Origin of the sequence: Streptomyces sp. ISL-12 (assembly GCF_018614415.1) — a bacterium.
Taxonomy (GTDB): Bacteria; Actinomycetota; Actinomycetes; order Streptomycetales; family Streptomycetaceae; genus Streptomyces.
In genome coordinates, this window is the sequence record NZ_JAGGOO010000052.1 from 1 (window position 1) to 56806 (window position 56806).

Consider the following 56806-nt stretch of genomic DNA (forward strand, 5'->3'; position numbering starts at 1 on the left):
TCGGCCACCGGGGTCAGGCACAGCAGCGCGTGTCACAGCGGACCGGGACGGTCTTGCAGCGCAGTGCGTGTCCGGCCGTCCGGCCGGCCGGCCGTCAGGCCAGGCCTGCCTCCTTCATCTGACGCAGTTCCTTCTTCATCTCGGAGACCTCGTCGCGCAGCCGGGCCGCGATCTCGAACTGGAGCTCCGCCGCGGCGGCCCGCATCCGGGCGGTCATCTCCTCGATCTGCTCCGCGAGCTCGGCCGCGGGACGATCGGTCGGCGCCGTCTCCCCCGACTTCTTCCTGCCGGACTTGGCGCCGCCTGCGGCTTTCCCGCCGAGGGCGGGGACGGGGGCCTTGGCACCCTTTCCGTCCTTGGACTGGCCGCGGTACCCCGATCCGAGCAGCTGCTCGGTGTCGACGTCCTCGCGGGCGATCTGCGCCACGATGTCGTTGATCTTCTTGCGCAGCGGCTGGGGATCGATCCCCTTCGCCTTGTTGTAAGCGACCTGCTTCTCCCTGCGGCGATTGGTCTCGTCGATGGCCTTCTCCATCGCCGGGGTGATCTTGTCGGCGTACATGTGGACCTGGCCGGAGACGTTGCGCGCCGCGCGGCCGATGGTCTGGATCAGGGAGGTGCCGGAACGCAGAAAGCCCTCCTTGTCGGCGTCGAGGATCGCCACCAGGGAGACCTCGGGCAGGTCGAGGCCCTCACGCAGGAGGTTGATGCCGACCAGCACGTCGTACTCGCCGGCGCGCAGCTCACGCAGCAGCTCGACGCGGCGCAGAGTGTCGACGTCGCTGTGCAGGTAGCGCACCTGGATGCCCAGCTCCAGGAAGTAGTCGGTGAGGTCCTCGGCCATCTTCTTGGTGAGCGTGGTGACCAGGACGCGCTCGTCCTTCTCGGTGCGGGTGCGGATCTCGTGCACCAGGTCGTCGATCTGGCCCTCGGTGGGCTTGACGACGACCTCCGGGTCGACGAGGCCGGTCGGACGAATGATCTGCTCGACGACGCCGTCCGAGCGGGACAGCTCGTACTGCCCGGGGGTGGCCGACAGGTAGACCGCCTGTCCGATGCGCTCCTGGAACTCCTCCCACTTCAGCGGGCGGTTGTCGAGCGCGGAGGGCAACCGGAAACCGTGGTCGACGAGGGTGCGCTTACGGGAGGCGTCGCCCTCGTACATGGCACCGATCTGCGGCACGGTGACGTGCGACTCGTCGATGACCAGCAGGAAGTCGTCCGGGAAGTAGTCGAGCAGGGTGTTGGGCGGGGAGCCGGGCGAACGGCCGTCGAAGTGCATCGAGTAGTTCTCGACGCCGGAGCAGGAGCCGATCTGGCGGAGCATCTCGATGTCGTACGTGGTGCGCATGCGCAGGCGCTGGGCCTCCAGGAGCTTGCCCTGCTGCTCCAGCTCGGCCAGGCGCTCGCCCAGCTCCTTCTCGATGTCGTTGACCGCGCGCTCCAGCCGCTCGGGGCCCGCGACGTAGTGGGAGGCCGGGAAGACGTAGAGCTGCTGGTCGTCGCTGATGATCTCGCCGGTGAGCGGGTGGAGCGTGGACAGCGCCTCGATCTCGTCGCCGAACATCTCGATCCGGACGGCCAGCTCCTCGTAGACCGGGAAGATCTCGATGGTGTCGCCGCGGACCCGGAAGGTGCCCCGGGTGAAGGCCATGTCGTTGCGCGTGTACTGGATGTCCACGAAGCGGCGCAGCAGCTCGTCCCGGTCGAACTCGTCGCCGACGCGGAGCGGGACCATGCGGTCGACGTACTCCTGGGGCGTACCCAGGCCGTAGATGCAGGAGACCGAGGCGACCACGACGACGTCGCGGCGGGTGAGCAGCGAGTTGGTCGCGGAGTGGCGCAGCCGCTCGACCTCCTCGTTGATCGAGGAGTCCTTCTCGATGTAGGTGTCCGACTGGGGGACGTACGCCTCGGGCTGGTAGTAGTCGTAGTACGAGACGAAGTACTCGACGGCGTTGTTGGGCAGCAGCTCGCGGAACTCGTTCGCCAGCTGGGCGGCCAGGGTCTTGTTCGGTGCCATCACCAGCGTGGGCCGCTGGAGCTTCTCGATCATCCACGCGGTGGTGGCGGACTTGCCGGTGCCGGTGGCGCCGAGCAGGACGACGTCCTTCTCGCCGGCTTCGACGCGCCGGGCGAGATCGGCGATGGCCGCCGGCTGGTCGCCGCTCGGCTGGTAGGGGCTGACGACCTCGAAGGGCGCCACCGTGCGTTCGATGTGGGAAACGGGCCGCATGCCATCCACCGTACGACCCCCCACTGACAATGGGCCCGGATCAGCGGTTCTGCGGGGTCCGGGAGCGCCGGTGGGCCAGCGGACGGCGGTAGCGGAGGGCGGGGTGGCGGGCCGCGGGGTGGCGGGCCGGGCCGGGGCCGGCGGGGTGCGCGGGGATGCCGGGCTTGTGGTCGACCGGGCGCCGGGCGGGTTCGCCCACCACCATGAGCGGGTCGAACATCACAACCACGCCCGCGAGGAGGAGGAAGGCGAGCGGGCCGATCAGCATGGGCGCGAGGAGGGCGGCAGGCGAGTCGCCCGTGACGGGTCCGGCCGTGTCGTGCACATGGACGTCGAGCGCGGCCATGCCCGTGTAGTGCATGCCGGCGACCGCGAGCCCCATGATCAGACTGGCGCCGACGCTCCACAGGAGGCCGCGGACCTGCCCCGCCGCCCACAGGGCCGCGGTGGCGGCGGCCATCGCTATGACGACGGACATGGCGACGGTGACGGTGTTGTACTCCAGGTCCCCGTCGAGGCGCATGCCGGCCATGCCCAGGTAGTGCATCGACGCGATGCCCAGACCGGTGATCGTGCCGCCGGTGAACAGGGCCGTTCCGCCGGCGTCCCGGTGGCCGACGATGAAGATGCCGATGCCCACCATCACAATGGCGACGGCCAGGCTCGCGAACGTCATCGGCATGTCGTAGCGGATCGGTGTGCCCTCGACCCTGAACCCCATCATCGCGATGAAGTGCATGGTCCAGATGCCGGAGCCGATCGCCGCCGAGCCCAGTGCCAGCCATCCGGGCCGCCACGACTGGGCGACCAGCATGGACCTGGTGGTGCAGCGCAGGCCGAGGGCCCCGCCGAGGCAGGCCATCAGGTAGGCCACCAGCGGTGTGACGAGTCCGTAACTGAATCCGTCGACCGTGCCTTGCATGCGCGGCTGTCCTTCCGCCCTCTTACGCCCTGGCTCCCCCGGAGTACGTCCCCCTCCCAGGACCGCACGGGCGGTCCGGGTCCAGAGAAGTATGACCGCCACCGGAATGGTCGAACGATTCTCCGGCAAAGAATCACGGCCTTGCCCCAGTTGTGCCGCCCCCGTGAGCACAGTTGAGCAACTCCATTCAGCCTGTGGCCATTCTGCACTCCTCCGCCGTTGACGGTCCGCTGTCACAGTGGTGCTGTTCGTGATCATTCGACGCGAGGAGTACGCATGCACGCGCGCGCTGTTGCCGTCACGACCACCGCGCTCCTGGGAGCGGCCCTGCTGGCGCCCGCCTCCTGGGCCCAGGGGTCCCGCAGCGGGCCGGGGCCGGTGGTCGTCGCCCACCGGGGCGCTTCCGCCTACGCGCCGGAGAACACCCTGGCCGCCGTCGACAAGGCGGCCGAACTGGGCATCGACTGGGTGGAGAACGACGTCCAGCGCACGAAGGACGGCGAACTCGTCGTCCTCCACGACGACAGCCTGCGTCGCACCACCGACGCCGAGGAGGTCTTCCCCGACCGGGCGCCCTGGAAGGTGAAGGACTTCACGGCCGCCGAGATCGCGCGCCTGGACGCCGGAAGCTGGTTCGGCGCCGCCTACACGGGCGCGCGCGTGCCGACGCTGGAGGAGTATGTCGACCGTGTCGAGCACCACCACCAGAAGCTGCTGCTGGAGATCAAGAATCCTGAGCTGTACCCCGGCATCGAGCGGGAGACGCTCAAGGTCCTCGGCAACGAGGGCTGGCTGGACCGGCGGCACGTCGTCGGCCGGCTGGTCGTGCAGAGCTTCAGCGCGGACAGTGTGCGGACCGTCCATGAGCTGAAGCCGGCCGTCAAGACCGGGTTCCTGGGCACGCCGCCCGTGTCCGACCTGCCCGCGTACGCCGAGTTCACCGACCAGATCAATCCCTCCTACGGCTCGCTCTCGCCGGTCTACGTGTCCTCGGTCCAAGCGTTCGAGGGGCCGCACGGCAGGCCGCTGGAGGTCTTCGCCTGGACGGTCGACGACGCGGACGACGCCCGGCGGACGGCCGGGTACGGAGTCGACGGCATCATCACCAACCGGCCCGACGTGGTCCGGGACGCGACGCGCGGGGGTGTGCCGGGAACCGGGTGACCTCGCCCGTACCGGGAGGAGGACTGCCGGTTCCGCGGGGCGTTGTCAGTGGTGGGCCGTACGGTGGTGCGCATGGACAGCCAGGGGCAGTACGTGCAGCGGGTGGCGTGGACCGTCGTCGGTACCGGCATCGGTCCGCTGCTGCTCGCCGCGACCGGCGAGGGCCTGGTCAACGTCGTGTTCCACGCCGCCGGGCCGGTCCGCGACCGGGCGCTGGACCGGCTCGCGGCGCGGCTGGGCGGCGAGCCGGTGGAGGCACCCGGCACCCCGCTGCTGACGGAGGCGGCGGAGCAGTTGGGGGCGTACTTCTCCGGTGACCGGCACGCCTTCGACCTGCCCCTGGACTGGTCGCTGATATCCGGGTTCAACCGGGAGGTGCTGCGGGAGCTGGCGTCCGGGGTCCCCTACGGAACGGTCGTCGGTTACGGCAAGCTCGCCGGCCGGGTGGGCCAGCCGGGCGCGGCCCAGGCCGTGGGCATGGCGATGGGCGCCAATCCGCTGCCGGTCGTCGTGCCCTGCCACCGGGTCGTGGGGAGCGACGGCGGCATCGGGGGGTTCGGGGGCGGTCTGGAGACCAAGAGGAAGCTGCTCGCGCTGGAGGGAGTCCTGCCCGAGCCACTGTTCTGACAGCTCGGCTGCCGGATGCGGTCCGTGCGGATCCGGTGACCCGGCAGGCGCCGCCCTCGGGTCACGTGGCCCTCGGGTCAGACGTAGTACCGCGCCTCGAAGATGTTCCCGTCCGGGTCGGTGAAGTAGAAGCTGCGCCTGGCCATGCCCCGGGCTCCGTAGGAATCGTATGAAAAGTCCGATACCGGGGCGCCCTGGTCCTCCAGACGGCCGCGCAGCGCGTCGAAGTCGCCTTCCGGCAGGGACAGGCAGACGTGGTTGACCGGATGGCCCGAGCTGTCGGCGGCATCGGGCAGCATCGTCATCCGCGGGGCCATGGTGAGCGGCATGAGGTCGAAGATCGTCTCCTCGTTGAGGCGTACGGAGGGGAACGGCACCGTTCCCGCCGCGAACTCGGTGACCCGCAAGGGCTCCATGCCCAGCGTCTTCTCGTAGAAGCCGACCGAGGTGAGCGGGTCGCGCACCCAGAGGACGACGTGGTCGAGGCGTGCCGTGTTGTCCGTCATGGTCACCAGCCTGGTGCCGGGACCCGGGGGCCGCAAGGGTTTGGCCCGGCGCCGTGCCCGCCAGAGATGAGGGAGAGCCGACGGACAGGAGGCGTACCTGTGGTGCTGGTGGTGTCGGAAGAGGTGCGGGAGGCGGTCGACTCGCGTCGGCCCGTGGTGGCCCTGGAGTCCACGATCATCGCGCACGGGCTGCCGCGTCCGCGCAATCTCCAGGTGGCGCGGGAGCTGGAGGAGGCGGTACGGCAGGAAGGGGCCGTTCCGGCCACGATCGCCGTGCTGGACGGACAACCCCGCGTCGGGCTCGGGAAGGAGCAGCTGGAACGGATCGCCAACGAGGACGGTATCCGCAAACTCGGCCACCGCGACCTGCCGCTCGCGGTGGCGGCCGGGGCGAGCGGGGCGACCACGGTCTCGGCGACCGCGTCGCTGGCGGCGGGGGCGGGCATCCGGGTCTTCGCCACCGGTGGGCTGGGCGGGGTGCACCGGGAGTGGACGGCGACGCAGGACGAGTCGGCCGACCTGGGCCTGCTGGCGCGCACCCGTATCACCGTGGTCTGCGCGGGGGTGAAGTCGATCCTGGACGTGCCGGCGACGCTCCAGCGGCTGGAGACCTTGGGGGTCGCGGTGGCCGGGTACGGCACGGACCGGTTCCCCGGCTTCTACCTCTCCGACTCGGGGCATCCGGTGGACTGGACGTTGCGTACGCCGCAGGAGGTGGCGTCGGTGATGCGGGCGCAGGACGCGCTCGGGACGCCGGAGTCGGCGCTGATCGTCGCCAATCCGGTGCCCGAGGAGGAGCAGCTCGATCCCGAGGTGCACGCGCGGGTGCTCGCCGACGCGCTGCGCGCGTGCGCGGAAGAGGGCGTCACCGGACAGGCGGTCACCCCGTTCCTCCTCGACCACCTGGTGCGGCACACGGACGGTGCCTCGCTGACCGCCAACCTGGCGGCGGTGCGCGGCAACGTGCGGCTGGCGGCACGGGTGGCGGCGGCCTGGACCGGGGCGTGACGGCGGGGCCGGACGGCACGCTGCTGGTGATCGGGGACGTGATCACGGACATCGTCGTCCGCCCCCGTGGGCCGCTGGCCGTCGGTACGGACACGGCCGCCTCGATCCGCCGGCTGCCCGGCGGCGCGGGCGCCAACGTGGCCTGCTGGGCCGTTCACGAGGGCTGCGAGGACGTACGGCTGTTCGGGCGGGTCGGTGCGGACGCGGCGGTCTGGCACGAGCGGGAGCTGGTGGCGGCCGGGGTACGGCCCCGTCTGGTGGTGGACGAGGAGGCGCCGACGGGGACGGTCGTCTGCCTGGTCGACGCGGGTGCCTCGGCCGAGCGGACGTTCCTGACGGACAGCGGGGCGTCGCTCCGGCTCGCGCCCGGCGACTGGTCGGACGCGCTGCTCGACGGTGTCGGGCATCTGCATCTGTCGGGTTACCTGCTGTTCTCCGCGCCGAGCCGCGCGCTGGTGGCGGTCGCGCTGGAAGCGGCACGCGCGCGTGGGGTGCCGGTGAGTCTGGATCCCGCGTCGGCCGGCTTCCTCGCGGAACTGGGTGCCGACCGGTTCTTCTCCCTCGTTCAGGGAGTGGATGTACTCCTGCCGAGTCATGACGAGGCGTGTCTGCTGACGGGGCTGTTCCGGACGGACGACTCGGCGGCCGACGCGGTGGTCGGCGCGGCGGCCGACGCAGGGGCCGGCGCGGCGGTCGAGTTGAGCCGTCGGGTGCCGCTTGTGGTCGCCAAGCTGGGAGCGGACGGTGCGGTGGTGGCGCGCGGCGGTGCCGTGTGCGCCCGGGTGCCCGCCGTACCGGCGACGCCCCGGGACGCGACGGGCGCGGGTGACGCCTTCACCGGGGCGTTCCTCGCGGCCCTGCTGTCGGGGGCGGGTCCGGCGGAGGCGGCGGCGCGGGGGTGCCGGGCGGGGGCGGAGGCGGTTGAACGGGTGGGCGGTCGGCCCGCCTGTATCCGGCCCCCGGCCCACGGCGGCTGACGTACGGGCGTCGCCATGAGGTCCGGCCTCGCTACGGCGACAGCTTCCGGCGTCCCGCACGGCGACCGCCCCGGCACGTCACGGTGACTGTCTTCACCGCCCGTCACGGCGGTTGCACCCACCTGTCAGGGTGACAGCAGTCTCACCTCCGCCGAGGGACAGGAACCGGAGCGGAGGCCGAGCAACGTTCAGGCGGACCCTGCACGTCGGCAGCCCGGCAGTGTGCCCGGGCCTCCGCGCCACCCGGCTACGCCTTGCGCCCCCATGCCGAGATCATGGGGGCCGTGGCCAGATCCATGGACCCCGAGGCGACGTTGGCGAGATGCCGGTCGATGTCCTGGTCCGTGGCGAGGCCGGCGGTGACCAGTTGGTCGCGGACCTGGCGGATCGTGGCGGACTCCAGGGCGGCACAGGCGGGTGAGGTCACCGGGAAGTGCGCGTCCGCCTCGACCCGGCGCAGACCGGCCTCCCGCAGCAGCCGCGGCAGTTGCCGGCCGTAGGACAGGTCGGCGCCACGACGGGCCAGCAACTTGCGGAAGGCGTGCCGCAGCTGGTTCGCCAGTTGCTGCTCGGGCCCGTACTCGTCGGGGCACAGCAGCGGCTGGAGCGCGGGGTCGGCGTCCTCCACCAGGAGGCGTCCGCCGGGGCGCAGGGACCTGACCATGGACCGCAACGCCCGTTCCCGCTCCGGTACATGAACGAGTACGAGCCTTGCGTGCACCAGGTCGAAGCTCTCGCCCGGCGGGTCCTGTGCGCCCACGTCGTGCACCCGCACCTCGACCGGCGGCCGGGCGGCCGGGGCGAGACGCGAGGTGTCGATGTCGGTCGCGACGATCCGTCCCGTGGGGCCCACCTTCTTGGCCAGCCACGAGACCACGGAGGTGCCGCCGGCTCCGACCTCCCAGCAGCGCCAGCCCGGTCCGATGCCCATGGCGGTGAGGTGCCGGAACGTCGTGGGATCGAAGAGGGTGGCGAAGGCATCGAAACGCTCCGCCGCCTCGGTCTGCCGGTTGTCGAGGAGATATCCGTCGGTTCGCGTCATGGGGCGATCATCCCAGTTGCCCGGCTTGTCGGAAGGGGCCGACGCTCCGAACGGAACCGGGCTGTCCGCATCCGGGTACGACCGGTTGTCCACAGCCGGGAACCAAGCGGAATCTCCCCTTTCCACAGGCCCGTCCGAGGTCCGCGCCGGCCTGGCAGACTGGCGCGGCAGGCGCGGGAAGCACGGCGCACGGGGAAGTACGCGAGGAGATCCGTATGTCCATGGCAGGGAATCTGCGGAAGGTCACGAGCCTCGGCAAGGGCGGACACCTCCGCCGCGTGGCGCGGCTCGCCCGCCGGCGTCCGCGCGTCGACCTCAGCCATCCCGCGCGCTCCCCGCTGGGCTCTTCGGTGGTCAACTGCGTGACGTACCGGGACGGGAACCGCGTGCCCGGGGCTGTCGGTCTGGTGGACGCGGTGGAGCGGGTACGCAAGCGTGGGGACGGTTTCGTCTGGCTCGGGCTGCACGAGCCGACGGACGAGGAGTTCGCGGACATCGCGGAACTCTTCGATCTGCATCCGCTGGCGGTCGAGGACGCCGTCGAGGCCCACCAGCGTCCGAAGCTGGAGCGGTACGGGGAGACGCTCTTCGCGGTCTTCAAAACGGTCTGTTACGTCGAGCACGAGGAACTGACGGCCACCAGCGAGGTGGTGAACACCGGCGAGATCATGGTCTTCACCGGCCAGGACTTCGTGGTGACCGTGCGGCACGGACGGCACGGTTCACTGGGGCCGCTGCGCGAGGAGCTGGAGTCCGATCCCCGGCAGCTCGCCAAGGGACCCTCGGCTGTGCTGCACGCGGTCGCGGACCATGTCGTCGACGACTTCCTCACCGCCATCGACGCGGTGCAGGCGGATGTCGACCATGTCGAGACGGCCGTGTTCGCGGAGGACGGCGCACGGCTCGACCCCGGGCGGATCTACCAGCTCAAACGCGAGCTCCTGGAGCTGAAGCGGGCGGTGGTACCACTCGGCCGGCCGCTGGAGGAACTGGCCACCCGGCCGATCCGGGTGGTGGACCCGGAGATACAGGCCTACTTCCGTGACGTCTCCGACCACCTGCTGCGGGCCACGGAGCAGATAGCCGCCTTCGACGAACTGCTCAACTCCATCCTCCAGGCGCACCTCGCGCAGGTCACGGTCGCGCAGAACGCGGACATGCGGAAGATCACGGCCTGGGCGGCGATCGTCGCCGTGCCGACCATGGTCTGCGGCATGTACGGCATGAACTTCGACCACATGCCGGAACTGCGATGGCGGTACGGCTACGGCTTGGTCCTGGGCGTGATCGCCGTCGCCTGTCTGACGCTGTACCGGGGGTTCCGGCGGAACGACTGGCTTTGACGACGCGCTGCGAACGACCGGCTTCGCACGGCCGGCTTCGAACAACCCGCTCCGGTCCCGCGCGCGGCAGATCTGCTGATCCGTGCGCTCCGGACGCACTACCCGTTCCAGGCGGGGTGACGCGGGTCGTCGGCACGGACCAGGATGTCCGCGGCACCGGAAGGGTCGGTCTCGTGTTCGTAGCGTTCGAAGGCGGGCAGCGTCCATCGCTCGGCCTCGGCGGTACGGCGGCGCAGTGCGCCGGGGGTGAGGAGAAGGTGGACGCTCAGGTCGATGGGGAACCAGTGGCGCAGCAGGAAGGGACCGTGCAGCAGCAGGATCCCGCCGGACGGGAGGTGGACGTAGGGTCTGCGGGTGGCGCGGTCGGTGACCGGGTCCCAGAGGTCGGGCAGGATCCGCCCGTCGCCGCCCGGCTCGAGGGGGCCGAAGACCTCGCGCCACAGAGCGCGGGTGTCGTACCAGCCGTCGTAGTACGAGTCGGCGTCCTGGCGGCCGTGTTCGAGCCGCAGAGAGGCGGGGCGCAGGAAGCCGTCCGTGCCGACGACCAGAGAGGGCCGCCCGAGAGGGCGGAGCGCCTCGGCGACCCGCTCGGCGAGGTCACCGGGGCGGGCCGCGGGGGCGCCGTCGATGGCGACGCGGCACCAGGGACCGTCGTCGGCCGGTTTCAGGTCGAGCAGACGCTCGGCGAGCAGGCCGCCGAGCCGGTCCCAGGTGATCGCTTCCCATCCCACAGCACCCATGATGCGACAGGCCGGAAAGGCCGAGGGCACGGGCGCACGTACAGGCTCAGGCACAGGAACGGCACGGGCACACGGCACACGGGCTGGGTGGGGCGGCCTCCCGGGTATGGCTCGGGTGGCGAAGACGAGGGAACAAGTCACGGGGGGGGACGGATGACATTCGTCGAGGAGCGGGGGCGGACATGATCGAGGGGCCGTACTTCGTGCTGACGGTGCTGGGAGTACTGGGAACAGGGCTGGTGGCCGGCGTCTTCTTCGGCTTCTCGGCCTTCGTCATGCGCGGACTGGCCGCGCTGCCGCCCGCGCGGGGCGTGGCGGCGATGCAGGCGGTCAACGTGGCCGCGGTGACGCCGCCGTTCATGATCCTTTTCGTCGGGTCGGCGCTGCTGTGCGCGGTGCTCGCCGTGGTGACCTTCGTGCTCCGGCCGGAGGAGGGCACCGTGGAACTGCTCCTGGGCAGCGGGCTGCACCTGATCGGCTCGTTCGGGCTCACCATGGTCGCCAACGTGCCCCGCAACGACGCGCTGGCCCGGCTGGAACCGGAGAGCGCGGAGGCGACCGCGTACTGGCCCAGGTACGTACGCGAGTGGACGGCGTGGAACCACGTCCGTCCAGCGGCGTCGGCCGGAGCGGCGGTGTCGTACATATCGGCCCTCACCTGAGCGACGCCCGGCGCCCGAAGCCCGATGCCGGCCCTGCGGACGCCCGGCGATCAGGTGCCGTCGCGGCCGCCCTGCGGGGGTGGTCGGCCGGACGTATCGTGACAGGGAGAGTGCGGCGCCCGCGCACGGCCTGACCCCGCTCACACAAGGAAGACGGCCATGGCCGACCCCAAGGGATTCATCACCACGCCCCGCCAGGAGTGGCCCCGCAGGCCGGTGGAGGAACGGGTGCGCGACTGGGACGAGGTGTATGTCCCGGGGGCTCTGCTGCCGATCATCAGCAAGCAGGCCGGCCGTTGCATGGACTGCGGCATTCCCTTCTGCCACCATGCCTGTCCGCTGGGCAACCTGATCCCCGAGTGGAACGACCTGGTCTCCCGGGAGGACTGGCGGGCGGCGAGTGAGCGGCTGCACGCCACCAACAACTTTCCGGAGTTCACGGGCCGGTTGTGCCCGGCGCCGTGCGAGGCGGGGTGTGTGCTGGCGATCAATCAGCCGGCCGTCACGATCAAGAACGTCGAGTGCGCCATCGCCGACCGGGCATGGGAGGAGGGCCTCACGCCGCCGTGCCCGCCGGACCGGTTGTCGGGCAGGACGGTGGCGGTGATCGGGTCGGGGCCCACGGGTCTCGCGGCGGCACAGCAGCTGACCCGGGCGGGGCACACGGTCGCCGTGTACGAGAGGGACGACCGGATCGGGGGGCTGATGCGGTACGGCATCCCCGAGTTCAAGATGGAGAAGCGGCATCTGGAGCGGCGGATCGAGCAGATGCGGGCGGAGGGGACGAGGTTCCGTACGTCCACGGCGGTCGGGCGGGACATCGCCGCGGAGGAGTTGTGGGCCAGGTACGACGCCGTGGTGGTCGCCACGGGGGCGACGGCGTGGCGGGAACTGGAGGTGCCGGGGCGGGAGTTGGCCGGAGTGCATCAGGCGATGGAGTATCTGCCGCTGGCCAACCGGGTGTGCGAGGGGGATCTCGGGGTCTCTCCGCTGTCCGCCGCCGGGAAGCACGTCGTCATCGTCGGCGGGGGTGACACGGGGGCGGACTGTCTGGGCACGGCGGTACGGGACGGTGCCGCGTCCGTGACCCAGCTGGACATCTACGCGCAGCCGGGTACGGAACGCGACGAGGAGGCGGAGCCGTGGCCGACGTATCCGCGGCTGTACCGGCTGTCGGCGGCGCACGAGGAGGCACGGGACCTGCGTTCCGCGCCGATGGCGGACTCGGACGCACGGCTGTTCGCGGCGTCCACGCTGCGTCTCACCGGGGACGCGGACGGGCATGTGCGGGAGCTGCACCTGACCGGGGTGAACGCCGGGCGCCGCCCGCTGCCCGGTGCCGAGCGGACGCTCCCGGCCGATCTGGTGCTGCTCGCCCTCGGTTTCTCCGGGCCGGACCGTGCGGACGGGCTGGTCGGCCAGTTGGGACTGGAGTTGGAACCGCGCGGCACGCTCGCGCGGGGCGCGGGGTTCGAGACCAACGTCCCCGGGGTGTTCGCCGCGGGGGACGCCGCGCGCGGGCAGTCGCTCATCGTGTGGGCGATCGCGGAGGGGCGGGCGGTGGCGGCGGCCGTCGACCGTCACCTGACCGGCCGGCCCTCGCCCCTGCCGGCACCGATCGGTCCGTACGACCGACCGATGACGGCCTGAGCGACAGTCGTCGCGCCCGGCTCCGCGACCGACCGCCGACCCGACGGGGCCGGGACGGGGAGCAACCCGCCCCCCCCGGACGGGGAGCAGTCCGCGCCCCCTCCTGGACGGGGAGCAGCCCACGCCCCCCTCCCGGACGGGGAGCAGCCCGCGCCCCGGGTCAGGGCTTGCGTGCCACCGCCCCGTACCCGGGAATCACACCGTCCTCCTGGCCGGATACCGGCTCGCCCAGTTCGGGGTGCCACAGGTGGGGCACCTGGACGCCCGGTTCGACGAGGTCGAGGCCGTCGAAGAGGCGGGTGAACTCCTCGCGGGAGCGCAGGGCCAGGGTGACCCCCGCGGCCTTGAGCTTCTCGGTGGCCGCCCGCGACTCCTCGGGGGTGAAGTCGGAGGTCGCGTGGGTCACCACGAGGTAGCTGCCGGAGGGCAGCGCCGCCAGCAGGCGGCGGACCAGGTCGTGGGCGCCGTCCTCGTCCGAGACGAAGTGCAGCAGCGCGATGAGCGACAGCGCGACGGGACGGTCGAGGTCCAGTATCTTGCGGGCACCGTCCAGGATGGCGTCCGGGTCGCGGACGTCGGCCTGGAGGTACTCGGTCGCCCCTTCGGGGGTGCCACGCAGCAGGGCCGCCGCGTGCGCCAGCACGATGGGATCGTTGTCGCAGTAGACGACGCGGGCGTCGGGCGTGGTCTCCTGGGCGACCTGGTGGAGGTTGGGCTCGGTCGGTATGCCGGTGCCGATGTCCAGGAACTGCCGTACGCCCTGGCGCGACAGCCAGCGGGTGGCCCGGTGCATGAACGCGCGGTTGACGCGCGCCATCACCGGGACCCGCGGGTCGAGGGTGAGCATCTGACGGCCCATCTCCTCGTCGACGGGATAGTTGTCCTTGCCGCCGAGGTACCAGTCGTACATACGTGCGGGGTGAGGTCTGCTCGTGTCGATCTCGACGGGCTGCTGTCCGGTCATGACGGACTCCAGAGGGCTGAGCCGGGTGGGCGGTGAGCGATCAAGGTCAGCGATCAAGGTCAGTGATCAAAGTCGGTGATCAAGGTCAGCGATCAAGTGGAACGGGAGGCTTAGAGGCAAGCTGTGCGCAAAGGTTCAGAAGAGCAGGTTCAGGAGAGCAGGAAGTCCGCCTCTCCGGCCTTCGCTCCCTCGATGAAGGCCGTCATCTCGTCGGACGTGTAGATCAGCGCGGGTCCGTCGGGGTCGGTGGACTGGCGGACGGCGATCCGCCCGTCGGCGAGCTTCATCGCCTCCAGGCAGTTGCCGCCGTTGCCGCCGCTCCACGGCTTGTGCCAGCCCTCGCTGCCCAGCTCGCGCGCGGGCATGCCGTTGTAGATGCGCTGGCCGCGTATCCGTGACCTGGGCTGGGACGTGATGCGATCCATTACAGCTCCTTGCGGAGATCCCGGAGGATCTCTTTTGTGCGATGTGCCGTAGCGGCCTGCGCCGCCATGCGGTCCATGACCTCGAGGTGGGTCGCCACCTCGGCACGCGCGTCGAGGTAGACGGCGCCGGTCAGGTACTCGCTGTACACCATGTCCGGGAGTTCCGGCACGGCGAATCGGAAGAGCACGAAGGGCCCGTACGTGCCGGGGTGCGGCCCGTTGGCGAACGGGGCGACCTGGAGGGTCACGTTGGGCAACTCCGCGGCGTCGAGCAGTCTGTCGGCCTGGTCCCGCATCACCTCAGGGCCGCCGACCGGGCGGCGCAGCACGGTCTCGTCCATGACGACCCACAGGCGGGGCGCGTCCTCGCGGGTGAGCAGTTCCTGGCGTCGCATCCGCAGATCGACATGGCGTTCGATGTCGTCGGGGCGGGTCTGGCCGATGGCGCCCGACTGCAGCACCCCGCGCGCGTAGGCCTCGGTCTGGAGCAGTCCGGGAACGAAGTGCGGTTCGTAGGACCGGATGAGGGACGCGGCGCCCTCCAGGCTGACGTACATCGAGAACCAGCCGGGCAGGATGTCGTGGAAGCGCTGCCACCACCCCGGTTTGTTGGCGTCCTCGGCCAGCAGGACGAAGGCGTCGGCCTCCTCCTCGGAGACGCCGTACGCCTTCAGGAGCAGCTGGAGGTACGGGATCTTCAGCGCGACCTCGGCCATCTCCATACGGCGGACCGTGGCGGGGGCGACGCGGAGGATGCGCGCGGCTTCCTCGCGCTTCATCCCGGCGCTTTCCCGCAGGTCCAGCAGGCGTCGGCCGAGGACGACCTGACCGACGGTCGGCGCGGACCGCGGTTCGCTCACCGCTCCACCTCCACGAAGAGTCCCTATGTCATGTGCCGAGCCGTACGAGCCGTATCGGGCCGTATCAAGCCCGTATCGAGCTGTACTGAAGTCCGCCGAGCGTGCCGGGCAGGCCGCGAGCGCGCGCGGACAGACCGGCGGCGCCCTCCCCGGACCCGTTCCGGAGTCCGGTCAGACCTCGGACCGGATCTGAAGTGGCGCCGCTCGACGTGCTGTTGCGAGCAGTGTGCCACGCCCGTCCAGAACGTCACACAGCACTCTGCAATTTTCAGAGTGACTCTTGCCAAGTGTTCCCGGCGGGGCGATAGTGGCAAGCGTGATTCCGTCCGCGCCTTTAGGAACAGAGGCCGCCTCGGGCCCCCACGGCCCGGGCGCCGCCACGGGAGCCGCCCCCTGCGGGCCGGCTGCCGAGCGCCGGTTCCGCTTCGAACTGGCCGCCCATCCGGGTTCCCCCGCCCAGGCCAGACGCCTGACGCGCGCCCGGCTGACCGGCTGGTCGGTGTGTGAGGACACCTGCGACACGGCGGCTCTGGTCGTCTCGGAGCTGGTCACCAACGCCATCGTGCACACGGCGAGCAGCCGCATAGTGTGCGAGCTGTCCGACCGCGCCGACCTGGTCCGCATAGCCGTACGGGACGAGGGGTGCGCGCCGGGCCAGCCGCAGCCGTCGTCCCGGCGGCAGCCCGAGGACGAGCACGGCAGAGGACTGCTCCTGGTCGATGCCCTGTGCCACGCCTGGGGCGCGCAGGAGCACGGTCCCGGGCTGCTGGTCTGGGCCGAACTGCCGCACACGGCCGACGTTCCACCGGAACCGTCCCTACCGGCGGAATCTCCGGACCCCGCGGCCGACCCCCGGGAACCCTCCGGAACCCGCACCCCCTCTGGACCCCGGGAACCCTCCGGAACCCGCATCCCCTCTGGACCCCGGGAACCCTCCGGAACCCGCATCCCCTCTGGACCCCGGGAACACTCGGAACCCAGCGCCCCCTCCGGCCCCCGGGAACACTCCGGACCCCGAGACCCCTCCGGATCCCCCGAACCGTCCGGTTCACCCGGACACCTTGCCGCGCCCGAGCCGCGCGGCGACCTGGGATGGGGTGCCCGCCCCAAGCCCGGCCCGCCCGCCCCGCCCGGCGCGGGTTCCGGCGATGACGAGGGCGGTGATGACACCGCCGACAAGACCCACGGCACACGGCACCACGGAACGGAACGACACGGAACGGACCGGCACGGAACAGGACGACGCGGAACGGCACGGCACGGAACGGGGGGAGAACGGCTGTGAGGGCTGCATCGGGTGCTCGGGTACGCGGCCTGGACACACTGGTCCGGCTCCAGCGCCGGCTGAACGCGCCGCGGACACCGCACCGCCTCCCCGTACCCGATGGCATGAGCGCCCCGCTGGGCTGTGACGCGGTGGCGGTCCCTCCGATGCTGGGCCAGCGGGTACTGCCCCGGCTGCCCCGCGTGGGGTGCGTCTACGCCGACGAGGCGCACTGGTGGTGGATCGTCCCCTCCGACTCCGACTACGCCATGGAGTGGCCGGCGCCCGCGCAGTACGCCGCCGGCGCGGTCCTGCCCGACCTGCTCGACGTCCCCGGCCTGCTCTACCGCCCGGACGGCGAGGTCCCGTACACCCCGCCCATCCCCCTCTACCTAGCGGTGTGCCGGCTGACGGGCACCACACCGTCCTGGTCCCGCCCGGTCTCCGCCTGACCGAGGGCCCGTGGCGCCGGACCCCGCGGCGCACGCGGGAACCGTCGTGCGCCCGCGCGCTCCGGTGTCCCCCGGTCACGCCCTGTCCCCGCGTGGGCCGCCCCGCCATAGTGGCGTCCGTCCACGATCGTCGATCGGGGGAGGCCGACGGTGCGGAAGAAGCGTGGGACGGAACCGGCCGGGGTGTCGGAGTCGGAGCGGCTGCTCTTCGGCGGCCCCCTGCGCTACGACACGGGCTGGAGCCAGCACTCCGACGCGTTCCTGGAGCTGGGTTTCCGGTCCATGGTGACCCGCCTGCCGTCCCTGCTGGCCGCCAGTTTCCGGCTCGCCCGGCAGGCCGATCCGGTGGCCGCGCGGACCGTGCTGGCGGCCGAGGCCGCACGGGGCGTGGCGCAGGCGGTGAGCCTGCTGGCGGTCAACAGCGTGCTGAGCCGGCTGATGGCGCCGGGACCGATCGAGGAGCGGCTGCGCGAAGCCCTGCCCGCACTGGTCACGGTCGCCGCGATGATGCTGGTGGCGGCGTTGCTGCGGGCGGCCACCACGTACGCCACGGGGCGGCTGGAGCCCAAGGTGGAGCGGGTGGCGACGGAGCAGTACCTGGAGCGGGCGACCGAGGTCGAACTGGCGGCCATCGAGGACCACGCCTTCCACAAACTGCTCGACACCGCCCAGTACGGCGCGGTCTCCGCCCGCCGCATGATCGCGTACAGCGCGCGCGTGATCAACGCGCTGATCTCGCTGGTGGCAGCGGCCGGTGTGCTGACCGTGCTGCACCCGGCGCTGTTGCCGCTGCTGGTGACCATGACCCTGCCGAGCGCCTGGAGCGCGCTGACGGTCGCCCGGCGCCGGTACGAGTCCTTCCAGGCCTGGGTGCAGCACGTGCGCGCCGGCCGGCTGATCGCCGGGCTGCTCATCGAGCCCGAGGCGGCGCCCGAGATCCGGGTGCACGGGGTGGGCGCTTTCCTGCTGCGGCACTACCGGGCGATGTCGGAGACGGCGGAGGCGGAGCAGGCCCGGCTGGCGGGGCTGGCGGCCCGTACCGGTCTGATCGCGGCGGCCTGGACGGGGCTGGCGACGGCGGCGACGTACGCGACGCTCGGCGGGCTGCTGCTGGGCGGCGCGATGGCCCTGTCGGTGGCGGGCACCGCGGTGATCGCGATCCGCACCGGCTCGCAGAGCCTGGAGACCCTGGTGGTGGAGGTGAACGCGCTGCACGAGGAGGCGCTGTTCGTCGGCGATCTGGAGCGGCTGCACGTGGAGGCGGCCAAGCGGACGATCCCGGAGGGCGGCACGGCGCTGCCCGCCGACCCGCGCGAGATCCGCTTCGAGAACGTCACGTTCCGCTACCCGGGCGACTCCGCGCGCCCCGCCCTGGACGATGTGTCGCTCACTCTCCCGCTGGGCCGGATCATCGCGCTCGTCGGCGAGAACGGTTCGGGCAAGACCACGCTGGTCAAGCTGCTCGCCGGGCTCTACACCCCGGAGCGGGGACGCGTCCTGTGGGACGGGGTGGACGCCGCCGCGGCGGACCGGCGGGAGCTGGCGGAACGGATCGCGATGGTGGCGCAGGACTTCAAACGGTGGCCGTTCACCGCCCGGGTGAACGTCGCCGTGGGCCGCTCCACCGTGCCGCCGGACGAGCGGCGGGTGGCCGACGCGGTCGCCGAGGCCGGCGCCGGGGAGGTGGTCGCGGACCTGCCGCGCGGTCTGGACACCCTGCTCGCCCGGCACTTCACCGGCGGCCATGAGCTGTCCGGCGGGCAGTGGCAGCGGCTCGGGATCGCGCGGGCGGCGTACCGGAGGGGCCACATCCTCGTGGTGGACGAGCCGACGGCGGCGCTGGACGCGCGGGCCGAGCTGGAGGTGTTCGAGAAGATCCGGGCGCTGGCCGGCAGCGGCCAGACGGTCGTCCTGATCACGCACCGGCTGGCGTCCGTGCGCCACGCGGATCTGGTGCACGTCCTGGACCAGGGTCGGCTCGTGGAGTCCGGAACGCCCGACGAACTGCTCGCCACCGGCGGGGTCTACGCCGAGCTGTACTCGCTCCAGGCCGAGCAGTTCGCGCGGACGCCGGTGCCCACCCGGAAGCACTCCCTGAACAAGACCACCAAGCAGTCCCCGCCGAAGACTTCGACCAAGACATCAACGCCGACATCAACGCAGACGTCAACGCCGGCTTCGGCGAAGACCTCGCCGAAGGCTCCGGTGCCCGCGCCCAAGTCGGCCTGATCAGCCGAGCGGGCAGCGCACCGCACGGCTCAGGCCGCGGCGCCCCCGGTTGCCTCGCCGCCCCGCACGATCACCAGGAACATGTCGGTCGCGAGGTCCATGACGACCTCGGCGGGCAGACCCTCCTGACGCCGCGCGTCCGCGAACTCCTCGGCCGGCCAGGACCCCCGCGGTCCACCGGCCGGAAAGCGTTCGAGCACTGTTCGCCCGTTCACCCCGCACCTCCATCTGGCGTTGCACTCGTAGAGTTAAACGCCAACGATGGGGTGAACACCTCGTCGAGTGACGGTATCGAGACGTAGCTGACACGCGTTCACCGCAAAGAGTGAGCACTATTACGCCTTTTCGGGCCTCTCACTCACCGTGCGTGTCAGTCTTCGTACTCATCGTGGTACCGCAGGCGCTCACTGCCCATGGGCGCCCCCAGAGCCGACGCGCGCCCCGCGGGTTCCTCCCACTCCTCTTGGCGCCCCAATGCGGTCAGGTCCAGCAGGCTGGTGGTCGAGCCGAGGCAGTCGAGGCCGCGCTCGTACGTCGAGTAGGTGTGGAAGACGCGGTCACGCTCCCGCAGGAAGCAGCTCAGGCCCGGACGCTCGGTCAGCTCGCCCTCGTGTTCGAGGGTGACCTCGAAGTCCTCGTTGAAGTCGGTGATGTACGACGAGTACCAGGGCAACGTCCAGCCCATCCGCGCCTTGAAGGGGAGGATCTTGGGGTACGGCGCCCGGGAGACCGCCGCGAACGAGGTGCCGCGGGCCCGCAGGTGCGCCAGGTGGCCGATCTGGTCCAGGAACGCCGAGCAGCTGCGGCAGCCGGCGTCCCACTCGGGGGCGAACATGAAGTGGTAGACGATGAGCTGCTGCCGCCCCTCGAACAGGTCGAGCAGCGTGGCCTTTCCGTCGCCGCCCTCGAACACGTACTCCTTGTCGATCTCCACCATGGGCAGCCCGCGCCGCTCGGCGTTGAGCGCGTCACGCGCGCGGGTGGCCGCTTTCTCCTTGGCCAGCAACGCCTCGCGCGCCGCGCGCCATTCGTGGCGGGAGACGATCTCGGGAAGCGACATGGGCTCCTCCTGTGCAACGGTCCGTCAAGGGGTGGACCGGTGGCGGCGGCGGAACTCATCGCGGCGCGCGAAAAAACTTTCCGCGTTCTCGGCAGCGTCAGGTGTCGTACGTCTGGACGCGCCGGCCGTGGCCCCGTTCGACCAGCTCGGGCAGCCTCCGCTCCAGTTCCCGCACCACGGCCGGAACGTCGAGCGTGAGCAGTTCGCGGTCCCGCATCAGCACCCGTCCGTCGACGATGGTCGTGCGCACGTCACCGGAGCGGGCGCTGTGCACGAGGGTGGCGGCCAGGTCGTGCACCGGCTGGGTGTGCGGTCCGGTGAGGTCGACGAGGACGAGATCGGCCCGCCGGCCCGGTGCGATCCGCCCGACCGTCTCCCCCAGGCCGACGGCGCGGGCGCTCTGGTCCGTGGCGTGGTGCAGGGCCTGGCGCGCGGTCAGCCAGCGCGGGTCGCCCTCGGTCTGCTTCTGGATCAGGGCGGTGAGCGCCATCGACTCCCACACGTCGAGGGAGTTGTTGGAGGCGGCGCCGTCCGTGGCGAGTCCCACGTCCACGCCGATGGCGCGCAGGGCGCGGACCGGCGTGGTGGTGGGCCAGGCGAACCTGAGGTAGCCGCGGGGCGCGGTCGCCACCGCCGTGCGGCCGCCCGCGCGCGCCAGGAGCGGCAGGTCGCGTTCGAGGATGCCGGTGCCGTGCGCGATCAGCACGTCGGTGCCGAGGACGCCGGTGCGTTCCAGGATCTCGATGGGGGTGGCGCCGTGCCGGGCGAGGCTGGTCTCGGTCTGGTCGCGGTTCTCGGCGGCGTGCAGATGGACGGGCAGGCCGTGTGCGCGGGCCAGCTCGGCGGTGGCGGCGAGGTCGGAGTCGGTGACGGTGTAGGGGGCGTGCGGGGCGAGGGCGGTGGTGATCCGGCCGTCCGCACCACCCCGGCGCCGCAGCGCGAAGTCGAGGGAGCGTTCCCGTCCCTCGGGGCCCTGCGAGGAGAAGTACGCCTGGCCCAGCAGCGCCCGCATCCCGGACTCGGCGACGACGTCGGCGACCGCGTCCATGGCGAAGTAGTGGTCCGCGAAGCAGGTCACCCCGGCCCGGATCAGCTCGGCGCAGGCGAGCCGGGCGCCCAGTTCGACGTCGCGTGCGGTCAGGTTGGACTCCACCGGCCAGACGACGTCGTTGAACCACTCCTCGGTGGGCAGGTCCTCGGCCAGGCCGCGCAGGACGGTCATGGGCGCGTGGGTGTGGCAGTTGATCAGCCCGGGGAGGGCTGCCTGACCGCGCGCGTCGACGCGTTCCACGGCGGGCAGGGCGGACGCCGCCGCCGCGGTGGTCACGGAGTCGACGGCACCGTCCCGCACGACGATGCCGGCGTCCGGCCTGAACGCGAGGTGCTCGGGGCCGTCCCCCTCGTGGACGAGGACGGTGCATCCGGTGATGACGAGATCGGCGGGCCGCACTGGCTGTGCGGGCGGCACGGGCTGCACGGGTTGTGGCTGCGCGTGATGCGTCATGAGGCCAACGTACGGCGGGACGCGGCCGATGCAGGGCGCGGGGAAGCTGATGTGCGGGGCGAGCGAGGGAGCCGAGGTACGGGCAAGGGGGCCGAAGTACGGGCAAGGAAGCTGAGGTACGGGCAAGGGAGCCGAGGTACGAGCGAGAGAGCTGCCGTAGGCGTGACAGAGCTGCCGTAGGCGTGACAGAGCTGTTGGAGGCGTGACAGAGCTGCCGTAGGCGTGACAGAGCTGTTGGAGGCGTGAGAGAGCTGTTGGAGGGCGCGCGAAAGCGGCGCACAGCGCCACTGAACCTGAACCGACGCACGCCAATGAACCGACGCGCGGCGCAAGAACGCCGACGCCCGGCGCGAAGAAGCCGGCGTACAGCGCCCCCCGCGGTAGCGCGGGTGCCTCAGCCGGTGAGCGGCAGCTCGGGCAGGCGCACGCCGGCGTGGTCGCGCCGTTCGGCCAGTTCGTCACGCAGCTCGGCCAGCCGGGCGAGGTGGCGCGGGGTGAGCCGGCCCGTGTCGTCGAGGTGGACGGCGCAGGCGGTGGTGGTGTCGGCGAGCCGTTCCAGGGTGGCGGCGATCTCGTCGGCGCCCCGGGAGTGGCGGGCGAGGGCGGGCAGCTCAGCGGCGGCCAGCGCGATCGCCGCGCGGGCCTCGGCGAGCGTGCGGTACGCCTCCCGGCGCAGCGTCCAGCGCCGGGCCCGGTCGTCGGGCTCGCTCAGCACATGGGCGAGGTAGGCGTGCGCGGCGTCACCGGCCGCCGTGAGCCGGGCGCGGACCCCGCCGCCGCGCTGCCCCGGCATCGGCAGATGCCCGACGACCAGCACGATCGCGCAGGCCAGCAGGGTCTCGCCGATGCGCCCGGCGGACGCCTGCGGCTCGCCGCCGACCATGACCAGGGCCAGCACGAGGACGGTGACCACGGCGGTCTGCGCGGCGAAGTGCCGGGTCGCCACGGGGATCAGGGCCCCGGCGAGGGCGACGAGCGCGACGAGCCCGCCGGGCCGGGGCAGGACGGCGGCCACCGCGGCGAAGACCAGCGCGCCGAGGACCGTGCCGGCGGCCCGGCACAGCACCCGGGACACCAGCGGGCCGAGGTCGGGCTTGACCAGGAAGACGGCGGTGGCGGGCAGCCAGTACCAGTGCCGGTGGAGCCCGTACCACTGGGCGTGGTGCAGCGCCTGGGCGACCGCCGCGCCGGCCCCGAAGCAGAGCCCGACCCGCAGCCCGTACTCCCGTCCGCCGGCGCCGAGCACCGTGCGCAGGACGGAACCGGGTGACCGCCTGCGGGTGTGCAGGTCGTCGCCGCGTCCCCGGTCGAAGGCGACGGCGGCGTGCAGCAGGGCGTCGTCGAGGGCGCGCAGGCCGGGCGCGGAGCGCGTGGGGGCGGGCAACGGACCGGTGTGCGCTCCGGCGCGTACGGCCGCCGCGAGCCGCCGGGGCCCCTCACTGGCCCGGCGGGGTACGGACTCCCCCGCCCAGGCCAGCGCGGTGGCGGCCTCGGCGAGCGGCAGTGCGGCGGCGTACTGCGCGTGCAGCCGGCGCTCGGCCGAGGAGGAGGCGTAGCGGCGCAGCCGGGGCCCGGCGAACGCGTCCTGCGCCTGGTCCAGGGCGGCGGTGAGCGCGGCGCGGCGGGCGACGGCGTGCTGGGTACCGGCCGCGTCGAGCAGCGCCGCGACGGCGTCGTAGACCCCTGCGACGGCCGCGCGTTCCCCGTCGAAGCGGAAGTCCAGACGGAAGTCGCGGGGCGTCGCGCCGGTCAGCGGCCCGGGCGTGGGCAGGGCCAGCCGCAGCGCGAGCAGCCAGCCGGCTCCGGCGAGGAACGCCAGGACGCGCTGCCAGCCGGGATCGGGCAGCGGCATCCCGGCCCCGATCGCGGACGTGACCAGCAACTGTGTCGCCGCCCCGGACGCCACCGGCCCGACGGCGCTGAAGCCCCCGGCGACCAGTCCGAGCACGGTCAGTACGAGGGTCAGCGCGACGGCGCCGAGATGGTCCCCGGCGTACGTGCCGGCGCACAGTCCGGCCGCCCCCGCGAGCGCCGGTACGCCGATCCGCCGGACGGAGACCCGTCGGCTGCCCGGCCGGTCGTTGATCCCGGCCAGCATGGCGGCGACGGCGGCGACCACCCCGAGGGACGCCCGGCCCGCCGCCAGCGCGGCCAGCAGCAGCGGCCCGGCGGCGAGCGCCCCGCGCACGACGGCGCTCCAGGGCACGGGTCCGCGCTGGGCGCGCAGGGCGTGCGCCAGCCAGGGCGGAAGCGCGAGGGCCGGGGTGCGGCGGGTCACTGCACGGCCTCCAGTCGTCTCGTCGAGGGCGGGTGAGCCTTCGGGCGACGGTGGCCGGGCTGAACCGAATGCGCTCACCAGCGTAGAGCGTCTGAGTGCAGAGAAGCGAACGGTGGCGTTTCGGTGAGGTGACACGAGCGTCGCCTCACCTGTCACATCACGCGCGTCACCTCACCCACTCACCTCACAGCGGGCCGAAGTACTCCGCCACGAACGCCCCCGCTCTGTCGAGCATCGGCGCCGTGTCCGGCCCCACGGCGATGCCGGTGATGAAGAGGGCCACCCCGGCGATCACGTGGACGACGCAGCCCGCGAGGGCGCCGTCGGACGACCAGTCGAGCTTGATCACCAGCCCCATGTAGACCAGTGCCGCCACCACCGAGGCGGCGATCACCACGCCCAGGTCGAACACGAGCGCCCACGCTACCGCCGGGCCCGGGTCCGCCGCGTACAGGGTGCGGATCGCGGAGCCGGCGATCGGCAGCGGCAGCGCGGCGGCGAAGAAGGTGCCGAGTGCCATGAATCGGCCGGACGTGCTCAGCGGCGGCCGGCGGGGTTTCGCGGGCGACGGGCTGGATGCGGAGCCGGAGCCTCCGTCGACCGCGACCGTGTGAGCCTTCTCCGCAGCCTTGCGACCAGAGGTCTTGCCCTCCGGTACCTCTCCCTCAGCCTTCTGCTGCCTCCGGGACGTCTCGGGCGCCTCGGAATCCTTGGGGGTGGGCGTCGGAGCCGACGAGGCGGAGGACCGCTCCGGCCGGTTCGTGCGCACCGTCTCCCCCACCACCACGGTCGGCCCGGTCTCCTGTATCCGGGCCTCCTCGGTGACGAGTCGCAACTCCGCGCGCAACGAACCCAGTTCCCGCTCGGCACGTTCGATGAGTTCGGTGAACCGCTCCTCCTCCCGGCGGTCTCCCGGGAGACGGCCGGGATCGTCCGCGGAGCCGGACGCCTGTTCCCGTCGCGACGCCCTGCGGTGACTCGCCAGTTCCCGCTGGGTCTCGATCAACAGGGCCTCGACTGTGGCCCGCTTGTCCTCGGCTTCCCGCATCAGCCGCTGGGCCCCGATGACGCGCAGCTCCGCGTCCCTCAGCCGCTCGGCAAACTCCGCTTGTGCCGCGGCCCGCCCCTCGGCCCTCGCCCGCTCGACCTGTCGTTCGAGTTCCGCGCACCGCGCGACCAGTTCTCCCACCGCACCGGCCATCGCCTGGACGACGTCGTCGGCCCGACGGCTGACCTCGACCTGAGTGACGTACATGTTGGCGCCGGCCTGATACACCTGCCCGTTCTCCGAGGCACGGCCCCGCGCGTCCACGCGTCCTGGATCACCCTCCCGCGGGTTTTCCGGTTCCCTCATCGCTCGGCGATGTGCTGGTCCCGGGCAGCCTGGTAGACACGGCCGTTCCCCTGAGCGTGCGCCTCCAGACGTACGCCTCCGTGGACCACCTGTCCGTCCCCCTGCCCGCCCCGGCGAGTCAGCAGTTCTCGCAGGTCGTGGGCGGCCTGGGGATGGGTGTCCAGCAGAGCGGCGAACCGTTCGCTCCATCGGCGTTCGAGGTCGCCGTCGTCCTGTGCGGCGTTCACCGCCGTACGGCGTGACGCGTCGAGTTCGCGTTCGATCTCTTCCGCCTCCTGTGGCCGGAAGCGACGCCAGACGGTCACCACCCCGTCTCGCGTCTGCTGCCACCCCTCCCCGACGAGCAACGCCACCAGGGACGTGCCCGCGGTGCCGGCCAGCGTGAGCAGGTACGGATCCATTGAAGCCCCCGAGTGTCCAGCGTGTCCGGGGCGTCCGTGCGCGGCCCGGCGACAACAACACAGCGTGACCGTCACCATAGCTCAACTGATGTGAATAACAGCAGAGTTGGTTTTAGACCCCTACCGACATCACACTTTCCATCACTCACCGTATTCACGGGTGGGCGGCAGACCGGGCCCTCCAGTCACTGTCGCCACACGACCATCGCGCAGTGCCGATTCAGGGGCGCGCAGCGGCGTCCACGGCGCTTCGCAGCAGCGTCCGCGCCTCCCCGACCGTCCCGACCAGGGCCTCCGGTCCGGAGACCGGCCCTGCCATCAGCGCGTCGATCCCGCCCAGCCCGGCCCGCTCCAGCATCCCCTTCTCGTTGGTGACCCACTCCCCCCGCGCCGCCAGCACCGCGTGTGCCGCCTGGGTCGCGGCGAGGGCGATCGCGCCCGCGACCTGGGTGACGGCGCCCTTGGGGGCGTGGCCGGCCTCGGCGTAGGCGAGGGTGGCCTCGGCCATGCCCCACCAGCGCTCGGGGGCGGTCCGGCGCAGCGGCTCCGGGTAGGCGGGGCGGGGCAGGTCGCCGCGGAGGGTCCGGTTGATCGCGAGTTCGGCGACGATCAGATACGTCGGGATGCCGGCCAGGTGGAACATGAGCGGCTCGACGCGGTAGCGGCCGGCCCGTGCCTCGCCCAGTTCGTGCTCGACCACGTCCAGGTCGCGGTAGTGGACGTCGACCCGGCGTCCGTCGATCGTCAGCCACGCGCCGCCGTTGAAGACGCCGCCGCCCCAGCCGCCGACTTCACCGACCTCGCCCTGCCAGCCGACCGCGCGGAGGTCGGCCGGGTCGAAGGCGCCTCGGTAGTAGACGGCCAGGTCCCAGTCGCTGTCCGGACGGTGGGTGCCCTGGGCGCGGGAGCCGCCGAGGGCGACCGCGCGGACGGCGGGCAGCGCGGCGAGGCGGTCGGCGGTGGTGTCCAGGAATGCCTGGTCGGGGTCGGGGTCGGGAGCGGGAGCGGGGCGGGCCGGCATGGGCGGGGTCCTTCGGGTCGGGGCGGGTGCGCCGCGTCGACAGCGTAGGGGGGCCGCTCATGCCGTACGACAGGTTTTCGCCGTCCCTCGCCCGTCGCCCCGCCCCCCCGCCCGTCGCCCCGCCGTCTTCCGCCCGTCCCCCGTCAGGCCTGTGCGGTGGGCCGGACGACGACCTCGCTGATGTCGATGCCGTCGGGCTGCTCGATCGCGAACCCGATGGCGGCGGCGACGGCGGAGGGCGGGGCGCCGATCTCGTCGCGCATCCGCGTCATCACCGCCGCCGTCTCGGGGCTCGCGCCCTTGCCGACCCCCTCGGTGTCGGTGAGTCCGGGCGAGACGAGGGTGACGCGCAGGTCGGGGCCGGATTCCTGGCGCAGCCCCTCGGTCAGCACCTTGACCGCCGTCTTGGTGGCCGCGTAGACGCCCTGCGGGGCCTTCACCACGTAGGCGGAAGTGGAGGCCACGTTGACGAACTGGCCGGAGCGCTGCCGCCGGAAGACGGGCAGGGCGGCCCCGATGCCGTTCAGCAGGCCGGTGATGTGCGTGGCGACCATCGCGTCCCAGTCGTCCTGGCGCAGTTCGTCGAACGGGGACACCGCCATCGTGCCCGCGTTGGAGACCAGGACGTCCAGCCGGCCGAACCGGTCGAGAGCCGTGTCCGTGAGGAGCCTCAGGTCCTCCCGGCGCACCACGTCCATGACGACTCCGACGGCCGTGCCGCCCCGCGCGACGATTCCGTCCACCACCTCCTCCAGCCGTTCCTCCCGGCGGGCGCCGAGCACGAGCCGGGCCCCCTTCTCGGCGAGGTGAGCCGCCGTCGCCGCCCCGATGCCGCTGCTGGCACCGGTGATCGCCACTACCTTGCCTTCGATTCCCGACATGATCAGTAATCCTCGCTGGGGAGAGCGCGCGCAGGTCAGGCCATGACCTACAGTGGAAGTGGGGACGCCACCACTTCCTTCAGGTTAAGTGGACACGCCCCCACTTAGCAAGCGGGACAGAACGCGAGGAGAGGGGCGGCAGCCGCCGATGGCAGAGCCGAGGGCACACGAGACGGGGCGTCCGCTGCGCGCCGACGCGCGCCGCAACCGGGAGAAGATCCTCACGGCGGCGGTGCGGGTGTTCGCCGAGGAGGGGCTGGAGGCGCACCTGGAGCGCATCGCCAAGGCCGCGGGCGTGGGCAGCGCGACCCTCTACCGCAACTTCCCCACCCGGGAGGCCCTGATCGAGGCGGTCTACCGCAACGAGGTGGCCCAGCTCTGCGACGCCGTCCCCGGCCTGCTGGCGCAGCGACCGCCGTACGAGGCCCTGCGCGCGTGGACCCGGCTCTTCCTGGACTACGTCACCGCCAAACTCGGCATGGCGGAGGCCCTGCGCGCCATCGCCGCCTCGGGCGGCAATCCCTACGGGCAGAGCCGGGACATGATCGAGGCGGCCGTCGCCGACCTGATGGAGGCGTGCGTGGCCGCCGGGGCGATCCGCACCGACGTCAGCCCGGGCGATCTGAGCGCCGCCCTGGCGGCCATCGCCGTCTCCTCGGCCCCGCCCGCGGGGCGTGAGCAAGCCGAACGCCTCCTCGACCTGGTCCTGGACGGACTGGCCACCCGGCCGTGAGGCCACCGCCGGGTGTCCGGGCTCAGGGACCCGGCCGGCCCCACACCCGGCGCTTGGGCAGCGCAGCCGCGTAGCCGCCCGCCCTGCTCGTGGTCAGCCCGAGGGCGACGAGGGACTCCGCCAGCCGCACCGCCGCCGCCACGCCGTCCACGACCGGCAGCCCCAGCTCCTCCCCCACCGATGCGACCGACCGCCGCAGTCCCGTCATCCCGGCGCACCCGAGGACCAGCACCTCCGCTCCCGCCGCCCGGACCCGCTCCGCGGCGGCGCGCAGCGCGGCCCGGGTACGCTCGCCGTCGTCCAGGTCGAGCACGCCGAGGCCGGTGCCGGTGACGGCCGCGCAGTTGCGGGCCACGCCCGCCGTCTCCAGGCTGTCCTCGATCTGTCCGCGGCTGCGCTCCAGGGTGGTGACGACGCCGTAGCGGCGCCCCAGCAGACAGGCGAGGTGCGCCGCGGCCTCGGTGATGTCGACGACCGGTACGTCGACCAGCTCCCGGACGCCCTCGCGCCCGTGCTCCCCGAAGCCGGCCAGGACGACCGCGTCGTACGGCGGTCCGTCGTAGGTCCGCAGGGTGTCGATGACTGCGGCGGCGGACAGGTAGCTGTCAAGCCAGCCCTCCGCCGACTCCGGGCCCCACCCGGGAGTCAGGCCGGTCACGGTGGTGCCCGGGCTCGCGGCGGCCCGGGCACCGAGGACGATCTCCTCGGTCATCTGCCGCGTCGTGTTGCAGTTGGTGACGACGATGCGCACCGGAACTCAGCCCTCCGCCCCGGCCGTCCGCTCGCCCCGGCACAGGAGTCCGTAGAGCCCGGCGGCCATCGCCGTGCCGATGAACCAGGAGTACGGCGCCACCTCGCCGAACTCCGTCACCAGCGCGAGGACGGCCGCCACCGCCGCCGACGGCAGGAACGCCCACAGCGCCTTGGGGTTGACGCCCCCGCGGTAGTGGTAGCGGGAACCGGGTTCGGCGCGGAAGAGCTGGTCCACGTCGACGCGCCCGCGCTTGACCCAGTAGTAGTCGACCATGATCACACCGAAGAGTGGGCCGAGGAAGGCGCCGAGGCCGCCGAGGAAGTAGTTGACGACGGTGGGGTTGGAGAAGAGGTTCCAGGGGGTCACGACCAGCGCCGCCACCGTGCTGATCATGCCGCCGATCCGGAAGGTGACCTTCTGCGGCCAGACGTTGGCGAGGTCGTACGCCGGGGAGACGAAGTTGGCGACGATGTTGACGCCCATGGTGGCGATGGCGAACGTCAGCGCGCCGATCACCAGGACCCAGGTGTTGCCGATCTCCGCGACCAGGTAGGCCGGGTCGGTGATCTCCTTGCCGAAGACCTCGTAGGCGCCGGCGGTGACGACGACGGAGAGGATGACGAAGGCCGTGGAGTTGACCGGAAGGCCCCAGAAGTTGCCGCGCCGGACGGTGCGGTAGTCGGGGGCGAAACGGGAGAAGTCGCAGAAGTTGAGCATCAGCGTGCCGTAGGTGGCGAGGATCAGGCCGATCGCGCCGAACCATTGGCGCCACTGCTCGCCCGTCGACACCGGGTGCGGGGTGCTGGTCAGGGAGATGCTCCAGCCGGCCTTGGCGAAGATCCAGACCGCCAGTGCGATCATCACCAGCCAGATCGCCGGACCGCAGAAGTCCTGGAACTTGCGGACGGACTCCATGCCGCGGCTGATGATCAGCGCCTGGACCAGCCACAGGGCGACGAAGGAGACCCAGCCGAGCGCGTCGAGCCCGAGGAAGGAGGAGTGGGTCCAGGACTTCAGACCGGGCCAGGCCGCCAGCAGCATCACGTTGACGGCGACGGAGGCCAGGTAGGTCTGGATGCCGTACCACATGATGGCGATGACGGCCCTGATCAGCGCCGGGACGTTGGCGCCCCAGACGCCGAAGGCGATCCGGCTGACGACGGGGAACGGCACGCCGGTGCGCTGGCCGATGCGGCCCATCATGTTCATTCCGACGTAGATGATCACGAAGCCGACGAGCAGGGACGTGAAGACCTGCCAGACGTTCATGCCGAGGAAGAGCAGTCCGGCGGCGAAGGTGTAGTTGCCGAGGTTGTGGACGTCGGACATCCACAGGGCGAACAGGTCGAAGACCTTCCAGGTGCGCTTGCCCGCGGGCGCGAGGTCTTCGTTGGTGAGCCGTGGGTCGGGGTCGGGGAGGGACGCTGCGGTGCCGGTGGCCTCTGCGCGGTCGGCGAGGGACACGGGGCCTCCTGGGGCGAGGGGACGGGAGGGCATACCGAGCCTGGCGGCGCCCGGGGACGCCGTTTTGGTATACCAAACTGCCGTCATGGTCCTCCCGTCAACCCTTCGCGCCGATGTCACGCTCGTTAACGCTCCGTAAAACACCGCCGGAGTCGGCGAAGATGGGACGCATGGGGAAGATCGAACCGCTGGGCGCGGTGCGCGAGCGGGTCCTGGCGGGGCTGCGGCAGGACATCATCGCGGGACGCCTGCGGCCCGGCGACCGGCTCGTGGAGCGGGAGTTGGCCGAGCGTTTCGGGGTCTCCCGGGTACCGGTCCGGGAGGCGATCCGCGCCCTGGTCGCCGAGGGATTCGTGCTGTTCGAGACCCCGCGCCGCACCGTCGTGCGGCGGCTGACGCCCGCCGACGTACGGGAACTCTTCGAACTGCGTGAGGCGTTGGAGGTGTACGCGGCGGGACTCGCCGCGACGCGGGCCGGTCCCGAGGCGCTGGCGGAGCTGGAGGATCTGCTGCGGGCGGCGGCGCGGGCCACCGGGGCCGGGGACGCCGAGGCGATCACCGACGTCAACACCCGTTTCCACGACCGCATCCTGACCCTGGCCGGCAACAGCCTGCTGAGTTCGGTCATGGAACCGGTCGACGGCCGGCTGCGCTGGCTGACCCGGCGGAACGAGGAGTGGCCGCAACTCCTCACCGAACACCGGGAGCTGTACGAGGCGATCGCCTCCGGCGACCCGGACCGCGCCCGCGCGCACGCCTTGCGGCACGTCCGGGCCAACTACCGGTCGACGGTGCGGCAGCTGTTCGGGGACGGGGGTGAGTGCGGGGACGGGGGTGACGAGGTGACAGAGACGCCGGGCGTGACGGGGTGACAGGGACGACCGGGACGCCGGGCGGAACGGAGTGACAGAGACGACCGGGACGCCGGGCGGAACGGAGTGACAGAGACGACCGGGACGCCGGGCGGAACGGAGTGACGGGGTTACCGGGAAGCCGGGCGTGACGGGGTGGCGGGCGTGACGGGGTGGCGGGCGCGCGCAGGTGGGTCACACGCCCCTCAGGGGAACGGGCTTCAGCCGGTGACCTCGTACTGGCCGGTCTCCAGGAACCGGCGCATCTCCTCCGGGTCGCTGGTCTTGAGCAGCTGGATCGCGGCCGCCCTCACCTCCGGGGGCGTCTCGGGCCTGGAGATGAGCTGGGCGAGGGCGACGCGGTCGTCCTGGGCCTGCGCGAGGCGGTACCCGGTCTCCAGGAAGGCACGCATTTCCTCGACCGTGCCGTCCAGGGCCGCCCGGCCCTTCTCCCGCACCTCCGAACCGGCGTACGGCAGGGAGATGAGCTGGACGATCGCGACCCTGAGGTCGTTCACGTCGTTCACGTCGTCCTCGTCGTCCGCCACCGCGGACACGGAGAGGGGAGCGGACACCGCGGAGGGCGTGGGCGAGGCGGGGGCCGCGGACGCGGTGCCGGCGGCCAGGGCGGGGCCGGTGACCGTGAGGGCCGTGGCGGCGGCCACAGTCACGGCCGCGGATATCGCCGTACGGGTCATTCTCACGGTGAACTCCCTCGATTTGTCGATCAGTTGACTCCTCGACACTAGATCGGTCTCTCGTCCCCCGTCATTCGAATTCCGGGGCCTTCGCGTGCTCGCCGCGCGCGTACCGGTCCGTCGCCGCCACCAGCAGTTCCGCCATGCTCGGCGCCCCCGCGTTGTGCCCGACGTCGTCCACCATCAGCAGTTCGCTCTCCGGCCAGGCGTGGTGCAGGCGCCATACGGTGCCAAGGAGATTGCCGGGATCGAGTGCGCCCTGGACCAGGGTGCCGGGGATGCCCGCCAGCAGGTGCGCGTCGCGCAGCACGACCCCCTCCTCGCCGCTCTCACCGCCCTCACCGCCCTCACCGCCCTCACCGCCCTCACCGCCCTCGCCGAAAAAGTGGCCGTTGGCCCAGTAGTGCGTCACCGTGCGCGCGAATCCCATGCGGAACACCGGGTCCTCGTAACGCGGCACCGAACGCGGCGGGGCGGAGGCGATCGCCGTCTCCCAGTCGGTCCAGGCGCGGGCCGCCCGCTCGCGCGTCTCCGGGTCGGGCGACTCCAGCAGCCGGTTGTACGCGGCGGCCAGGTTGCCGTCCCGCTCGCCCTCGGGGACCAGGGCGCGGAACTCCTCGAAGGCCGCCGGGAACAGCTTGCCGAGCCCTCGGGTCAGGAGCGTGACCTCGGGGTCGGAGCCGGTCGCGACCGCTGTCAGGACCAGTTCCGTCACCACGCCGGGGTGCGTCTGCGCATAGCGCAGTCCGAGCGCCGACCCCCAGGAGACGCCCCAGACCAGCCACCGTTCGATACCGAGATGCCCGCGCAGCCGCTCCAGGTCGGCGAGGAGGTGCGCGGTCGTGTTGACGCTCATGTCGGTGTCGTAGGCGCTCGCGTGCGGTGTCGAGCGCCCGCAGCCGCGCTGGTCGAACAGCACGATCCGATACGCGGCCGGATCGAAGCAGCGGCGGAACGCCGGGCTCTTTCCGGACCCGGGGCCGCCGTGCAGCACCACGGCCGGCTTGCCCTCGGGGTTGCCGCAGGTCTCCCAGTGGATGCGGTTGCCGTCACCGACGTCGAGCATGCCGTGGTCGTACGGTTCGATCTCCGGATACACGCCCATCCGGGCACGCTAACCCGCTCGCGGCGCTCCCGTCGCCCCGTTTTCGGCGGGCAGTCCGGCGGCGCGCGCCGCCGTGGTGAGGACCTCGCGGAGCATCTCCGGGGTGAGCCGGCCGGTGAAGGTGTTGCGCTGGCTGACGTGGAAGCAGCCGAAGAGGTCGAGGTCCTCGCCTCCGTCGCCTCCGGTGCCACCGCCCTCGGCAGCGAGGGTGAACCGCGCGCCGTGCCCGAACGCCGGACGCGGCCGGGGCACCGTCCAGCCCGCCGCGGCGAACGCGGGCAGCGCGGCCTGCCAGCCGAAGGCGCCCAGGACGATCACGGCCCGCAGGGTCGGACGCAGCAGCCGCAGTTCCTGGACCAGCCAGGGGCGGCACGTGTCGCGTTCCTCGGGGGTGGGTTTGTTGGCGGGCGGGGCGCAGTGCACCGGCGAGGTGACGCGCACGCCGCGCAGTTCCAGTCCGTCGTCGGCGGCGACGGCGGTGGGCTGTGAGGCGAGGCCCACGTCGTACAGGGCCCGGTACAGCACATCGCCCGAGCGGTCGCCGGTGAACATGCGCCCGGTGCGGTTGCCGCCGTGGGCCGCCGGGGCGAGGCCGACGATGAGCAACCGGGCGTCCGCGGGTCCGAAGCCGGGGACCGGGCGGCCCCAGTACGTCCAGTCGGCGAAGGCCGCCCGCTTGGTGCGGGCCACCTCCTCGCGCCAGTCGACCAGCCGTGGACAGGCCCGGCAGCCCGTGATCCGCTGGTCGAGTCCGGTGAGGGCGTTGCTGTCCATGTCTCCACGGTAGGGCGGGGCGCCACCGGGTGCCCCGGCGGCCGATCGGCCGAAGCGGACCGGTCACCGGTACCCCGCAGCCCGCCCGCTCATCACGGCCCCAGCCCCCGTGACGGCCGGTGCAAGAGGCCATTTCGGCAGGGAAAACGCAACTTCGACAGGGTCCGCGCAGGCCGCTACCTTCACCGGGTCTTCGGCGATCACCCACGGTCGCACTACCCCCAACCCGGGAGAGACGCATGCCCCATCTCGTGCTGTACACCTTCGGCGTCCTGAAGTCACCCCTCGCCGATCCCACACCTGCCACACACGAGTTCTACGACATCGGTGAGGCCGTCTACCGGAAGATCGGCCAGCACCCCGGATACCTCGCGCGTGCCGAAGCGGCAGACGGCGACCGGGGCGCGCTCTTCGGGGCGGACTGGGGTGCGTGGGGAGAGTTCGCCGTACCGACTTGGTACGGCAAGGGCCGTACGGTGGAAACCACCGCCCTGGCCACGACCCTCTCGCTCTGGACCGACCTGCGCTCCGCCTTCGACGCCGTCTACACCGGTCTGCACCGTGAGGCACTGAACCGGCGTTACGACTGGTTCGAGAGGACAGCGCACCCGAATCACGTGTTCTGGTGGGTCTCCGACGGCGTGATACCCACCTGGCAGGACGGGGTTTCCAGGCTGGAACACCTCCACGACCACGGCTCCGCGCCGCACGCCTTCACCTTCCACCACCCGTTCGCCCCGGACGGAACTCCGGCCGGCGTCAATGGCGTCGCGCCGAAGAGCGACCAGGTGCGCTGACAAGGAGCCTGGACGACTGGATGCGCTGTCGAACGCCTCGACGGAGGATTCGCGGAGCCGACCACTAAGGTCGGGGGCATGGCTTCCGAGCGTGATGAGGACAGGAACGGCGCGGGGACCCACGGACCGGGTCCCGCCGAAGTGACGGCCACCGGCCGGACGGGCGGGGCGCCCGCCGCGGAGGCCACTGCCCCGGAGACCACCGCCGGGGACGGCACCGAGCGGGCCGCCGATCCCAAGGTGGCCGCCGCGATCGCCGCGGCCGAGGCGGCCGGAGCACAGCACGGCGAGACCGTCCGCGTCGACAGCTGGATCTGGGCCGTCCGCCTGGTCAAGACACGCTCCGTCGGGGCGACCGCCTGCCGGGGCGGTCACGTCCGCGTGAACGGCGAACGCGTGAAGCCCGCGCACTCCCTGCGTGTCGGCGACGAGGTCCGCCTGCGCCACGAGGGCCGGGAACGCGTCGTCGTCGTGAAGCGCCTGATCCGCAAGCGGGTCGGCGCCCCGGTGGCCGTCCAGTGCTACGTCGACAACTCCCCGCCGCCCCCGCCGCGCGAAGCGGTCGCCCCCATCGGCGTCCGCGATCGCGGCGCGGGCCGGCCGACCAAGCGCGACCGGCGCGAACTGGAACGCCTGCGCGCCCTGAACAGCCTCAGCGGTCCGACCGGCCCGAGCAGTCCGACCGGCACGAGCAGCCCGAAGGGCCGCTCCGGCGAACGCTGACCCACGCCACCGAACCCACCGAACCCTCCGGACCGGTCGCCGCCACGGCCGGCCCCTCGGCATGCGCCCCCGCGCCGCACCGGTAACGCGCCGGACACACCGCCGCGACACTACGGCCCGAAGATGATCACCGCACTCGGCCCTCAACTCCCTCCCCGGGCCCGGCATATCACCGACGCCCCATCGACGGCGGGCCGGTACCGCTGCTAGACCTGCACATCGCACCACCCGCACTGCCAGCACCACCAGCACTGCCAGCACCACCAGCACTGCCAGCACCACCAGCACTGCCAGCACCACCAGCACTGCCAGCACTGCCAACACCACAGCACTCCGCACTACCAGCACCACGCACCACGCATTACCAGCACCACGCACCACCCGCATTACGCCCCACTTGGCATGTTCGCACCACTTGCACCACCTCCACCCATCCCTCAAGGAGGAGCATGTGAGAGCACGTCGCGCGGCCGTCCGGGCTGCCTCGGCGCTCGTCGCCACCTTCGCGCTGACCGCCGGACTCCCCGGACTCGCCGGCCCCGCCACCGCGGCGGCCGGCACAGCGCCGTCTGCGGTCGCCACCGCGACCGACCCGGTCACGCACGAGGAGAACGACCGCGTCCCCGAGGGCTCGGTCTGGACCCAGCACTACTTCCCGTCCGCGGACGACTCCGGCACCGAACTGCACGCCGACGTCCTGCTGCCGGAGTCCCTGCCCAAGAACAAGCAGGTGCCGGTCATCCTGTCGGTCGGCCCCTACTTCGCGCACTCGGGGCAGACCGGCCCGGAGGGCTTCACCCACACCGGCCCTTCCGCTCGGTTCAACGACTTCATCGAGGGCGCCGACCTGTTCGACAACGGCTACGCCTTCGTCATGGTCGACCTGCGCGGCTTCGGCGGTTCCACCGGCTGCCTGGACTGGGGCGGACCCGGCGAGCAGGCCGACGTCGAGGCCGCCGTCGACTGGGCCGCGAAGCAGCCCTGGTCCACCGGCGCCGTCGGCATGTACGGCAAGTCGTACGACGCCGTGACCGGGCTGATCGGCAACAACCTGGACCAGCGCGCGCTCAAGGCCGTGGTGGCCCAGGAGCCCGTGTGGGACATGTACCAGTACATCTACTCCAACGGCGTGCCCCGTCCGAACGTGACCGGCACCGCCGGCGCCTACAACTCCATCGCCACGATGGAGCCGATGACGGACGACGACGCCTATTACCAGGCCAACGCCCGCTACGAGGACAGCCACCCGGAATGCCTGACCGAGAACTCGGCCGGGTACCGAATAGCCGACCAGTGGGACGAGCACTGGACCTCCCGTGACCTGGCCAAGCTGGCCAAGGGCAGCGACACCCCGCTCTTCGTCACCCAGGGCTTCATCGAGAACAACACCAAGCCCGAGGAGATGGAGGAGTACCTCGACAACCACCGCGGCGTCGAGCGCGGCTGGCTCGGCCAGTGGGACCACGTCCGCGGCGGCGACCGCGTCGGCGACGGCCGCCTCGCCATGGGCCGCGAGGGCTGGTACGCGGAGACGCTCTCCTTCTACGACCAGTACCTGAAGGGCACCAAGCCGACGGTCCGCTACCCGGCCTACGCCGTCGAGGACTCCACCGGCGCCTGGCGCGCCCAGCGCACCTGGCCGGTCGTCGAACGGTCCGTCGACCTCTCCCTGGGCGGCGGCTCGTACGTGGACGACGGCGGTGCCTCGGCCCGTGCGACGCTGACCGCGTCCGGGGGCACCCCGGCCCCGAAGCAGTCGCAGCCGTCGGGCACGTGGGACATGGAGAACGCGCCCGCGACCGAGCAGGCCGCGCCGAAGGGACTGGCCGAGGCCCAGACCGAGAGCCAGCGGGCCGGTGACATCACCTCCAGTTTCTTCGTGTGGTCGAAGCCGGTGCGGCAGGACGTACGCGTCACCGGTACTCCGCGGATCTCGCTGACCGCGCGGGGCGAGGGCAACATCATGCTCAAGCTCTACGACGTCGCCCCGGACGGCAGCGCCGTCATGTTCGACGAGCAGGTGTCGCTGGTGGAGTCGGGCCGGCTGACCGTCGACCTGAAGTCGACCGACTGGACGCTGGCCGCAGGGCACGTCCTGGCCGTCGAGATCGGCTCCGTCCAGACCGGCTCGTGGCGCGACACGCCCTCCGGCGAGACCATCAAGGTCAAGAACGCGCGGCTGCGGCTGGCTCTGGACGACCCGGCCGACGACGTCGCCACCCAGGGCGACCGCTCACCGTTCCTGGACACCTATCTGAGCCAGTACACGGTGCGCCTGCCGGCCGGTCCGCCGTCGTTCACTGTGGTCCCGGGCGGTCGCCTCTGAGGCCCCCTCCCCCGGCCCGGCCGTGCCCGTGGCCCGCGGTTCAGGCCGCGGGCACGGCCCGCACCCATATCCGGTCCTCGGTCAGATACCGGTCCACTCTCAGCCCCGCCTCCGCCAGCACCTCCTCGAGCCGCTCCCGCGTCATCGGCCGCGTCCGGAAGGTCTGCGTCCAGACCGCGTCCGGGAACTCGTACTCCGCGCGTACCTCGTTGACTCCGTCGCCGACCGGTTCCGACGAGGCGATGCGCACGGTGAAGCCGCCGGGGTCGACCCGCTCCCGGGGCACCCGGGTGTGGTAGTCCTCGCCCTCCCGCTGGATCAGCACGCAGCCGCCCTTCGCCACGTGCCGCACACAGGCTCGCAGCAGCCCCCGCCGCACCTCCGGGTCGGAGGTGTGCACGAGGAACGAGGCGAGCAGCACCGCGTCGAACGTCTCGCCCAGGTCGAGGTCCTCGATCGGCCCGCATATCGTGCGTGCCCCTCGGACACGCTCCAGCATCTCGGCGGACTCGTCGACGGCCGTCACCGCGAACCCGCGCTCCCGCAGCGGGTGGGTGATGCGCCCGGCGCCGCTGCCCAGCTCCAGGACGCGTGCCCCCGCCGGCACGGCAGACGCGATGATGTCCGGCTCGGCTCCGGCCGGCAGCCGGGAGTAGAGCTCGACCGCACAACCGTCCGGGGTGATGGCCCCAGGTCCCGTCCCTTTGTGCCCCGCTCGCTTTTTCAGCTCCATGCCCGTCCAACGGACCGCTCCCGCACGCCCGTTCCCACCTCCGGCCGGCTCACCCGAACGAGTGAGCACCGGGCGGCATCGGCCCGCCTGGTCAACGGTTCCGGTGCCGAGTAGGTTGCCAGGTGGGAGCGGTGATCGAGATGCGTACAGGCAGTGAACCGGTGACCGCGCGCAGTGCGCTGCGGGCGCGTTTCTGGCTGAGTGTGTGGGGCGTGGGCTGGACGGCCTTCGGGACGGTGGCGTTCGTGCTGGCCGGGCGGCCCGGGTGGGCCGCGGCCTGCGCGGCGTTGTGGCTGATCGTCACGGTCGACCTGATGGTGGTCGTGCGGCACATCCGGCAGGGCCCGCACTGGCAGCCCGGCCGGAACATCCCGCCGTACCGGCCACTGGACGAACCGCTGAACAGGACGCCGGAGGAACCGCTGGACAAACACCGCTGAGGCGGCCCGCGCCGAACACGGGCCCTGCGGGCGGCCCCGTACCAGGAACCGATCCAGGAACCGACCGGAACAGCCCAGGGACACCCCCAGGCACCGCCCAGGAACAACCCTGACCGGCCGGTCCTCAGCCGTCGAAGTCCGCCCGCCGCAGGAACTGCGGGTTGGGATCCAGCGCGGCGGCCAGTCGGAAGTGGCGTCGGGCCTGCTCAGGGCGGTTCTGGCGTTCGTAGGTGCGGGCGAGCGCGAAGTGCGCGAAGGCGTTGTCCGGCTCCCGTTCCAGAACGATCGTGAATTCCAGCTCGGCGGGTCTGAGCTGCGCCGCGGCGAAGAAGGCACGCGCGCGCAGCAGCCGGGCGGCGGTGTTCTCCGGGTGCGCGGCGATCACACTGTCCAGCAGCTTCACCGCGCCCTGCGGGTCCCGCGCCGCGAGCAGGTGCTCGGCGGCACGGAAGTCGATCACGTCCGTCTCCGGCGTACGTCCGGTCGGTCCGCTGGTCTCGGGCACGGCAGAGTCCTTCCCTCACTGGGGCGGTTCAACGCGGGTGCGGGTGCCGCTATTCCTGGGGCGGCCGGGACTTCCGGGAGTCGCCGTGCGCCCTGCGCGCCAGCTCCGCCCACACCTCTTTCACCCGGCGCCGCAGGTCCTCCAGCGGGACGTCGTTGTCGATGACGATGTCCGCGATCGCCCGGCGCTGCTCGCGCGTCGCCTGGGCGGCCATCCGGGCGCGGGCGTCCTCCTCGGTCATACCGCGCAGCCGGACCAGCCGGTCGAGCTGGGTGACGGGGGCGGCGTCGACGACGATCACCACGTCGTACTGCGGCGCCAGACCGTTCTCGGTCAGGAGCGGGACGTCGTGCACGACGACGGCGTCCGGCGCCGCGGCCCGCTCCAGTTCCTCGGACCGGGTGCGCACCAAGGGGTGCACGATCGAGTTCAGTACGCCGAGCCGCTCCTGGTCGGAGAAGACGACCGCACCCAGCTTCGGCCGGTCCAGAGTGCCGTCGCCGGCGAGGACGTCCGCGCCGAAGGCCTCGACCACCGCGGCGAGCCCCTCGGTCCCGGGCTCGACCACCTCGCGCGCGATGCGGTCAGAGTCGATCAGTACCGCACCGCACTCCACGAGCAGCCCGGACACTTCGCTCTTGCCGGCGCCGATCCCGCCGGTCAGGCCCACTCTCAGCATGACCGCAAGCCTAGGGGTTGCCAGGGCCTGCCTGACAATTCCCGCCTGCGCTGCGGCGTCAGACACGCCCTCTCGCCGCACCGGCCCTGACCCGAGTACGTCCAGTACGAGGGCCAGGGGCCGGCACTCCCCCAGCCTCCGGCCGGGGGGACCCCCAGAGCACGCGCCTGACGCCGCAGAGCCGCCCTTCGGGCGACGACGGGAATGGTCAGACAGGCCCTAGCCGTCCCCCTCGCGCTCCGCCAGGAACCGTTCGAACTCGCGGCCGATCTCGTCCGCCGAGGGGATCTCGACGGGCTCGGCGAGCATGTTGCCCCGGGTCTCGGCGCCCGCGGCGGCGTCGTACTGGTGCTCAAGGCCCTGGACGAGCGCGGTGAGTTCCTCGTCGCCCTCCTGGATCTGCCGGTCGATCTCGGTCTGGGTGCGGTGCGCCTGGGTGCGCAGCGCGTGCGCGATGCCGGGCAGGACGAGGCCGGTGGCGGCCGTGATGGCCTCCAGGACGGTCAGCGCGGCGTCCGGGTAGGCGGAGCGGGCGATGTAGTGCGGGACGTGGGCGGCGACGCCCAGGACGTCGTGGCCGGCCTCCATGAGCCGGTGCTCGACGAGCGCCTCGGCGCTGCCGGGGACCTGTGCCTCGTCGAAGGGGCTGCGGTGGCCCGGCACCAGCTCGGAGCGGTTGCCGTGCGGGGTGATGCCGACGGGGCGGGTGTGCGGGACGCCCATCGGGATGCCGTGGAAGCTGACGGACAGGCGGACGCCGAGCCGCTCCACGATCTGTCCGACGGCCGCGGCGAAGCGCTCCCACTCGACGTCGGGTTCGGGACCGGACAGCAGCAGGAAGGGCGCTCCGGTGGCGTCCTGGACGAGCCGCACCTCCAGAGAGGGCACCTCGTAGTCGGTGTAGCGGTCACGCTTGAACGTCAGCAGCGGCCGGCGGGCCCGGTAGTCCACGAGCCGGTCGTGGTCGAACCGGGCGACGACCTGGTGGGGCAGCGAGTCGAGCACCTGGTCGACGATCTGGTCGCCGGTCTCCCCGGCGTCGATGTAGCCGTCGAAGTGGTAGAGCATGACAAGGCCGGCCGACTCCTGGGCGAGCGCCATGTCGACCACGGCCAGGCCCTTCGGCTCCCATGCGTACAAACCCTGCGGATCAAGCACTGTGACGGTCCTCCCTTGTCTTCCCCCTGGTCGAACGTGCACGGAGGCCCGGGCATTCCCGTCCGAGCCCCCGTGCGCGCGGAACCTCACCGGGTTCTCAGGAGTTCTCAGGAGGCCAGCACGCGCGCGTGCAGTTCCGTCACCACCTTGCGCGCGGACGCGATCGCGCCGTGCTGCCAGGCGTCGAGGTGGCTGAGGTAGTCACCGGCGAAGTACACATGGCCCTGGGCCTGGTTGAGGGGTGCGTAGGCGGGGGCGTCGGGGCCGCCGGGCATCGAGTGCCAGGCGCCTTCGAGGTACGGGGTGAGCTTCCACTGGTGGGAGAAGGCGGCGGCGAGTTCGGTCCGGTACTTCTCGCCGTGGATCTTGACGCCCTGGGCCACGGCACGGGCCCGGCGTTCGGCGGGAGTGAGCGCCGAGTACGTCTCGGAGGCGGCGCCGGTGTTGTAGTAGCCGATGAGCAGACCGCGTTCGCCGAGGTGGCCGTAGGACGGGTACCAGATGTGGGTGAGGTCGAGGTCGGTCTCGGTGATGCCGCCGAAGATCTTGAAGTCGGTCTCCCACCAGCGGCTCTTGTACTCCAGGCCGATCTTCGACGCCTGGGAGGGCTTGACGGCCTCCAGGGCGGTCTGTACGGCGGAGCCGAGGTTGTGGGAGGTCCGGGCGAGGAGGTGCGGGGCGAGGGTGGCGATGCAGTAGTCGGCCTCGATGGTGCGCCTCCGGCCGTTGTGCGTGTAGGTGACGACGACGCCGTCGGAGGTGTTGCGGACGTCGGTGACGGGGGCGCCGGTGCGTATCCTGCCGTGGCCGATGGCGCGGGCGAACGCCTCGGGTATCGCGTCCATGCCGCCGACCGGCTGGAACATCAGCATCGCCTGGTCGTAGCCGAACTCGAAGGAGAAGTACCGGCCGACGTTGGAGGCGAAGACGTCGGCGAGGGAGGGCACGCCGCCGAGTTGCTCACCGGGCGTGCCCGCGGCGCCGGGGTCGACGGTGAAGCCGCGGTGTTCGGTGCCGGTGTACTTGTGGTCCGCGCCGAGGGAGCCGTAGCTCTTGAGGAAGGTGAGCAGGCGTTCCTTGTCGTCGGCGGTGAGGTCGGCGTCCAGGGCGCCGGAGTCGGTGGCCTTGGCGAGCAGTTCGGAGACATAGCCGTAGACGTCGGCCTTGGCGGTGCGGTACTGGACCGGGGCCGCCATGCCGTTGCCCTCGTTGTAGATCAGGGCGCTGGCGTTGGTGTTGGTGAACACCTCGATCTCGACGCCGAGTTCGCGGCAGTAGTCGAGGGTGTTCATCCACTGGGCGAGGCGGCCGGGGCCGCAGTTCATGTACTGGCCCTCGCTGAACCGGGCCGTCTGGCGGTGGCCGTTCAGGTCGACGGTGGTGTCGCCGCCGCGGACGGTGAGGTTGCGGCCGCCGACGCGGTCGCGGGCCTCCAGGACGGTGCAGTCGTAGCCGGCCTTGCCGAGTTCGTAGGCGGAGGTGAGGCCGGCGATGCCGCCGCCGATGACGACGACCTTCGCGGGCTTGCCGTGGCGGCCCTGAAGGTGGAAGTCGCCGCTGCGGGGCGCCTGGAAAGGCGCCTCCTTCTCGGCCGCCCAGGCGGCGGTGGGGGCGAGGCCGAGGGCCCCCATGGTGGCGAACATGGCACCGGCGCCACCGGTGACGCCGACGGTGCGCAGAAAGCCGCGGCGGCTGGTTACCGTTCCCGACTGAGGCTCTGCCATGCGGCGGATCCCCTTTCCCTTGGGTCCCGACAGATGTCCCTGGAGACGTCCAGACGTCCAGACGTCCAGACGTCCATGAAGACGTCCCTGGTGATCACCGCCGTACGCGACGGCTGTGATCTTGAAGTCGGGAGGGATCCTCACAGCGGCGTGTTACACGCCGACAGGCACAGGTGTATCGCACACATTGCTGTGTGTTACGGCTGCGTGGGCCGGGAACGCGGGAAGGCCCCGCTCCCTCGAAGGGGAGCGGGGCCTTCCGCAGACGGGCCTGAGCGTCAGCTCTGGCCGCCGGCCAGCTTCTCGCGCAGCGCGGCCAGCGCCTCGTCCGACGCCAGGGCGCCGGAGTTGTCGGCACCCTCGGAGGAGTACGAACCGCCACCGGACGCGGCCGGAGCCGCACCCGCGACGTCGCCACCCTCGGCAGCGGCCTTCTCGTCCGCCTCGCGGGACTTGATGACCTGCGCCTGGTGCTGCTCGAAGCGGGTCTGCGCCTCGGCGTACTGGCGCTCCCACTCCTCGCGCTGCTTCTCGTAACCCTCGAGCCAGTCGTTGGTCTCGGGGTCGAAGCCCTCGGGGTAGATGTAGTTGCCCTGGTCGTCGTAGGACGCGGCCATGCCGTACAGGGTCGGGTCGAACTCGACCGCCGACGGGTCGGCACCGAAGGACTCGTTGGCCTGCTTCAGCGAGAGGCTGATGCGGCGGCGCTCGAGGTCGATGTCGATGACCTTGACGAAGATCTCGTCGTTGACCTGGACGACCTGCTCCGGGATCTCCACGTGGCGCTCGGCCAGCTCGGAGATGTGGACCAGACCCTCGATGCCCTCGTCCACGCGGACGAACGCACCGAACGGAACCAGCTTCGTGACCTTGCCGGGCACGACCTGGCCGATCTGGTGGGTGCGGGCGAACTGCTGCCACGGGTCTTCCTGGGTCGCCTTCAGCGACAGGGAGACGCGCTCGCGGTCCATGTCCACGTCGAGGACCTCGACGGTGACTTCCTGACCGACCTCGACGACCTCGGACGGGTGGTCGATGTGCTTCCAGGACAGCTCGGAGACGTGGACCAGACCGTCGACGCCACCCAGGTCCACGAAGGCACCGAAGTTGACGATCGAGGAGACGACGCCGGACCGCACCTGGCCCTTCTGGAGGGTGGTGAGGAAGGTCTGGCGGACCTCGGACTGGGTCTGCTCCAGCCAGGCACGGCGGGACAGGACCACGTTGTTGCGGTTCTTGTCCAGCTCGATGATCTTGGCCTCGAGCTCCTTGCCCACGTAGGGCTGGAGGTCGCGGACGCGGCGCATCTCGACCAGGGAGGCCGGGAGGAAGCCACGGAGGCCGATGTCGAGGATGAGACCACCCTTGACGACCTCGATGACGGTACCGGTGACGATCCCGTCCTCTTCCTTGATCTTCTCGATGGTGCCCCAGGCACGCTCGTACTGGGCGCGCTTCTTCGAGAGGATCAGGCGGCCTTCCTTGTCCTCCTTCTGGAGAACAAGGGCCTCGATCTCGTCACCGACGGCGACGACCTCGTTGGGGTCGACATCGTGCTTGATCGAGAGCTCGCGGCTCGGGATCACACCTTCGGTCTTGTAACCGATGTCGAGCAGGACCTCGTCCCGGTCGACCTTCACGATGACGCCGTCGACGATGTCGCCGTCGTTGAAGTACTTGATCGTCTCGTCGATCGCGGCGAGGAAGGCTTCCTCGTTACCGATGTCGTTGACCGCTACCTGCGGGGTGGTGGCGGTGGTCTCGGTGCTGCTCGTCATGTGGGAAAGGGCTCCGGTACGGACATTGAAGTCGTAGGTACTGCTACGCCGGAGCCCGTTTCGCTCTGCAGAAGCCGGACAGCCAAGGAAGCACCCCACCGGTGACCGGTATGGCGCCTCGACAACCGAGGGGACATACAACAGATGCGAGCGCAGCCTGCTACGTCTGAGGTGCGCAAGCTCGCAGCGCAACTTGTAGCATACGGGGGCAGCCGGGCAGGGTCAATGCGCGAAGCCGCACACCCGGGGCGGATCGCCGCATACCCGGCACAAAACGTGTCTCCCGAGGCCACGCGGGCCCTGCGGCGCCCCTGCGTGACACCCGTGGGACACGGTCGTACGGAAGAGCCGCGGAAACGCACGGCGAAACCGCGGAAACGTACGGAAGAAACCGCGGAGAACCACGGTAAGCCACGGAAGAGCCGCAGATCAGTACGAGGGAGCCGATCATCCAAGAGCCCGAAGGTCCCGAACCCGAGGCCACCCGTCGTGCGGCAGGCGTCACCGAGAGCGCCCGCGCCAACCGGGGCTGGTGGGACCGCAACGCGGACGAGTACCAGGTCGAGCACGGCACGTTCCTCGGCGACGACCGCTTCGTGTGGTGCCCCGAGGGGCTGGACGAGGTGGAGGCGCAGTTGCTCGGCCCGTCGGAGGAGCTGCACGGCAAGGAGATCCTGGAGATCGGTGCCGGCGCGGCCCAGTGCTCGCGCTGGCTGGCCGCCCAGGGGGCCCGGCCGGTCGCCCTGGACCTGTCGCACCGGCAGTTGCAGCACGCGCTGCGCATCGGGAGTCCGTTCCCCCTGGTGTGCGCCGACGCGGGCGCGCTGCCCTTCGCGGACGCCTCCTTCGACCTGGCCTGCTCCGCCTACGGGGCGCTGCCCTTCGTCGCCGATCCGCGGCTGGTGCTGCGGGAGGTGCGGCGGGTGCTGCGGCCCGGTGGGCGGTTCGTGTTCTCCGTGACTCACCCGATCCGCTGGGCCTTCCCCGACGAGCCCGGCCCGGAGGGGCTGAGCGTCGCGTCGTCCTACTTCGACCGCACGCCGTACGTCGAGCAGGACGGCGACGGCCGCGCGGTGTACGTCGAGCACCACCGCACGCTGGGCGACCGCGTCCGGGACGTCGTCGCCTCCGGCCTGACGCTGGTGGACCTGGTCGAACCGGAGTGGCCCGACTGGAACACCTCCGAGTGGGGCGGCTGGTCCCCGCTGCGCGGGCATCTGATCCCGGGGACGGCGATCTTCGTGTGCGTACGAGACTGAGCGCGTGATCCGTTACGACGCGCTGGACGCCCTGCCCCTACGTGCCGCCCTTCCTGGTCTGAACGACGCCTTGGAGGCGCACGGCACCTCGGTCCTCGTCGCCCCGCCCGGCACCGGCAAGACGACGCTGGTGCCGCTGGCGCTGGCCGGGCTGGTGGGCGAGGGCGCTCCCGCGCGGCGCGTGGTGGTGGCCGAGCCGCGCCGGATCGCCGCCCGCGCGGCGGCCCGGCGGATGGCCTGGCTGCTCGGCGAGCAGCCCGGCGAGAGCGTCGGCCACACCGTGCGCGGGGAGCGCGTCGTGGGGCGGCACACGCGCGTGGAGGTCGTCACGACCGGCGTACTGCTCCAGCGGCTCCAGCGCGACCAGGAACTGGCCGGCGTGGACGTCGTGATCCTCGACGAGTGCCACGAGCGGCATCTGGACGCGGACACGGCGGCGGCGTTCCTCTGGGACGTGCGCGAGACGCTCCGCCCTGAGCTGCGCCTGGTGGCGGCGTCGGCGACGACCGACGCGGAGGGCTGGGCCCGGCTGCTGGGCGGGGCGCCGGTGGTCGAGGCCGAGGGGGTCTCGTATCCGGTGGAGACGGTCTGGGCGCCGCCGGCGCGTCCGGTGCGGCCGCCGCACGGGATGCGGGTGGACCCGGCGCTGCTGACGCACGTGGCGTCGGTGGTGCGGCGGGCGCTGGCCGAGCGGGACGGGGACGTGCTGTGCTTCCTTCCGGGGGTGGGGGAGATCGCGCGGGTGGCGGGGCAGCTCGGCGGGCTCGACGGGGTCGAGGTGCTCCAGGTGCACGGGCGGGCCCCGGCGGCCGTGCAGGACGCGGTCCTGGCGCCCGGGCCGCGGCGCCGGGTGGTGCTGGCGACGTCGGTGGCGGAGTCGTCGCTGACGGTCCCGGGCGTGCGGGTGGTCGTCGACTCGGGCCTGGCGCGGGAGCCGCGGGTCGACCATGCGCGCGGGCTGAGCGCGCTGGCCACGCTACGGGCCTCGCGGGCGGCGGCACGGCAGCGGGCGGGCCGGGCCGGGCGGGAGGCGCCGGGCGTGGTCTACCGGTGCTGGACGGAGGCGGAGCACGACCGTCTGCCGCGTTTCCCGGCGCCGGAGATCAAGGGGGCCGACCTGACGGCGTTCGCCCTCCAGGCGGCCTGCTGGGGCGACCCGGACGCCTCCGGGCTGGCGCTGCTGGACCCGCCGCCGGGCGGGGCGATGGCGGCGGCGCGGTCGGTCCTGACGGCCGTGGGCGCGGTGGACGACGCCGGACGGGCCACCGCGCGGGGCGCTCGGCTGGCCCGGCTCGGGGTGCATCCGCGTCTGGGCCGGGCGCTGTTGGACGCGGGGGACTCCGGTGGGGGTGCGGCCGGGGCCTTCGGGGAGGCCGCGGAGGTCGTCGCGCTGCTGAGCGAGGAGGCACCGCGGGAGTACGGGGACGATCTGGCGTCCGCGGTACGGGCCGCCCGGCGCGGGGGTGACGCCTACGGGGCGCGGTGGCGGGCGGAGGTACGACGGCTGCGGGGGGTCTCCGGGGAGGTGTCCGGCCGGGGCGCGGGCCGGGCCGCCGACCGTGCTGCGGGCGGTGCCGGCGAGGCGGACGCCCGGCGGGAGGCTTCCGGGACCGGCGCCGGCGATGCCGACAAGCAGGCCACCAGCCGTACCGACGAAACGGACGCCCGGCGAGAGGCCCCCAGACCCAGCACCGACAATGCCGACAAGCAGGCCACCAGCCGTACCGACGGGCGGATCGCCGGGCTGGTCGCCGCGCTCGCCTTTCCCGAGCGGGTCGCCAAGGAGGACGGCGGGTCGTATCTGATGGCTTCCGGGACCCGGGCGGAGCTGGCCGAGGGGTCGGCGTTGCGCGGGGCGCCCTGGATCGCCGTCGCCGTGGCGGATCGGCCCGTGGGACGGCGGCACGCGCGCGTGCGGCTCGGCGCGGTCGTCGACGAGGACGTCGCGCGGCGTGCGGCGAGCGCCCTGCTGACGGAAGAGGACGAGGTGCGCTGGGCGGACGGGGACGTCGTCGCCCGGCGGGTCGAGCGGCTCGGGGCGATCGAGCTGGCGGCGCGTCCGCTGCGCGACCCGGACCCCGGACTCGTACGGGAGGCCCTGCTGGAAGGGCTGCGGCGGGAGGGGTTCGGGCTGCTGCGCCGGTCGGCGGAGGCGGACGCGCTGCGGCAGCGGCTCGCCTTCCTCCACCGGCACCTGGGGGCGCCGTGGCCCGAGGTGTCCGACGAGGAGCTCCACGCGCGCGTGGAGCAATGGCTGGAGCCCGAACTGAGCCGGGCGCGGCGGCGCGCGGACCTCGCGCGGATCGACGCCGGCCAGGCGCTGGCACGGCTGCTGCCCTGGGCCACCGGAGAGGCGGCACGGCTCGACGAACTGGCCCCGGAGCGGATCACCGTGCCCAGCGGGTCCCGGGTCAGGATCGACTACGGCGATCCCGAGCGGCCGGTGCTCGCGGTGAAGCTCCAGGAGATGTTCGGACTCCAGCGCACCCCGGAGGTCGCCGGGGTGCCGCTCCTGGTCCACCTGCTCTCCCCCGCGGGCCGCCCGGCGGCGGTCACCGCCGACCTCGCCTCCTTCTGGCGCGACGGCTACCGGGGCGTCCGGGCGGAGCTGCGCGGCCGGTACCCGAAGCATCCGTGGCCCGAGGACCCGGCCGGTGCCGAGCCCACCCGGTACACCAAGGCCCGGTCGGCCCGGAGGGACTGAGCAGGCGTACGCGGGTCAGGTCAGGCGGAGGGACTGGCGGAGGCGCTCGCGCTCGCCGAGGTCGTCTCGGACGGGCTCGGTGAGACCGTCTCCGCCGGCTCGACCGTCAGCTCCACGTCGACGGACGCGCCGCCCGCGGTGGTGATCCGCAGCAGGAAGGTTCCGGTGGTGTCGTCCGCGTACAGCGTCGGCAGCTTCAGCAGGCCCTTGGCATCGGTCTCCAGGTCCGTCAGACTGCGGACGGCCTTGCCGTCGGCGTCCTTGAAGTAGGGGCCCTTGTCGTTCTCGGTGGCGTCGGTGGCCGACGTGATGAGCGTGGCGGTGGCGGCGACCCGGTCCGCCACGGCGTCCTTGTAGGTGGCCTTCACCTCCACCTGGTCGGCGAAGGTGCCGCCCGCGGCGCAGGTGAGCGCGGTGGTGCTGGTGCGCACGACCGTGTCGGCGACGCGCTGGGTGACGGTGGCCTTGTAGTCGAGGCCGGGAACGGCGCGGCCCACGACCGTGGCGCGGACGAGGAAGCCGCCGGTCTTCTCCCCGGCGCGCAGCGCGGGCGCGGTGGCCACGCCGGAGCTGTCGGTGACGACCGTGGCGACGCTCTCGCCGGTGGTGAACTCGGCGTCGGTGGCGCCGATGACGGTGAAGCGGACCCGTACCTTGCCGACGGCCTTGCCGGCGGCGGTCTCCGCGCGGGTGCTGATCCGCTCGGTGAACGCGTCGCCCGCCATCGCGCTGAGCTTGCCGGTGCCGGCGTTCTCCAGGCGCGCCACGGTGTCGGTGGGGGTCTGGGGCGGGGACGTCTCGCCGGGGGACGGGGTGTCGGTGGCGGGCGGGGTGGAGGGCGCCGGATCGGAGGGGGACGGGGACTGGGTGGCCGGTGACGTGGACCGGCCGGATCCGTTCGACGACCCGGTGCTGGGTGACGTACTGGGCGAGGCCGTGGTGTCGTCGTCGCTGCGGCCCACGGGCAGCGTGCCGGTGCCGTCCGGGATCTCGTAGCTGCCCTTGCGGTAGTACTCCAGCCAGGACAGGACGGTGTGCAGGTACTCCGTCGAGTTGTTGTAGCTGAGGATGGCCGCGTCCAGGTCGTCCTGGTCCGACAGGTCCCAGCTGTTGCGGCACAGATAGTGGCCGGCGGCGAGGGCGGCGTCGTAGATGTTGTTGGGGTCGGCCTCGCCGTCGCCGTTGCCGTCGCGTCCGGCCCACGCCCAGGTGGAGGGGATGAACTGCATCGGGCCGACGGCCTGGTCGTACTCGCTGTTGCCGTCGTACGCGCCGTTGTCCGTGTCCTTGATGAGCGCGAAGCCGTTGCCGTCGAGCTGCGGGCCGAGGATCGGGCTGGTGGTGGTGCCGTCGGCGGTCACGGCTCCGCCGCGGGCCTGACCCGACTCCACCTTGCCGATGGCGGCGAGGAGTTCCCAGGGCAGGTTGCAGCCCGGCTTCGACGCGCGCAGCGACGCCTCGGCCTTCTTGTAGGCGTCCAGGACGGTGGCGGGGATGCCCGACTCGGCCGAACCCTGGGTGACGGAAGTGCCGATGGTCGACGAGGGCGAGGGGACGGGACTGTCGAGCGGCGGAAGGTCCGTGTAGTACGGCGAGTTGCCCGTGGCGCCGTCCCCGGAGCCGGGGTCGGCGGAGGACGCGGAGTCGGCGGTGCTCTGTCTGCCGTCGGCGCCGGCCGTGACGTCGGGAGCCTGGGACGCGGACAGGGCCGCGACCGCGACCGCCGCGACGGTGGTGGTCATCGCGCTCTTGCGCAACCGCCTGCCGATGTGCGCCGCCATAGAGTGAACCCCTCCCATGAACGCCGTGGCGTCCCTCTCCGTCGTGTGCTCGCCCTGTCGTGCTCGCCTCGGTGCGCCGGCCTCGGTGCTTGCCTCGGTGCGCTTGCCCTGGTGTGACGATCGGCCGGCGCCGCGGGTTGTATCCGCATCGTCGCAGAGACCCGGGTGCGCCTGCCCGACCGGTACGGTGCGCAGGCGACCCTACGACAACTTCCTTTCCACGGGCACCCGTTCGTGCCCGTTTCTTCCCGGTTGGACATGCCGCGTCGTCTGTCCGGCCCGTGCCCGCCATGAGGAGTCCGGTCGCCGTTCACGCTCGGCCGCGGGGGCGGTCTGGTTTCTCCGGGGTTTTCGGGATTCTCAGGCGGCGTCGACGCCTGCGCGGCGCCGAACCGGCCGGGCGGGCGCCCACGGGGTCGGCGGTCGCGATGAACAGGGTCATCGTGCGGTCGGGACGGGGCCGTGGCAGCAGCGTGAGGGCCAGGGCCAGGTAACCGCGGGTCAGGTCGGCCCAGCGGCGCCAGGCGGGTGGCTCTCCGGTGGCGTCCGGCGCGGCGGACGCCCGGTGGACGAGTCTGCGGCGCAGGTCGTCGCGTACGTGGCACACGGCCGAGGCGAGGGTGGCGGGGACCCGGGCAGTACTCGCGCCCAGGGCGAGGGCCGGGACCGGCGGGAGTGGCACGCAGGCCGGCCCGCCGGCGCCGGGCCGCCCCGGTGCCGTCCGGTGGTGGAGCATGCGTATACCCATGCCCGCATCCTCATGGGCGCCGGGGACGGGGGCGTTTTCGCGGGGGCCACCTGAGTGACGGGCCTCAGGGGGAGACTTCGGAGGGCTCCGGGGGGCTTCGGAGGACTGCGGAAGGCTTCGGAGGGCTTCGGAGGACTGCGGAGGGCTCCGGGGGGCTTCGGAGGACTGCGGAAGGCTTCGGAGGGCTTCGGAAGGCTTCAGAGGACTGCGGGAGGCTGCGGGGGCTTTCGAGGAAGAGGAAGCGCCGGTACGCCGAGGGGCCCGCACTGGGCGGGCGGAGCCCGGTCGGCCGTACTGACCGGGGACGGCCGGCGTACGGCCGCCGCCCCCGGAACACCCACCCGTCCTCCAGGACGCCGGGCGGCTAGTGCGCCGCCGACTCCCAGTCCGGGCCCGCGCCCACCGAGACGCCCAGCGGCACCCGGAGGGTCACCGCGTCGGCCATCTCGCGGCGGATCAGTTCCTCCGCCGCCGCGCGCTCGCCGGGGGCGATCTCCAGCACGATTTCGTCGTGGACCTGGAGCAGCATCCGGGACTTGAGGCCCGCCTCGGTCAGCGCCTTGTCCACGTTGAGCATGGCGATCTTGACGATGTCGGCCGCCGTGCCCTGGATGGGGGCGTTGAGCGCCATGCGCTCGGCGGCCTCACGGCGCTGCCGGTTGTCGCTGTTGAGGTCGGGCAGGTAACGGCGGCGGCCGAAGAGGGTCGCCGTGTAGCCGGTGGCCCTCGCCTCGTCGACGACCCGGCGCAGATAGTCCCGTACGCCGCCGAAGCGGTCGAAGTAGGCGTCCATCAGCATCCGGGCCTCGCCCGCGTCGATGTTCAGCTGCTGGGACAGGCCGAAGGCGGACAGCCCGTACGCCAGTCCGTACGACATCGCCTTGATCTTGCGGCGCATCTCCGCGTCGACCGCGCTCTGTTCGACGGAGAAGACCTGTGCGGCGGCGGTGGTGTGCAGGTCCTCGCCGGACGTGAACGCCTCGATCAGGCCGGCGTCCTCGGAGAGGTGGGCCATGACGCGCAGTTCGATCTGGCTGTAGTCCGCCGTCATCAGGGACTCGAAGCCCTCGCCGACCACGAAGCCGCGGCGGATCGCCCGGCCCTCGTCGGTGCGCACCGGGATGTTCTGCAGGTTGGGGTCGGTGGAGGAGAGGCGGCCGGTCGCCGCGACCGTCTGGTTGAACGTGGTGTGGATACGGCCGTCCGCGGCGATCGTCTTGATCAGGCCCTCGACGGTGACGCGCAGCTTGGCCTGCTCACGGTGGCGGAGCATGATCACCGGCAGCTCGTTGTCCGTCTGCGTCGCCAGCCAGGCCAGCGCGTCGGCGTCCGTGGTGTAGCCGGTCTTGGTCTTCTTCGTCTTCGGCAGGTTCAGCTCGCCGAAGAGGACCTCCTGGAGCTGCTTGGGCGAGCCCAGGTTGAACTCCCGGCCGGCCGCCGCGTGCGCCTCCTTCACCGCCTGCTGCACGGCACCGGCGAACATCTGCTCCATCGCCTGGAGGTGCTCCCGGTCCGCCGCGATGCCGTGCCGCTCCATCCGGGCCAGCAGCACGGAGGTGGGCAGCTCCATGTCCCGCAGCAGGTCCGCCGCGCCGACCTCCTGGAGCCGGCCCTCGAACGCCTCGCCCAGGTCGAGGACGGCGCGGGCCTGGATCATCAGCGCCTCGGCCTCGGCGGCGTCGTCCGCGCCGAACGCCAGCTGGCCGTCGGCCGCCGCGGCCGGGGCCAGCTCGCGGTGCAGGTACTCCAGGGACAGCGCGTCCAGGTCGAAGGAGCGGCGGCCCGGCTTGACCAGGTAGGCGGCGAGCGCGGTGTCCATCGAGACGCCCGCGATGTCCCAGCCGTGCTCGGCGAAGACCCGCATCGCGCCCTTGGCGTTGTGGAACACCTTGGCGCGGTCCGCGTCGGCCAGCCACGATGTCCAGGCGTCCTCGTCCGCCTCGTCCAGCTGAGACGGGTCGAACCACGCCGCCTTGCCGTCGGCCGCGGCGAGGGCGACCTCGGCGACCGAGCCGGTGCCCAGCGCCCAGGTGTCGACGGTGGCGACACCGAGGGGCGCGGTGCCGTGCTCGCCGAGCCAGCCGGCCAGCTCGCCGGTGGAGAGCACCGTGCCGTCCAGCTCCACGCCGTCCGCGACGACCGGGGTGGCCTCGGCCTCCTCGGCGCCCGGGTCGACGGCGTAGAGCCGCTCGCGCAGGGAGGGGTTACGGATCTCCAGGGTGTCCAGGATCATCGCGACGCCCTTGCGGTCGTACGCGGCGCGCTCCAGGTCGGTGACCGTCTTCGGCAGCGCCACCTGCCGCTCCAGCTCGGTGAGGCGGCGGTTGAGCTTGACCGACTCCAGGTGGTCGCGGAGGTTCTGCCCGGCCTTGCCCTTGACCTCGTCGACGCGCTCGACCAGCTCCGCGAACGACCCGAACTGGTTGATCCACTTCGCGGCGGTCTTCTCGCCGACGCCCGGGATGCCGGGCAGGTTGTCCGACGGGTCGCCGCGCAGCGCGGCGAAGTCCGGGTACTGGGCGGGCGTCAGCCCGTACTTCTCGACGACCTTCTCCGGGGTGAACCGGGTCAGCTCGGAGACGCCCTTGGTCGGGTAGAGGACCGTGGTGTGGTCGCTGACCAGCTGGAAGGAGTCCCGGTCGCCGGTGACGATCAGTACGTCGAAGCCCTCGGCCTCGGCCTGCGTGGCGAGGGTGGCGATGACGTCGTCGGCCTCGAAGCCCTCGACGGCGAAGCGCTGCACGCGCATGGCGTCGAGCAGCTCGCCGATCAGCTCGACCTGGCCCTTGAACTCGTCCGGCGTCTTGGAGCGGTTCGCCTTGTACTCGGTGAACTCCGCGCTCCGCCAGGTCTTGCGGGAGACGTCGAACGCCACCGCGAAGTGCGTGGGCGCCTCGTCACGCAGCGTGTTGGCCAGCATCGAGGCGAAGCCGTAGATCGCGTTGGTCGGCTGGCCGGTCGCGGTGGTGAAGTTCTCCGCGGGCAGCGCGAAGAACGCGCGGTACGCCAGCGAGTGCCCGTCCATGAGCATCAGGCGCGGGCGGCTGCCGCCGGTGGGGGTCTCGGTCTTCTTCGATGCTGTGTCTGCCACGTCCCCGATCCTGCCACGTGCCACTGACAGTGGGATCCACGCTCGCCGGTGCCCCCTGTTCGCCGTCGTGCGGTGCGGGTGCGTCGTGGCTGGTCACGTAGTTCCCGCGCCCCTCCAGGACGTCACCGGGACCGGCGTCACAAGGGCCGCCCCGTCGCCGGGCCCAGCGCTTCCGCCGGCGTACCGTGCGGGTCCGTCGCGACCGGGCACGCAGTTCCCCGCGCCCCTCCAGGACGTCACCGGGACCGGCGTCACAAGGGGGCGACCGGGCTCCGGCGGTGTCAGGGGCGCATGCGAGGATCGGAGACGTACCTCACATGTGCATGCGAAGGAGCGCGCGATGGCCACCAAGCCGCCCAAGAGTGACCCGGTCCAGGACGCGCCGCGGGTCACCGAGCCGAAGCACGCGGCGGCGGGCGTCCCCGCCATCGGCCACACCCTGCGCATCGCCCAGCGGCAGATGGGCGTGAAGCGGACCGCCCTGACCCTGCTGAGCGTCAACCAGAAGAACGGCTTCGACTGCCCCGGCTGCGCCTGGCCCGAGCCGGAGCACCGGCACACCGCGGAGTTCTGCGAGAACGGCGCGAAGGCGGTGGCCGAGGAGGCCACCCTGCGCCGGGTCACCCCGGAGTTCTTCGCCGCGCACCCCGTCGCCGACCTCGCCGGCCGCAGCGGGTACTGGCTCGGCCAGCAGGGCCGGCTCACCCACCCCGTGTACCTCCCGGAGGGCGGCACGCACTACGAGCCGGTCACCTGGGAGCGCGCCTTCGACATCATCGCGGAGGAGATCGGTGCCCTCTCCTCCCCCGACGAGGCCGTCTTCTACACGTCGGGACGCACCAGCAACGAGGCCGCCTTCCTCTATCAGCTCTTCGCGCGCGAGCTGGGCACCAACAACCTTCCCGACTGCTCCAACATGTGCCACGAGTCGTCCGGCTCGGCGCTGAGCGAGACCATCGGCATCGGCAAGGGCAGCGTCCTGCTGGAGGACCTGTACAAGGCCGACCTGATCGTCGTCGCCGGGCAGAACCCGGGCACGAACCACCCGCGCATGCTCTCCGCCCTGGAGAAGGCCAAGGCCAACGGCGCGAAGATCATCAGCGTCAATCCACTGCCCGAGGCCGGCCTGGAGCGGTTCAAGAACCCGCAGACCCCCAAGGGGCTCGCCGCCGGCGCCGCGCTCACCGACCTGTTCCTGCAGATCCGCATCGGCGGCGACCAGGCCCTGTTCCGACTCCTCAACAAGCTGATCCTCGACACGGAAGGTGCCGTCGACGAGGAGTTCGTGCGCGAGCACACCCACGGCTACGAGGAGTTCGCCGAGGCCGCCCGCGCCGCCGACTGGGACGAGACGCTGGCCGCCACCGGTCTCACCCGCGCGGAGATCGAGAAGACCCTGCAGATGGTCCTCGCCTCCCGGCGGACGATCGTGTGCTGGGCGATGGGGCTCACCCAGCACAAGCACTCGGTGCCCACCATCCGCGAGGTCGTCAACTTCCTCCTGCTGCGCGGCGACATCGGCCGCGAGGGCGCCGGCGTCTGCCCGGTGCGCGGCCACTCCAACGTGCAGGGCGACCGCACGATGGGCATCTTCGAGCGCCCCGCGCCCGCCTTCCTGGACGCCCTGGAGAAGGAGTTCGGCTTCGCCCCGCCGCGCGAGCACGGCTACGACGTCGTCCGGGCCATCCGCGCCCTGCGCGACGGCGAGGCCAAGGTCTTCTTCGCCATGGGCGGCAACTTCGTCTCCGCCTCCCCCGACACCGAGGTCACCGAGGCGGCCATGCGCCGCGCCCGCCTCACCGTGCACGTGTCGACGAAGCTGAACCGCAGCCACGCGGTCACCGGCGCCCGCGCCCTGATCCTGCCGACCCTCGGCCGCACCGAACGCGACCTCCAGGGCAGCGGCGAGCAGTTCGTCACCGTCGAGGACTCCATGGGCATGGTGCACGCCTCGCGCGGACGCCTGGAGCCCGCGAGCCGGCACCTGCTCTCCGAACCGGCCATCGTGTGCCGCCTGGCCCGCCGTGTGCTGGGCGAGAACAGCACCACGCCCTGGGAGGAGTTCGAGAAGGACTACGCCACGATCCGCGACCGCATCGCCCGCGTGATCCCCGGCTTCGAGGACTTCAACGCGCGCGTGGCCCGCCCCGGCGGCTTCGCCCTCCCCCACGCCCCGCGCGACGAGCGGCGCTTCCCCACCGCCACCGGCAAGGCCAACTTCACCGCCGCCCCGGTGGAGTTCCCCGAGCTGCCCGAGGGCCGCCTGCTGCTCCAGACGCTGCGCTCGCACGACCAGTACAACACCACGATCTACGGCCTCGACGACCGCTACCGGGGCATCAGGAACGGCCGCCGGGTCGTCCTGGTCAACCCCGAGGACGCCCGCGAACTGGGCGTCGGGGACGGCTCCT

At 72.1% G+C, this 56806-nt stretch carries 48 protein-coding genes and 1 pseudogene (1 of these 49 cut by a window edge); 19 read left to right on the plus strand and 30 right to left on the minus strand.

What is annotated here, in order from left to right:
• Positions 1 to 94 precede the first annotated feature (94 nt).
• Both uvrB and J7I94_RS14665 read right to left on the minus strand, forming a co-directional pair.
• Positions 95 to 2236 (minus strand): excinuclease ABC subunit UvrB, encoded by a 2142-nt coding sequence (gene uvrB, locus J7I94_RS14660; RefSeq protein ID WP_215167512.1) that lies wholly within the window; start codon positions 2234 to 2236, stop codon positions 95 to 97.
• Between the two features lie 40 nt (positions 2237 to 2276).
• Complete coding sequence (locus J7I94_RS14665) at positions 2277 to 3158, minus strand: MHYT domain-containing protein (protein WP_215167513.1); 882 nt, start codon at positions 3156 to 3158, stop codon at positions 2277 to 2279.
• 276 nt (positions 3159 to 3434) lie between these two features.
• On the opposite strand from J7I94_RS14665, the gene J7I94_RS14670 reads away from it, so the two are divergent.
• Together J7I94_RS14670 and J7I94_RS14675 are read left to right on the plus strand one after the other, a co-directional pair.
• A complete protein-coding gene (locus tag J7I94_RS14670) occupies positions 3435 to 4322 on the plus strand; it encodes a glycerophosphodiester phosphodiesterase family protein (protein WP_215167514.1) in 888 nt (295 codons plus the stop codon).
• A gap of 72 nt (positions 4323 to 4394) precedes the next feature.
• Positions 4395 to 4949 carry a methylated-DNA--[protein]-cysteine S-methyltransferase gene (locus J7I94_RS14675; RefSeq protein WP_215167515.1) on the plus strand — a complete coding sequence of 185 codons (555 nt, stop codon included), beginning with the start codon at positions 4395 to 4397 and terminating at the stop codon, positions 4947 to 4949.
• A gap of 77 nt (positions 4950 to 5026) precedes the next feature.
• On the opposite strand, the gene J7I94_RS14680 is transcribed toward J7I94_RS14675, so the two are convergent.
• Positions 5027 to 5455 carry a VOC family protein gene (locus J7I94_RS14680; protein WP_215167516.1) on the minus strand — a complete coding sequence of 143 codons (429 nt, stop codon included), beginning with the start codon at positions 5453 to 5455 and terminating at the stop codon, positions 5027 to 5029.
• A 102-nt stretch (positions 5456 to 5557) separates the two neighbouring features.
• Here J7I94_RS14680 and J7I94_RS14685 point away from each other — a divergent pair, with 102 nt between their 5' ends.
• Together J7I94_RS14685 and J7I94_RS14690 are read left to right on the plus strand one after the other, a co-directional pair.
• The gene (locus J7I94_RS14685; protein WP_215167517.1) at positions 5558 to 6463 is read left to right on the plus strand and encodes a pseudouridine-5'-phosphate glycosidase; all 906 of its coding nucleotides are present in this window, start codon (positions 5558 to 5560) and stop codon (positions 6461 to 6463) included.
• Complete coding sequence (locus J7I94_RS14690) at positions 6460 to 7440, plus strand: sugar kinase (protein WP_308114575.1); 981 nt, start codon at positions 6460 to 6462, stop codon at positions 7438 to 7440. The genes J7I94_RS14685 and J7I94_RS14690 overlap by 4 nt, the downstream gene beginning before the upstream one ends.
• Positions 7441 to 7687: 247 nt before the next feature.
• On the opposite strand, the gene J7I94_RS14695 is transcribed toward J7I94_RS14690, so the two are convergent.
• A complete protein-coding gene (locus J7I94_RS14695) occupies positions 7688 to 8482 on the minus strand; it encodes a methyltransferase domain-containing protein (protein WP_215167518.1) in 795 nt (264 codons plus the stop codon).
• A 215-nt stretch (positions 8483 to 8697) separates the two neighbouring features.
• Here J7I94_RS14695 and J7I94_RS14700 point away from each other — a divergent pair, with 215 nt between their 5' ends.
• Positions 8698 to 9825 carry a magnesium and cobalt transport protein CorA gene (locus tag J7I94_RS14700; protein ID WP_215167519.1) on the plus strand — a complete coding sequence of 376 codons (1128 nt, stop codon included), beginning with the start codon at positions 8698 to 8700 and terminating at the stop codon, positions 9823 to 9825.
• A 98-nt stretch (positions 9826 to 9923) separates the two neighbouring features.
• Here the strand turns inward: J7I94_RS14700 and J7I94_RS14705 are convergent, their stop codons facing one another.
• Entirely contained in the window at positions 9924 to 10556 is a 633-nt protein-coding gene (locus J7I94_RS14705; protein WP_215167520.1) for a uridine kinase, read from the minus strand.
• A gap of 191 nt (positions 10557 to 10747) precedes the next feature.
• Between J7I94_RS14705 and J7I94_RS14710 the strand changes: the two genes are divergently transcribed.
• Both J7I94_RS14710 and J7I94_RS14715 read left to right on the plus strand, forming a co-directional pair.
• Positions 10748 to 11227: a DUF1772 domain-containing protein gene (locus J7I94_RS14710; RefSeq protein WP_215167521.1), complete on the plus strand. Its 480-nt coding sequence runs from the start codon at positions 10748 to 10750 to the stop codon at positions 11225 to 11227.
• A 159-nt stretch (positions 11228 to 11386) separates the two neighbouring features.
• Positions 11387 to 12877 (plus strand): glutamate synthase subunit beta, encoded by a 1491-nt coding sequence (locus J7I94_RS14715; RefSeq protein WP_215167522.1) that lies wholly within the window; start codon positions 11387 to 11389, stop codon positions 12875 to 12877.
• 160 nt (positions 12878 to 13037) lie between these two features.
• Here J7I94_RS14715 and J7I94_RS14720 read toward each other — a convergent pair whose 3' ends face one another.
• The 3 genes from J7I94_RS14720 to J7I94_RS14730 form a co-directional block, all read right to left on the minus strand.
• Positions 13038 to 13841: an SAM-dependent methyltransferase gene (locus J7I94_RS14720; RefSeq protein WP_215167523.1), complete on the minus strand. Its 804-nt coding sequence runs from the start codon at positions 13839 to 13841 to the stop codon at positions 13038 to 13040.
• A 149-nt stretch (positions 13842 to 13990) separates the two neighbouring features.
• Positions 13991 to 14266: a DUF397 domain-containing protein gene (locus J7I94_RS14725; protein WP_215167524.1), complete on the minus strand. Its 276-nt coding sequence runs from the start codon at positions 14264 to 14266 to the stop codon at positions 13991 to 13993.
• The gene (locus J7I94_RS14730; RefSeq protein WP_215167525.1) at positions 14266 to 15126 is read right to left on the minus strand and encodes a helix-turn-helix transcriptional regulator; all 861 of its coding nucleotides are present in this window, start codon (positions 15124 to 15126) and stop codon (positions 14266 to 14268) included. Before J7I94_RS14730 ends, J7I94_RS14725 begins: the two co-directional genes overlap by 1 nt.
• Before the next feature lie 307 nt (positions 15127 to 15433).
• Between J7I94_RS14730 and J7I94_RS38350 the strand changes: the two are divergent.
• The 3 genes and pseudogenes from J7I94_RS38350 to J7I94_RS14745 form a co-directional block, all read left to right on the plus strand.
• Positions 15434 to 15935, plus strand: a pseudogene (locus tag J7I94_RS38350) (ATP-binding protein); the annotation flags it as partial.
• A gap of 472 nt (positions 15936 to 16407) precedes the next feature.
• Positions 16408 to 16842, plus strand: a complete 435-nt coding sequence (locus J7I94_RS14740; protein ID WP_215167527.1) for a hypothetical protein — start codon at positions 16408 to 16410, stop codon at positions 16840 to 16842.
• Between the two features lie 150 nt (positions 16843 to 16992).
• Positions 16993 to 19071, plus strand: coding sequence for an ABC transporter ATP-binding protein (locus tag J7I94_RS14745; RefSeq protein WP_215167528.1), 2079 nt, complete (start codon positions 16993 to 16995; stop codon positions 19069 to 19071).
• Positions 19072 to 19100: 29 nt separating this feature from the next.
• On the opposite strand, the gene J7I94_RS14750 is transcribed toward J7I94_RS14745, so the two are convergent.
• The 8 genes from J7I94_RS14750 to J7I94_RS14785 all read right to left on the minus strand — a co-directional run bounded on the left by J7I94_RS14750 (position 19101) and on the right by J7I94_RS14785 (position 27570).
• Positions 19101 to 19286, minus strand: coding sequence for a hypothetical protein (locus J7I94_RS14750; RefSeq protein WP_215167529.1), 186 nt, complete (start codon positions 19284 to 19286; stop codon positions 19101 to 19103).
• A 155-nt stretch (positions 19287 to 19441) separates the two neighbouring features.
• On the minus strand, positions 19442 to 20131 hold the full coding sequence (locus J7I94_RS14755) for a DUF899 domain-containing protein (RefSeq protein ID WP_215167530.1): 690 nt from the start codon (positions 20129 to 20131) through the stop codon (positions 19442 to 19444).
• 97 nt (positions 20132 to 20228) lie between these two features.
• The gene (locus J7I94_RS14760; RefSeq protein ID WP_215167531.1) at positions 20229 to 21635 is read right to left on the minus strand and encodes an amidohydrolase; all 1407 of its coding nucleotides are present in this window, start codon (positions 21633 to 21635) and stop codon (positions 20229 to 20231) included.
• A 394-nt stretch (positions 21636 to 22029) separates the two neighbouring features.
• Entirely contained in the window at positions 22030 to 23913 is a 1884-nt protein-coding gene (locus tag J7I94_RS14765; protein ID WP_215167532.1) for an FUSC family protein, read from the minus strand.
• 184 nt (positions 23914 to 24097) lie between these two features.
• Complete coding sequence (locus J7I94_RS14770) at positions 24098 to 25225, minus strand: hypothetical protein (RefSeq protein WP_215167533.1); 1128 nt, start codon at positions 25223 to 25225, stop codon at positions 24098 to 24100.
• Between the two features lie 38 nt (positions 25226 to 25263).
• Positions 25264 to 25668 carry a hypothetical protein gene (locus J7I94_RS14775; RefSeq protein ID WP_215167534.1) on the minus strand — a complete coding sequence of 135 codons (405 nt, stop codon included), beginning with the start codon at positions 25666 to 25668 and terminating at the stop codon, positions 25264 to 25266.
• Between the two features lie 220 nt (positions 25669 to 25888).
• Positions 25889 to 26689: a nucleotidyltransferase domain-containing protein gene (locus J7I94_RS14780; protein ID WP_215167535.1), complete on the minus strand. Its 801-nt coding sequence runs from the start codon at positions 26687 to 26689 to the stop codon at positions 25889 to 25891.
• A gap of 143 nt (positions 26690 to 26832) precedes the next feature.
• Positions 26833 to 27570, minus strand: a complete 738-nt coding sequence (locus J7I94_RS14785) for an SDR family oxidoreductase (RefSeq protein WP_215167536.1) — start codon at positions 27568 to 27570, stop codon at positions 26833 to 26835.
• A 148-nt stretch (positions 27571 to 27718) separates the two neighbouring features.
• On the opposite strand from J7I94_RS14785, the gene J7I94_RS14790 reads away from it, so the two are divergent.
• The gene (locus J7I94_RS14790; RefSeq protein WP_215167537.1) at positions 27719 to 28303 is read left to right on the plus strand and encodes a TetR/AcrR family transcriptional regulator; all 585 of its coding nucleotides are present in this window, start codon (positions 27719 to 27721) and stop codon (positions 28301 to 28303) included.
• Positions 28304 to 28325: 22 nt separating this feature from the next.
• Here the strand turns inward: J7I94_RS14790 and J7I94_RS14795 are convergent, their stop codons facing one another.
• Both J7I94_RS14795 and J7I94_RS14800 read right to left on the minus strand, forming a co-directional pair.
• The gene (locus J7I94_RS14795; protein ID WP_215167538.1) at positions 28326 to 29054 is read right to left on the minus strand and encodes an aspartate/glutamate racemase family protein; all 729 of its coding nucleotides are present in this window, start codon (positions 29052 to 29054) and stop codon (positions 28326 to 28328) included.
• A gap of 6 nt (positions 29055 to 29060) precedes the next feature.
• Entirely contained in the window at positions 29061 to 30521 is a 1461-nt protein-coding gene (locus tag J7I94_RS14800) for an NCS1 family nucleobase:cation symporter-1 (RefSeq protein ID WP_215167539.1), read from the minus strand.
• A gap of 170 nt (positions 30522 to 30691) precedes the next feature.
• Here J7I94_RS14800 and J7I94_RS14805 point away from each other — a divergent pair, with 170 nt between their 5' ends.
• Positions 30692 to 31393, plus strand: coding sequence for a GntR family transcriptional regulator (locus tag J7I94_RS14805; RefSeq protein WP_215167540.1), 702 nt, complete (start codon positions 30692 to 30694; stop codon positions 31391 to 31393).
• Positions 31394 to 31593: 200 nt separating this feature from the next.
• Here J7I94_RS14805 and J7I94_RS14810 read toward each other — a convergent pair whose 3' ends face one another.
• The 3 genes from J7I94_RS14810 to J7I94_RS14820 all read right to left on the minus strand — a co-directional run bounded on the left by J7I94_RS14810 (position 31594) and on the right by J7I94_RS14820 (position 33949).
• Positions 31594 to 32070, minus strand: a complete 477-nt coding sequence (locus J7I94_RS14810) for an ALF repeat-containing protein (protein WP_251075173.1) — start codon at positions 32068 to 32070, stop codon at positions 31594 to 31596.
• A 70-nt stretch (positions 32071 to 32140) separates the two neighbouring features.
• A complete protein-coding gene (locus J7I94_RS14815; protein WP_215167542.1) occupies positions 32141 to 33175 on the minus strand; it encodes an alpha/beta fold hydrolase in 1035 nt (344 codons plus the stop codon).
• A gap of 9 nt (positions 33176 to 33184) precedes the next feature.
• Positions 33185 to 33949, minus strand: a complete 765-nt coding sequence (locus J7I94_RS14820) for a uracil-DNA glycosylase (protein ID WP_215167543.1) — start codon at positions 33947 to 33949, stop codon at positions 33185 to 33187.
• A 239-nt stretch (positions 33950 to 34188) separates the two neighbouring features.
• On the opposite strand from J7I94_RS14820, the gene J7I94_RS14825 reads away from it, so the two are divergent.
• The 3 genes from J7I94_RS14825 (at position 34189) to J7I94_RS14835 (ending at position 37795) form a co-directional block, all read left to right on the plus strand.
• Positions 34189 to 34746 carry a DUF3291 domain-containing protein gene (locus tag J7I94_RS14825; protein WP_215167544.1) on the plus strand — a complete coding sequence of 186 codons (558 nt, stop codon included), beginning with the start codon at positions 34189 to 34191 and terminating at the stop codon, positions 34744 to 34746.
• A gap of 78 nt (positions 34747 to 34824) precedes the next feature.
• Positions 34825 to 35469 carry an RNA-binding S4 domain-containing protein gene (locus J7I94_RS14830; protein ID WP_215167545.1) on the plus strand — a complete coding sequence of 215 codons (645 nt, stop codon included), beginning with the start codon at positions 34825 to 34827 and terminating at the stop codon, positions 35467 to 35469.
• A 451-nt stretch (positions 35470 to 35920) separates the two neighbouring features.
• On the plus strand, positions 35921 to 37795 hold the full coding sequence (locus J7I94_RS14835) for a CocE/NonD family hydrolase (protein WP_215167546.1): 1875 nt from the start codon (positions 35921 to 35923) through the stop codon (positions 37793 to 37795).
• A gap of 40 nt (positions 37796 to 37835) precedes the next feature.
• Here the strand turns inward: J7I94_RS14835 and J7I94_RS14840 are convergent, their stop codons facing one another.
• Positions 37836 to 38528 (minus strand): bifunctional 2-polyprenyl-6-hydroxyphenol methylase/3-demethylubiquinol 3-O-methyltransferase UbiG, encoded by a 693-nt coding sequence (locus J7I94_RS14840; RefSeq protein WP_215167547.1) that lies wholly within the window; start codon positions 38526 to 38528, stop codon positions 37836 to 37838.
• Between the two features lie 140 nt (positions 38529 to 38668).
• Between J7I94_RS14840 and J7I94_RS14845 the strand changes: the two genes are divergently transcribed.
• Positions 38669 to 38968, plus strand: a complete 300-nt coding sequence (locus J7I94_RS14845) for a DUF6343 family protein (protein ID WP_215167548.1) — start codon at positions 38669 to 38671, stop codon at positions 38966 to 38968.
• 124 nt (positions 38969 to 39092) lie between these two features.
• Here the strand turns inward: J7I94_RS14845 and J7I94_RS14850 are convergent, their stop codons facing one another.
• From J7I94_RS14850 to rpsA, 5 genes are all read right to left on the minus strand, one after another.
• Positions 39093 to 39473, minus strand: a complete 381-nt coding sequence (locus tag J7I94_RS14850; RefSeq protein WP_215167549.1) for a tetratricopeptide repeat protein — start codon at positions 39471 to 39473, stop codon at positions 39093 to 39095.
• Positions 39474 to 39522: 49 nt separating this feature from the next.
• Positions 39523 to 40152: a dephospho-CoA kinase gene (coaE, locus tag J7I94_RS14855; RefSeq protein WP_215167550.1), complete on the minus strand. Its 630-nt coding sequence runs from the start codon at positions 40150 to 40152 to the stop codon at positions 39523 to 39525.
• Positions 40153 to 40371: 219 nt separating this feature from the next.
• The gene (locus J7I94_RS14860) at positions 40372 to 41310 is read right to left on the minus strand and encodes a PAC2 family protein (protein ID WP_215167551.1); all 939 of its coding nucleotides are present in this window, start codon (positions 41308 to 41310) and stop codon (positions 40372 to 40374) included.
• A gap of 107 nt (positions 41311 to 41417) precedes the next feature.
• Entirely contained in the window at positions 41418 to 43034 is a 1617-nt protein-coding gene (locus J7I94_RS14865; RefSeq protein ID WP_215167552.1) for a flavin monoamine oxidase family protein, read from the minus strand.
• Between the two features lie 278 nt (positions 43035 to 43312).
• On the minus strand, positions 43313 to 44812 hold the full coding sequence (rpsA, locus tag J7I94_RS14870; protein WP_215167553.1) for a 30S ribosomal protein S1: 1500 nt from the start codon (positions 44810 to 44812) through the stop codon (positions 43313 to 43315).
• Positions 44813 to 45261: 449 nt separating this feature from the next.
• Between rpsA and J7I94_RS14875 the strand changes: the two genes are divergently transcribed.
• Positions 45262 to 46071 (plus strand): class I SAM-dependent methyltransferase, encoded by an 810-nt coding sequence (locus J7I94_RS14875; RefSeq protein ID WP_215167563.1) that lies wholly within the window; start codon positions 45262 to 45264, stop codon positions 46069 to 46071.
• Between the two features lie 4 nt (positions 46072 to 46075).
• Positions 46076 to 48775: an ATP-dependent RNA helicase gene (locus J7I94_RS14880; RefSeq protein ID WP_215167554.1), complete on the plus strand. Its 2700-nt coding sequence runs from the start codon at positions 46076 to 46078 to the stop codon at positions 48773 to 48775.
• Between the two features lie 20 nt (positions 48776 to 48795).
• On the opposite strand, the gene J7I94_RS14885 is transcribed toward J7I94_RS14880, so the two are convergent.
• The 3 genes from J7I94_RS14885 to polA form a co-directional block, all read right to left on the minus strand.
• Positions 48796 to 50556, minus strand: a complete 1761-nt coding sequence (locus J7I94_RS14885) for a lytic transglycosylase domain-containing protein (protein ID WP_215167555.1) — start codon at positions 50554 to 50556, stop codon at positions 48796 to 48798.
• Between the two features lie 310 nt (positions 50557 to 50866).
• Complete coding sequence (locus tag J7I94_RS14890) at positions 50867 to 51304, minus strand: hypothetical protein (RefSeq protein WP_251075166.1); 438 nt, start codon at positions 51302 to 51304, stop codon at positions 50867 to 50869.
• Between the two features lie 364 nt (positions 51305 to 51668).
• Positions 51669 to 54395 (minus strand): DNA polymerase I, encoded by a 2727-nt coding sequence (gene polA, locus J7I94_RS14895; protein ID WP_215167556.1) that lies wholly within the window; start codon positions 54393 to 54395, stop codon positions 51669 to 51671.
• A 340-nt stretch (positions 54396 to 54735) separates the two neighbouring features.
• On the opposite strand from polA, the gene J7I94_RS14900 reads away from it, so the two are divergent.
• Positions 54736 to 56806: the 5' portion of an FdhF/YdeP family oxidoreductase gene (locus J7I94_RS14900; RefSeq protein WP_215167557.1), read on the plus strand. The gene runs 209 nt beyond the window's last position; the window shows 2071 of its 2280 coding nt (coding positions 1–2071); it begins with the start codon at positions 54736 to 54738; the stop codon falls past the right edge of the window.

What these genes read in the sequence shown, in the direction of transcription:
- uvrB (WP_215167512.1), bottom strand. Translation starts at nt 2,236, where the DNA reads ATGCGGCCCGTTTCCCACATCGAACGCACGGTGGCGCCCTTCGAGGTC.
- J7I94_RS14665 (WP_215167513.1), bottom strand. Translation starts at nt 3,158, where the DNA reads ATGCAAGGCACGGTCGACGGATTCAGTTACGGACTCGTCACACCGCTG.
- J7I94_RS14670 (WP_215167514.1), top strand. Translation starts at nt 3,435, where the DNA reads ATGCACGCGCGCGCTGTTGCCGTCACGACCACCGCGCTCCTGGGAGCG.
- J7I94_RS14675 (WP_215167515.1), top strand. Translation starts at nt 4,395, where the DNA reads ATGGACAGCCAGGGGCAGTACGTGCAGCGGGTGGCGTGGACCGTCGTC.
- J7I94_RS14680 (WP_215167516.1), bottom strand. Translation starts at nt 5,455, where the DNA reads ATGACGGACAACACGGCACGCCTCGACCACGTCGTCCTCTGGGTGCGC.
- J7I94_RS14695 (WP_215167518.1), bottom strand. Translation starts at nt 8,482, where the DNA reads ATGACGCGAACCGACGGATATCTCCTCGACAACCGGCAGACCGAGGCG.
- J7I94_RS14700 (WP_215167519.1), top strand. Translation starts at nt 8,698, where the DNA reads ATGTCCATGGCAGGGAATCTGCGGAAGGTCACGAGCCTCGGCAAGGGC.
- J7I94_RS14710 (WP_215167521.1), top strand. Translation starts at nt 10,748, where the DNA reads ATGATCGAGGGGCCGTACTTCGTGCTGACGGTGCTGGGAGTACTGGGA.
- J7I94_RS14715 (WP_215167522.1), top strand. Translation starts at nt 11,387, where the DNA reads ATGGCCGACCCCAAGGGATTCATCACCACGCCCCGCCAGGAGTGGCCC.
- J7I94_RS14720 (WP_215167523.1), bottom strand. Translation starts at nt 13,841, where the DNA reads ATGACCGGACAGCAGCCCGTCGAGATCGACACGAGCAGACCTCACCCC.
- J7I94_RS14725 (WP_215167524.1), bottom strand. Translation starts at nt 14,266, where the DNA reads ATGGATCGCATCACGTCCCAGCCCAGGTCACGGATACGCGGCCAGCGC.
- J7I94_RS14755 (WP_215167530.1), bottom strand. Translation starts at nt 20,131, where the DNA reads ATGTCGCTTCCCGAGATCGTCTCCCGCCACGAATGGCGCGCGGCGCGC.
- J7I94_RS14760 (WP_215167531.1), bottom strand. Translation starts at nt 21,635, where the DNA reads ATGACGCATCACGCGCAGCCACAACCCGTGCAGCCCGTGCCGCCCGCA.
- J7I94_RS14775 (WP_215167534.1), bottom strand. Translation starts at nt 25,668, where the DNA reads ATGGATCCGTACCTGCTCACGCTGGCCGGCACCGCGGGCACGTCCCTG.
- J7I94_RS14780 (WP_215167535.1), bottom strand. Translation starts at nt 26,689, where the DNA reads ATGCCGGCCCGCCCCGCTCCCGCTCCCGACCCCGACCCCGACCAGGCA.
- J7I94_RS14785 (WP_215167536.1), bottom strand. Translation starts at nt 27,570, where the DNA reads ATGTCGGGAATCGAAGGCAAGGTAGTGGCGATCACCGGTGCCAGCAGC.
- J7I94_RS14790 (WP_215167537.1), top strand. Translation starts at nt 27,719, where the DNA reads ATGGCAGAGCCGAGGGCACACGAGACGGGGCGTCCGCTGCGCGCCGAC.
- J7I94_RS14805 (WP_215167540.1), top strand. Translation starts at nt 30,692, where the DNA reads ATGGGGAAGATCGAACCGCTGGGCGCGGTGCGCGAGCGGGTCCTGGCG.
- J7I94_RS14810 (WP_251075173.1), bottom strand. Translation starts at nt 32,070, where the DNA reads ATGACCCGTACGGCGATATCCGCGGCCGTGACTGTGGCCGCCGCCACG.
- J7I94_RS14815 (WP_215167542.1), bottom strand. Translation starts at nt 33,175, where the DNA reads ATGGGCGTGTATCCGGAGATCGAACCGTACGACCACGGCATGCTCGAC.
- J7I94_RS14820 (WP_215167543.1), bottom strand. Translation starts at nt 33,949, where the DNA reads ATGGACAGCAACGCCCTCACCGGACTCGACCAGCGGATCACGGGCTGC.
- J7I94_RS14825 (WP_215167544.1), top strand. Translation starts at nt 34,189, where the DNA reads ATGCCCCATCTCGTGCTGTACACCTTCGGCGTCCTGAAGTCACCCCTC.
- J7I94_RS14830 (WP_215167545.1), top strand. Translation starts at nt 34,825, where the DNA reads ATGGCTTCCGAGCGTGATGAGGACAGGAACGGCGCGGGGACCCACGGA.
- J7I94_RS14840 (WP_215167547.1), bottom strand. Translation starts at nt 38,528, where the DNA reads ATGGAGCTGAAAAAGCGAGCGGGGCACAAAGGGACGGGACCTGGGGCC.
- J7I94_RS14845 (WP_215167548.1), top strand. Translation starts at nt 38,669, where the DNA reads ATGCGTACAGGCAGTGAACCGGTGACCGCGCGCAGTGCGCTGCGGGCG.
- coaE (WP_215167550.1), bottom strand. Translation starts at nt 40,152, where the DNA reads ATGCTGAGAGTGGGCCTGACCGGCGGGATCGGCGCCGGCAAGAGCGAA.
- J7I94_RS14865 (WP_215167552.1), bottom strand. Translation starts at nt 43,034, where the DNA reads ATGGCAGAGCCTCAGTCGGGAACGGTAACCAGCCGCCGCGGCTTTCTG.
- rpsA (WP_215167553.1), bottom strand. Translation starts at nt 44,812, where the DNA reads ATGACGAGCAGCACCGAGACCACCGCCACCACCCCGCAGGTAGCGGTC.
- J7I94_RS14885 (WP_215167555.1), bottom strand. Translation starts at nt 50,556, where the DNA reads ATGGCGGCGCACATCGGCAGGCGGTTGCGCAAGAGCGCGATGACCACC.
- J7I94_RS14890 (WP_251075166.1), bottom strand. Translation starts at nt 51,304, where the DNA reads ATGGGTATACGCATGCTCCACCACCGGACGGCACCGGGGCGGCCCGGC.